Here is a 57671-nt window from a genome sequence, read left to right as displayed (position 1 = left end):
TTGACAGCTATGTTTTGGGCCATGGTAGCTAATGACATAGCTTCTTGTAAATAATCGGTGTCTATTTCTTGTTCTGTACTTTCATTAAAATAATCAATTGAGCACTGCAGTAATTCTTTTGCAAGTTTGTCCGAAATCATCTTATATTTAAGATCACTTATACCTAAAATTGATTTTAATTGGGATAAATCATTTCCAGTATTTTCAAACAAATCAGATCCGAAGCGGTAGGCGTTGATTTTGTTAGAAGCTCTTTTTTTCTTGGACTGCTCAATTTGTGTTTCAATTCTATGCAAAGGTTCTTCAGTGAATTTACCTGAAAGATAATTTTTCACAGAAGGATTACCATCAAACAATGCAATTTTGTCGGAAGTCGAATATTTACCGTTAATTTGTTTTAGTAAATCATCAATTAAAAACTGAACCTGCTTCTCTGAATCAATTGTATACATTTCATCTGCGACTGAATGAACAAAATCTTGGAAGTGATCTGATTCTATCAGTTTTATTTTATGCTCGATTCCCTGCTTTAATTTATCTTCAGATCCCTCTAAAAAATAAAGAGTCCCAATATTATTAAAAGCGGAAAAATTTCTAGAACTAATCTCCTTTCCTTCCGTAATTTTCTCCCAAATTTCAATTGCTTTTTCCTTATTACCATTTATTAAATGCTGGATGGCAGTTTCATCAATTGGATTAAGATTAGTAAACCAAAAAAGCGAATGGTCTATTATATTTTTATGTTGTTCTATTTCAGAAAAAGCCGTATTTATAACTTCTTCGCTACGTGCAACAGGTTCTAGAAATTCAAAATCATATTCGGAAGAAATTTCTTTTCCAACTCTAGCATACGCCTGAATTTTACCTCTGCGGCTTTGAATTTCTTTCGCGGATGAATTGGCAACTATCCCAATTACACGAAATGGATTGTTATTTATTTTTTGCATTTTTTTATACTAGGAGTCTGTTTAAATTTTATTCAATAAAAATTATGTGGCGGATAATTTGGCTATATTTTCAAAGGTTTCCATTATTAGTTCATAATTTCTACACAATCTTCTGTCATTATCAAACCATGAAATTGTACGCTCAATAATCCATCTTTTGCAGGTGGGCTGAAAACCAGTTTTCTTCTCATCACTTCTCATTACAGGTTATACAAAATGACATTCCATATTTCCCGCAGATCATATTTTCTTTCTCTATGATCAAATTCTAAAGTCTTTTTTATAGATTGCTATTGATTGCCAGAAACGTTTGTGGAGTAATTTTTCATTGTACCTTAATAACCAAAAGGTTATGAGAATAATCAATATAATCGACTAACAATCAGTTTTTATAAGTTGTTTTTGTATTTAAAGTATGCCCATAAACTTTTTTCCCTATTTAATTTTAAAAGTCATTTGCTATTTTTTTCTAAAAGTATAACAATTTACTTAAACACAATTACGGTTTTCCGTAATCAGCAATAAAATCAGCTTAAAATTTCATTAATTTCATTAAAATAGGTATTTTATCAATCCTATCCTAAATGATCTAGATTCTTAAAAGTTGCACAATTCTGTTAAATTTTTCTGGATAAATTTAAAATTTTCAGAATACACCCCTGATAACAAGTTAGAGGAGGTCCCAAACATTTAGCATTGAAAAATCATTTGTTAAACGCTTTAAAATGTGCGTGCGTCTTTATTTTGATAACTGATTGAGGATTTGGAAGGCACTTTGTTTACACCTCAATGATTGAGATTTCCAGCAGAGGATCTAAGACCATTACTACTATCGCGTACTGACTGTCTTTTTGCAAATTGGCAGAAAAGCACCGCAACTAAATGATTCCAACTATTAAAACCTTTATTGTGTTGATTGGTTTCTCTGCGTTTTATAATTTTAATGCTATTGGGAATAGCATGGGGAAACCATAATGGAAACACTACTTATTACAAAAATTCAAACAATGTAGGAATCCAAACCAGCACTCATACAGAAGGCCTTGACCCGGGAACAGAAACCGACGGTGGCGATGGTACTGGTGGGCCTCATGGACCAATTGGCGGGAATACAGGACAGACTCCACCTACTCCATAACCATAATAACACATTTATGAAGAGGCAGATACCGGATATCTGCCTTTTTTCATTATTTTGCATGAAAAATTGAATATGTTCAGAATGATATTAATTCTAATCTTTTTTACTTTCTATTCCTGTAAAAAACAGGATCCTGTAAATAAAAATCCTGCAGTCAACAGTAAGAATCACGACAAAGCTAATTTATTTAGAGGGGAGAAGCTTTCCGATTCTGCATTTTATTATTACAGCATAGCAAAAGATGAATATTTACTGAATAATGATTCTGTAAAAGCCGCACAGGCTTCTATCAATATGGCAATAATACAGTGTGATAACGGAGATTATTTTGGAAGTATTGAAACCTCGCTGGAAGCCGACACGCTGTTGGTTAATAAAAATGACAGTATTTCTAAAGGCTTTTTAGCGGCAAATTATAATAATCTTGCCATTGCATCAACTAAACTTAGAAACTTTGATCATGCTGAGAATTTTTATAAACTGGCTTTAAAATTTGTCACCCATCCCGAAAATAAATATGTGTATTATAATAATATTGGGGATGTATTAATAATGAGAGGGGACTTTAAAAATGCCCTTCGGAATTTGGAAGTTGCACTTCAGGTTAAAGACAGCATCAATTATGCAAGAGCTTTAAACAATTGGGCTTATGCAAAACATTTTAGTGACAACACTTTTAATCCTGTACCCTATTACCATAAAGCCTTAAAAATCAGACTGAAAGACGGTAACAGACATGGTTTAAATTCAAGCTATATCAATCTGTGTGATTACTATGCCGATAAAGATCCTGCAGTCTCCTTACAGTTTGCAAAACAAATGAAACAGGCGGCGGTAGAAGCCAATAGTACTCCGGATGTTCTGGAGGCCATTAAGAGAATCATTATTTTGGATAAAAATAATTACCTTGACAATTTTCAGACGTACAATACCCTCAGTGCCGAAATTCAATTAAAAAGCAGCAAAGCCAAAAATCAATTTGCTCTGATCCGGTATGGGGTAGAAAAAAGCAAAGCCGAAAACAGTATTCTGAAAGTTGAAAAACTGGAATCTCAAAAGAAACTGATGTATCTGGCGATGATCGCGGCAGGACTGATAATTACAATGATAACTGTGATAATGTCTTCTAAGAAAAGAAGGAAAAGACTGCAGCAGGAAAAAGACCTGGAAGTAAAAAAAACGGAGTTAAAATACTCGAAAAAAGTGCATGACGTGGTGGCCAACGGGATCTATCAGCTGATGACCAAATTAGAAAACAATCTGGAGATCAGCAGAGATGAAACCCTTGATGATTTGGAATACGTCTACGATAGATCCCGGAATATATCGTATGAAGGTATTGAGGTACACGACAGCCCGGAAATTTTCAGTGAAAAAATCAGAAAATTAATAGGGTATTTTAATACCCACAACGTACAGACAGTTATTGCAGGAAATGACCCATCGATTTGGGAAGGGGTCAGTCACATCAAAAAAGGGGAAGTCTATCAAATATTGAGAGAACTGCTTGTTAACATGAAAAAACACAGTCATGCAGATCGGGTAACGTTACGATTTGAAAGAATGGAAGACAGGATTACGGTAGCCTACAGAGATACAGGAATAGGAATAAAAAAAGAAACTATTTTTAAAAATGGAATGCGGAATGTGGAATCCCGTATTGTAAATCTGCAGGGAGTGATTATTTTTGACACTGAAACAGAAAAAGGATTAAAAATAGATTTCTCCTTTTCTGGCTTATAAATAAAAATGCTATGTTTAAAAAAGTTTTAATCGCCGAAGATCACGAAATCCAAAACCTTTCCTTACAGAGAACACTTCATGATCTGAATATCCCTACAGTAGACTACGTACACTATTGTGATGATGCCATGGCCAAGGTCGGGAAAAGCATCAGGGACCATTCACCCTACGATCTTGTGATTACAGATCTCCATTTTGACACCGATCATAGGGAACAGAAATTAAAAGACGGTAAAGAAATGGTCAGCGCAATTCGTGCGGTTCTTCCCTCCATTAAAATAATTGTCTTTTCTGCAGAACAGAAATCAGGGATTATTGATGGTTTATTCAAAGAGAATGGCATTAACGGTTATGTGCGAAAAGCCAGAAACGATGCTAAAGAACTCAAAAAGGCAATCGATGCAGTATTTGCCGGTAAAAATTATCTTGCCCTGGACATAAAACATGAAGTAAAAAAACTAAACAGCTATGAATTTACTTCCTATGACATTACTTTGGTCTCACTTCTTTCCAAAGGGGTGATACAGAAAAACATCCCTACCTATCTCGTGACTAATGATATCAAACCTAACAGCCTTAGCAGTGTTGAAAAAAGACTGAGTATTCTAAAAGAGGAATTGAAAATTAATAATAATGAACAGCTGATTGCATTCTGTAAAGATTTAGGGGTAATTTAAAACAGAATGGGGTACATCAAATCACAGCCACTTTCAATTTTTCATAGAAAGTGGCTTTTTTACGGATATTTTCAATATTCTTTATCGAAAATCTCTTAAAATAATTTTGATGAAAAAGATGGGCTAAAATAATTGTAGCAATAAGACACTATCTGAATTGATATTCCGTTAATCTCCCATCTTTTCTGAAATAGAGGCAATTAACGCTAAAATATTTTCAGTGATGGTATAAGGTGGTTTCATCCGTTATTTACTATTTTTATAATACGGTCGGGTGCAATCTCGTAAACTCGAATTCATTCGTGATATTATCATTTGATAGTATCAAAGATAGTAATTGATGGTATTAAATCAATACAGTTTTCAAACACCCCTGTGATAAATAGTATCATTTAAAACTACTTGAAGCAGTCGATCAGTTTTATTTTTGCATCAAATAGAGGCAAATAGCTCAACGATAAATATCCCGGTTTTGAAGATTTGTAATCTGTGACTTTAACTCAGCAACCAAATTGATCCACCGTGATTCCAACTGTTAAAACCTTTATTGTGTTGACCGGTTTCTCTGTATTTTACAATTTTATTGAATTTAGAACGGTCTAATCTTTCAATGATTTGCGAAAACAAGGTTATTTGCCATGAGAGGGAGAGGTTCTGTTGGGCAACTCAAAGATCCCTCTAGATACTAAACCTGACCCTCTTTTTTCACCTTTATTCACAACGTTGTGGACGCTGTTGATTTTAAACAAAGTATATATACACAACACCCAGAATTTGTAATTGAAAAAACGGCGGGGATTCCATGATGACGATCCATGGATTTTTGGGAATTTTTAAAAAGAATTCCGGAACAAAGGAGAAATCGTTGCGATGACAGGAGACGGAGTAAACGATGCACAGGATTTAGCGCAGACTGAGGTGGGTATTGCGGTAGGTTTCGGAACAGATGTTGCCGCTGAAAACTACAGACATTATTCCGGTGAACAGTGACCCGGGTGCCGTTGCAAAAATGATTGACTTGGAAAAGAAAAACTACCGCAAAAATTACCCAAAACCTCGCATGGGCAGTGGGTTACAGCGTCCTGACAATTCGGTTAGCGGCCGGTATTCTATATCCCTCATTTTTGCTGAGTCCAGCGATGGGCGCCGTGCTGATGAGTGCCGGTACCATTGTAGCACCACTGAACACAAGTTTATTAAAAATTAAATAACTACAAAATGAAATCCCTACTGTCGCTCTTTCTGTTGATGACACTGTCCATAACCACGTATTCCCAGAGTACCAAAACTGTTTACACTTGCCCGATGCACCCGCAGGTCGTGAAATCAGCACCCGGTAACTGCCCCATTTGCGGCATGACGCTGGTAAAAAAAACCATTACTGAGAAAAAAACGGCAGCAAAACCGGTATCGGTGGTGAAGAAGCCACAAGTGGCACCTGCTCCAAAAAAAGATGCAGCGGTGAAAAAAACTTCTGTTCAAAACCAGACGCCTACCCCTGCAAAAGCAAAGGCTAAAACGGAATTTAAAAAAAAAGTTCTCCCAAAGGTTAAAACGGTACCAAAAGAATCGGCTCCGGTCACCGTAAAAATACAGGACCATCCCACTTCAAATCCACAGCAGCATGAAGCTGTGCAAAAAAGGTACATCTGCCCGATGCACCCCGAAGTGGTTTCTGATAAACCAGGAAACTGTCCCAGATGCGGTATGAATCTGGTTCTCCAAAAAGGAAATAAAGAAGATCATTCTGCGCATGAAAACACCCAGATAGATGGTGAGCACAAAATGGTGATGCCAATGCCTGAAAAACAGCTGAAAGGCGGCCGCAAAGTAACCTACCACCTTTATGTAAAAGATACGCTGGTGAATTTTGCGGGCAGACAGAAACGCGCCATTGCCGTAAACGGGCAGATTCCCATGCCAAAACTGGTGTTTTACGAAGGCGACACCGCAGAAGTGATCGTTCATAATTTAATGGATGAAGAAACTTCTCTGCACTGGCACGGTCTGCATCTTCCCAACCGCGAAGATGGTGTGCCGTGGCTTACCCAAAAACCCATTCCACCCCATTCCGCTTATACGTATTCGTTTCCCATCATCCAAAACGGCACCCACTGGTATCACTCCCACACGGGCCTGCAGGAGCAGATTGGAATGTATGGCATGATCATTCTGAAGAAACGTCCGGAAGACCCTACTTTCCGCACCGGAATAGATGATTTGCCCACTGAACACCTTATACTGAGCGAGTGGACAAACCTGAATCCCAACAATGTTCAGCGGATGCTCCACCACACCAACGACTGGTTTGCCCTCAGGAAAGGCAGCACTCAGAGTTATGCAGAAGCCATCAAAGAGGGTCATTTTAAAACAAAGCTTACCAATGAATGGAAGCGGATGATGGCGATGGACGTGAGCGATGTGTACTATGATGCATTCCTGATTAACGGTAAAATAGAAAGCCAGCTGGCCGCATATAAAGCCGGTGACAAAGTGCGGCTTCAAATTGCTAATGGTGGTGCTTCCTCCTACTTTTGGCTCAACTATGCAGGAGGAAAATTTAAAGTGGTAGCAAGTGATGGACTGGATATTGAGCCGGTCGAAGTTGACCGCCTTATCCTCGCGGTTTCCGAAACGGTGGATGTCGTAGTGGAAATTCCTGAAAAAAACACCTCCTATGAATTCCTCGTTACGCCCGAAGACCGCACAAAATCGGCTTCGGTCTACATTGGTGGAGGAATTAAAAAAGCGCATGCACCATTACCCAAACTTAAATATTTTGAAGGGATGAAAATGATGAATGACATGATGAAGATGAACGGTGACATGAAGGATATGGGTATGGAGATGAGTTACCAGACCATGGATATGAATCAGGTGATGTATCCAGAAATTACCGCAGAAAACAATGACGCAATAAAAATGGATAACATGAACACCAGTGAGGCGCAAGTGGATCACTCAAAGCACCAGATGCCAACTTCTGGAATTACCACTTTGAATTACGGCATGATGAAATCCCCCTATGACACCTCGCTCCCAAAAGACAGGCCCGTGCGCGATCTCAAGTTCACCCTCACCGGAAATATGAACCGCTACGTTTGGAGCATGGACAATAAAGTCCTGGCAGAATCCGACAAAATAGTGGTCAAAAAAGGCGAGATCCTCCGCATTACCCTTTTTAATAATTCTATGATGCGTCACCCCATGCACCTGCACGGATTTGATTTTCGGGTACTCAACAAAAATGGCGCGCAGGCACCTCTCAAAAATGTGCTGGATATGATGCCCATGGAAACCGATGTCATAGAATTTACAGCAAAAACGGATGGTGACTGGTTCTTCCACTGTCACATCCTCTATCACATGATGGCAGGGATGAACCGTGTTTTCGCTGTGGGCGATGATCAGAATCCTTTGCTGCCCGATAAAGCGTCGGCCTATAAAAAGCTTCAGCGCGAAAGTAACATGTGGCACCTGATGGCTGAAAACGATTTTGCTACTAATGGTAATGATGGTAGGGCCAGAATCTCAAATACCCGCTGGGAATTGGGAACAGAATGGCGCTTAGGTTACAGTCCCCGGCACGGCTACGAAGTGGAAACCCAGCTCGGAAGATATGTGGACCGGATGCAGTGGCTGAAACCATTTATCGGATTCAATTACCATTACAGAAAGATTGACAGGAACAATATTGAAAAAAACCTTTTTGGACAAGCCAACACAAAAGACGAACGAAAAACTTTCAGCGCCGGTATCACGTACAGACTTCCGATGCTGGTAGATCTGCAGGCAGAAATATTTACAGACGGTATTGTAAGATTTCAGCTGAAGCGTGAAGACATTCCGCTTTCACCACGTTTGCGCGGGGCATTCATGATCAATACTGACAAAGAATATAGCGCAGGTCTTAAATATATCGTTACAAAGAATTTTGGGATCTCCACACACTATGACAGCGACATGAGCTGGGGTGCAGGACTCACTTTGAATTACTAGGATATCTTCTTTACAAAAAACAATAAAAGAGTGCAGCCTGTCATTGGGGCTGCACTCTTTTTTTATGTTTAAAGGAGAGCGAAAAACAGGTGACCATCTATTTTTAACTGAAGCCGTTCGCCTTCTCCTTTGGTAATAATGAAATGTACCCCATAGAGCAGCTGGAACACATCATAGAATTCCAGACTTCACCGGGACTCAGTTCAAAACTTAATCATTACAGTACCGCAAAAGAGCATGAGTCAGAAGATTTAATTCTGGATGAAGCCTCACCGATCCGTGACTCATCCTCTGTGACCAAAGGAACCCTGAAAGTGATCCGTACCAAGAAGACGGCCGCAATGACGCAGCTTTCTATTGAAAAACTGTTTACTTGGAGGGTCGACTTAAGAGTCCACGCGATCATCTTTCCCATCACTTTATATCACAAAGCCCGCGCGGCCTTCCGGTAATTTTAAGAACCCCTTTGAGTTACGCCATCTTATTAGCAGTTATCAATACTACCCCAAGATACCGAATCCAATAGATATAGAATGAATACAGTATGGATATAGTATGGTTATAGTATGCCCCACTGCCTAAAGACCGCAGGTTCGCTCACCGCATATTAATGGGTAAAGCCTTCATTTTCCAATATCGTGGATATTAACCGTGACCAACAGTACAAAGCCAACTTCTAGATTGTACAAAACCCTGTTGTCCTGCTTTACCACCATTGAACCTCAACCCATTGCGTTAAAAAAAGGAGCACCCCGATGCCAAATACTCAATCGCGCAAGAACCCATTCAACATTCATCATTCACCAATCTCCATTCTTCCAATTCACCATTCACCTCAATTCACCATTCACCTCAATTCACCTCAATTCACCTCAATTGACCCATGACCCCCTGTATTCCTGCAAATCAATCCTAAAAAAGCCTTTATCTTACATAATCATTAAATAAATATTCTTCTTTTTACATATACATTAACATAAATGGAATTTTATTTGCATACAGGAAATGGTAACAACTCTAAATTTTAAACCTATGGCAAAAAAGAAAAGTGCGAACGAAGCACAAAACGCAAGTAAACCCATCACCAATCTTAAAGATTTTTTTATTGATGGTTTGAAAGACATTTACTGGGCCGAAAATGCACTGGTAAAAACAATACCTAAAATGTTGGAGCAGGCCACAGATCAGAAATTAAAGACAGCGTTTAAAGACCATCTGGCCCAAACCAAAATGCAGGTGGAAAGACTGGAAAAAGTTTTTGAGTCCATGGGAGTGAAACCGGAAGGTAAAAAATGTTTAGCCATGGAGGGAATTATTAAAGAAGGGGAAGAAATTATGGAAGAGACCGCACCGGGTCCTGTCCGGGATGCAGGAATTATTGCAAGTGCGCAAAAAGTAGAGCATTATGAGATCGCCACATACGGAACCCTTGCCGCATTTGCTAAAACGCTGAATGAAAGAGCCGCACTTGATCTCTTGCTCAAGACTTTAGGCGAAGAAAAAAAATCTGATTCCTTATTGAGTTCCATCGCAGACACCAACTTAAATTCACAGGCTGTGGACGGAAAGCTTCAGTCCAAAGATTTAAATGCCGTTTAATTAACCCTTCAACATTAGAACTACATTATGAAAATAAATGAAAGTGAACCATTTGAAAATGGGGCAAATCCTAAACAGGAACAGCTTGGTAAATTCACCACCGATAACCAGGGTGAATTCCTGACCACTGATCAGGGACTGAAAATTAATGATGATCAAAACTCCCTGAAAACAGGCGAAAGAGGCGCAACGCTTCTGGAGGATTTTATCCTCCGCGAAAAAATAACCCACTTCGATCATGAGCGTATTCCGGAAAGGATTGTTCATGCAAGAGGTTCTGGAGCACACGGTGTGTTCGAACTGTATCAACCGATGGGAAAATATACGAAAGCAAAATTCTTAAATGACACTTCAATAAAAACACCCGTTTTTGTAAGGTTTTCTACAGTGGCAGGATTCAGAGGATCTACTGATGTACCAAGAGACGTCCGCGGATTTGCCGTAAAATTCTATACCCAGGAGGGAAACTATGATCTGGTAGGAAATAATATGCCTGTATTTTTTATTCAGGATGCCACTAAATTTCCGGACCTCGTGCATGCGGTAAAACCAGAACCGCATAACGAAATTCCGCAGGCAGCTTCCGCCCATGATACCTTCTGGGACTTTATATCGCTGATGCCGGAAGCAATGCACAATGTGATGTGGCTGATGAGCGACCGTGCGATTCCGAGAAGTTTACGCACGATGGAAGGGTTTGGAATCCATACCTTCCGTTTTATCAACGCGGAAGGGAAATCTCATTTCGTAAAATTCCACTGGAAACCGAAACAGGGCGTTCTGGGATTAGCCTGGGACGAGGCGCAAAGAATTGCCGGGAAAGACACCGACTTTCACCGGAGAGATTTGTGGGAGGCGATTGATGAAGGCCATTACCCGGAGTGGGAACTGGGCGTGCAGATTGTAGCGCAGGAAGACGAGCATCGGTATCCGTTCGATCTTCTGGACCCCACCAAATTAATTCCCGAAGAAATGGTGCCGGTGGAAATTATCGGAAAAATGACCTTAAACAGGAATCCGGATAATTTCTTTGCAGAGACCGAACAGGTCGCTTTTCATCCCGGTCACCTGGTTCCGGGAATTGATTTTACCAATGATCCGTTGCTGCAGGGGCGATTATTCTCTTACACCGATACGCAGATTTCAAGATTGGGAGGACCGAATTTTCATGAAATTCCCATTAACAAATCCATTCCGGAGGTGACCAATAATCAGCGGGATGGAATGCACAGAATGCAGATTAATAAAGGGAAAGTAGCGTACAATCCTAATTCCCTCGGAGGAGGCTGCCCTTTTCAGGCCATGATTGCCGAAGGAGGATTTTCCTCTTTTGAAGAACGCATAGATTCCAATAAAATAAGACGGAGAAGTAAAAGTTTTTTTGATCATTTCAGTCAGCCTGCGCTTTTTTACAACAGCATGTCGGCCGATGAAAAACGCCACATTCAAAACGCCTTTGCCTTCGAACTGGGAAAGGTAAAAACAGTTCCGATCCGCCAGAGAATGGTGAATATGCTCTTAGAAATTGATGGGGAACTTTCAAAAACGGTTGGAGACCATCTAGGTTTGATTCCCCAGAAACTGCCGCAGCCGATCACCGGCAGCATACCGGCAGACGGAGATCCTGAGCATTACCACTCTTTCAAAGAAAAATTACCGATTGATAAGGCCCCATCGCTCAGCATGGCGAAAAAGCTCCCGACAGATATTCGGGCCAGAAGAATCGCCATTTTAACTGCAGATGGGGTTAATGATAAAGCCTTTACCGAGGTAAAAAAAGAACTGGGTGACCGGGGAGCCATGGTTGCCGTAATTGCACCGGGACATGGATTCGTAACTACGCAGTCGGGCGAAAAGTATCCAATTGATGACAGTCTGTTAACCGCCGCATCTGTGGTGTTTGATGCAGTATATGTGCCGGGAGGCGACAGTGTGGAAATCCTTTCCGCAAATGCAGATGCTGTTCATTTTATTGCGGAAGCCTTTAAACACTGCAAACCCATTTCAACGGACGGAAATGGCCGGTTATTGCTGGAAAAAGCATTGCCAAAATCAGCGTTGAAAAATAAAGGGATCACTACTTCCGGCGTTTTAAATGATTTCGTAGAAAACATCAGACTGCACCGTTTTTGGGACAGGGAAAAAGACAACGGAGTTCCTGCATAATACCGCGCAGCGCGTTTATTTTTTCATTTTTAAAATTTAAAGCAGGAAGCTCTCAAACTTTTAAAGGTTCTGTCCGAGAGGTTTGTGTGAAAATCTGTGGGTACGCAGCGCACTGTTATATTTCTTTACCATTCTATGAAGCGGCTCCTGAGCCGCTTTTTTAATACGGGGTAATAAAGGGCAGGAAAAAATCTAGAACCTCATCACAAGGACTATTGATATTTTTACATTATTATAAACGGATATCCATAATTAATAAAACAAATTCCAGAGCCTGTTTACCATTCATCAAAATTAATTTCCTCCATCCCTAAAGCGTGTAATTTTCATCGCTCTTTTGCCTTTTATAATTGTTAAAACTTATTCAAACAGCCTCCTAAAGGTATCATCAAATTTTTTGGTAGGGAGCATTTGATCTGGCATTTTAAAAATTTTATCATCTTCATCTGGGTTAATGCGGTGACGCAGTCGTGTTCCCGCGAGGCATCTGGGAATAATGGCAAGAATTTTGTCTATTGATTCTCAAATAATAAAAATATGAAGACCCCTGTAAAAATCGCCATAGGACTGGCAGCTACAGCAATAGGAACACTTGCAATGGCTTTTTTAAGAAAAAGAAAAGCAACCGTACAACGGCAATATACTGCTCCCGATGGAACGCTTTATGACGAGGGACAAATCTACCGCAGTGCTGATCATAAGACCTATCAGAACGGCAGAGAAATCAGAAATGCAAAACCGGAGGACCATTTTGTAACAGATGCTTCTCATTCATCCCATCCTAACGCTTCAACCCCCAATCATTATAAAGAGACGGTAAAAAATGTACAGTACCATCAGAAAGGGGTAAGACACCGCTAATTTAAATGAAGTATTTTCACATCAACTGCGGGTTTCGGATTCTATGAATCAGGAAGGTACACTGATTTAGCTTGTGGTTTTTTAAAAGCCCAATCCCTTCCGACAGCGGTTGGAAAGCAAAAAAGCGGTCTCCTGAACTGGACAAAGAAAAATAGAAATCATCAGATTGATATTGAAAATAATAAGTGATACATCTTCAAATTTCTGACAAAAGAAACGAGTTTATAACAGAGACGATGAAATTGTGTTTCAACTAAAACACCTGCATAGAATTGACAAAATCCGGCGTTGAGTGCAACGTTGAATGATGCTATTCCTTTGCCTCCAATATTTGAAGTCTGCTTAAAATTCATCAAAATTAATTTTCCCCAATCCTTAAGGGTGTAATTTTGATGAATTTTTAAGAAATCCTCCACCCTTTAGCGTCGCGAAAAAGAAAATTTCTTTTTAAGCAAATGCAGCACTCATTTATATTTTCTTTAAAGAAGTTGGAGAATTTCCGATATTCCATTTCCACATTTTTAATTATCTTAGCTCCATTGAAAAAACATGGGGCTCCGTTTGGTCTGAACTGAATTTTGTTTCCATAGGCCGCTTCGGTAGGTTTCAGTTAAATTTTACCGGACTTACATTCGCTGAATCTTTGACTGGGGAGCGGCGGCTCGTGAATTTGCTGGTACTTTTCCGTACTACCAAGGCCACTTGAAAAGAAGAAATAGCTACACGATCCATTGCAATACATCAATGAAAAATTTAATTGAAGAGGTAAAAAATATCAACTTTAGTGAAGAAATTAACAAATCAGACAAACAGGATAAAAAACGGTATGTCATACTTACAGTATGGGAATTAATTCTTATCTCATGGGTAGTTTATATTCAGTACTTCCTGCGTCCCAAAAATATTGAATTATCATCTGCCAATGAATTTCTCTTAGGTACATTACCCAGTTTATTTGGGGCTGCCGCATTTGTTGCAATACTATTTGCTTTTCATAGAATTCTAAAGATGTACTATGGAAAATACAGTCTTTACAACAGTATTATTTTTTCGGTTCTGTTCACTTTTATTGGTTTCACTGTTTGGGAAACGGTACGGACAATTTTATATCCTTTCGATATTCATGATGTCATTATGACGTTGATAGGCTGCATGATGTCAGGAGTTTTAATTATAATTCTGTTCCTGGATGACCTTAAAACTAAAAAAGACAGGCCTTTTTAACTCCATCTTCAATAAACCGCCAGGCTCCGCGGTTAAACCGTTGCACAAAGTAGTCTGCGACATTAGTTCTCAAAATCCTAAAAAATAATCTTTTTTAAAGTTGTGTAGGAGCAGTTTTACTTTTTCCAAAACGGTAATATTTCTGTAGATTTAACTGAATCCCCTTTCTCCCGAACGAATCTTTTCGTGCGGCCATCTGCCCACCCATAGCCATAGTGCAGAAGGTGACCGGTCGGCTGATGATGACGGTATTTTACGAAAACCACCAATCAGTGGAAGAATGGAAAAGAACGTCCTAAGGCTTATTATCCGGAAGGTGGGGCAGGTAGTTTTTGTTTTTACATCCTCACTTCTGCCCTACCTTGGATTAATGAAAATTGAACTTTGTTTTTATCATTTATCGGTGAGGATTGATAAAAATAAAGACTTATTTCACTTTCTGCAGATCAAGATCTTCAAAATCGAAACTAAAATCGGTCACATCTGAAATCGGCTTTAGCTTCATACCCTGCGCTTTTCCATTTTCATTTAAATTAAAATTAACGAAAGCATCGGCATCGTAACTTCTGTCATCCCATTTTGCAATCATTACATTGGAAGAATAAGGCAACAGTTCCCCTTTCAGTCTCGGAGAATTCTTACAGTAAATACGGAAAGTCTTGCCTTCATTAGCTATTGTCACCTCACCAAACCATGGATCAATGTAGGTTCCAACGATTTGATCCGCTTTAATCTGTGCGTTTTTATCTTTTCTAAACGCCTCAGATTTCGCGAATATTTCTTTCTTTCCTTTATCGTAATCTGCATTTACTTTGGCCATTCTGTCGCCATAAGTTTTGAGCCAGTCTTTTTCAGGCATTCCCAAATAAGAATCTTTTATGGTGTTGGTAATCGTGCTGAAAGCTGCGCCACTTTGCTGGTTGGTCAATACGATAATTCCGAGTTTCATATCCGGAATTAAGGTAAACTGAGTTACCGTTCCAATTAATCCGCCGGTGTGGTAAACCTGCTTATGGCCCTTCACATCGGTGATGAACCATCCTAATCCGTACCCCGCGAAATTAGAATCGTAAGGATTTTTCAAAGCAACCGGCGTAGAAATCTGTAAATTCCAAAGCTGCTGAATCTGTTTATCAGAGACCAGTTTTTTCCCTTCTTTGGTCGTAAAACCATTCATCAGGAACTCGGCCCAGACCGACATGTCTTTAATATTGCTGATAATTCCGCCGGCAGCATTTCCGGTTTCATTCCAGTCGTGAGGGACGGCAACAACTTTGCCATCTACCGGTGCGTGGGCATCGATAATATTCGGAACACGGGCTGCCTTTGCGCGGTTGTAACTTCCGTAGCTGGAAGACATGCCGACAGGTTTTAAAATTCTCTGCTCAATAAATTCCGCCCAGGAAAGTCCGGAAACTCTGTGAATAACCTCTCCTGCCACGATGAACATTACATTATTATACTCCAAAGTGGTACGGAATGAATGATCTGGTTTGAGATATCTTACATTGTGGATGATATCATTTACAGTCAAACTGCCGCCTTCCGGGAAAAACATCAGATCCCCCTGTCCCAGACCAAGACCGGCCCGGTGGGTAATCAAATCTTTGATGGTAACTTCCTGTGAAACATACGCATCATTCATTTGAAATTCGGGAATATATTTAGAAACTTTATCGTCAAAGTTTAATTTACCTTCATCTGCCAACATTGCCAGAGCGGTTGCGGTAAAACCTTTGGAGTTGGAAGCGATTCCGACCAGAGTTTCATCGGTCATTCGTTGATTCGTTGTTAAAGATCTTACACCAAAACCTTTTGAATAAATCACTTTCCCATCTTTAATAATCCCTACGGAAATTCCAGGAACATCGAAAGTTTTTAACGTATTCTGAATGAGTTCATCGAGTTTTTTTTCTTCGGTTTGAGCAAATGCAAAAAAGGAAATAAGAATGAGGAGAAATGATAATCTGGTCTTCATTAGTAATGGTTTTGGGATTAAATATTAAATGCTTTTACTTGATGTTCAGCAGGGTTGGTTACAAGCCATTTTTAATCTTAAATGGCACTCTATCTACTGTTGGTTCAAAGATAGAATTTTTTTCAGCAATATTTTATGGATTGTTCTTTTCTCTACTGAAGTTGGCGGATAATGACCGGACCCAACTTCGGAGGCAGTTCCGGGGCGGGAAAAATAACCTCCTATTTTTTCACCACGGCCTTCATTAATCCACCGGCTACTTTATAATCACTGATGCCATTGATTTTCACATTTTCAAACACCAAATTGGACGCGTTTTTTCTTATCACTCCGTATTTGCTGTTAACAGTGATGTTTTTGAAATAAAGATCTTCAATGAATTTTTGATTAACCGTCTTTTTTATTGAAATCCTTTTTTTATTTATAGGCACATCAGACAACTTTTAATCCCTCATATTTGTTTTTTAGAAGGTCGGTTTCCGATGAAGTGAGGGTTTTGCCCTATTTTAAATTAAAAAAAGATTCAGCAGCATAAAATTATTGTTTTTTTTGATAGACGGGCTCAAAATATCATCGTTAATAAATGCAGTACCTGATAAATTCACCATAAAAGCAAAACCGCTTTCAGCGAAATTATTATCTTTGAACTCATGAATTTCCACGATCTCTTCCTGCAGCCTTATGAATCATACGACACCTTTCAAATTGTGCTCGAAGCGATCGCCACCATTTTCGGGGTTTTGAGTGTGTATTTTTCCATTAAAAAAAACATTTGGGTGTACCCTACGGGGATAATTTCTACCGCACTTTACGTTTACATTCTTTTCAATTTCGGACTGCTCGGCGATACGATGATTAATTTCTACTATACCGTAATGAGTGTTTACGGCTGGATTTTATGGGCGAAAAGTTCCGAAGACCACGTGCACGTTTCCGTTTCATGGGCGCACAAAAAAGAATGGATTTTTTCCGGAATTTTATTTTTCGTCAGTTTGATTTTGGTCACCACCGTATATTTTTACAAACCGTACATTGACAATCATTTTTCAATGGAAAATGTACAGTTGGGATTATATCATCTCGACTGGGCAAACTGGCTGGATATTTTCACAACCGCGATTTTCCTGGTCGGAATGTGGTTAATGGCAAAACGCAAAATTGAAAACTGGATCTTCTGGATTGTCGGTGATCTTATTTGCATTCCGATGATGATTTACAAAGGTTTGGGAATCACTTCCATTCAATATTTGGTATTTACTGCCATGGCCGTTATCGGATACACCGAATGGAAAAAGCACCACCAGTCCAATCACAGCAACTGATTTTAACGATGACGTTCCCGGTTCAATGATAAAGTTTTGAGTATCTTTGATGTCCCAAAAACAGGAGGCTAAAAAAAACTTTTAATTTTATGCAAAATACCATTGAATTTTATAAATATCAGGGAACAGGCAACGATTTCGTAATGATCGACAATCGCGATTTACAGTTTCCTAAAGAGAAAGAAATCATCGAAAAGCTCTGCGACCGCCGATTTGGCATCGGTGGCGACGGACTGATTTTGTTGGAAAATGATGAAAAAGCCGATTTCAAAATGGTCTATTATAATTCCGACGGAAACGAAAGCACGATGTGCGGAAATGGCGGAAGATGTCTTGTTGCTTTTGCTCATTTTCTGGATGTTTTTGAGGATTTCACCACCTTCAGCGCCATTGACGGTTTACATGAAGCCGAAATCAACAGCGGCATCATTAAACTTAAAATGATCGACGTGGATGCCATAAAAAATATCGACGGAAATTTCGAGTTGAATACGGGTTCTCCGCATTTTGTAACGTTTGTTGAAAAGTTAAAGAATTATAAAGTTTTCGAAAATGGTAACAAAATCAGAAATTCTGCGTCTTATTGTCAGGAAGGAATCAATGTGAACTTCGTGGAAGAAATTTCTGAGGACGAAATCTTCATAAGAACCTATGAAAGAGGTGTCGAAGACGAGACCTTCAGCTGCGGAACAGGAGCAACAGCGGCGGCACTTGTTTTTCTGCAGGGTAAAAACAAACCTTCCGTAAAAGTGAAAGTATTGGGTGGAAACCTGAAAGTTTATGCAGAGCAGGCTGGATCATCTTTCAAAAACATTTGGTTAGAAGGACCCGCAAAACAGGTTTTCAAAGGAAAAATAAATTTATAAAATAGATCATTTCAGATTTATGAAAAAAAGCAAGGGAATAATTTCCGTCATCATATTCATCATTTTCTTAATTGCTGGCTATTTCGGTATTCAGTATTATAAGAAATTTTACGGAAATAATGTAAGCAAAGAAGGTTATGTTTTGATTCCTCATTCGGCCAATTTCAACTCTATTTTAGATTCCATTGCCCCTTATTTGAAAAACAAAGAACAGTTTGAAGAAGTTGCCAAAACCAAAGGCATGAACCGTTTTTTCCAGGCCGGGCGGTACCGGATAAAATCCGGCGCCAATAACACTGATTTGGTCAATATGATTAAAGCCGGCAACCAAACCGAAAATACCTTCCGGATCGGAGATTTTTATACGGTCTATCAAATGATCGGGAAAGTCGCAAAAAAGACAGAACTCGATTCTTTACGGTTTGCAGATGATTTAAATAAAATTGCGGTCCAAAAAGGATTTAACAATGCCGAAGATTTAAAAAAATATTTCTTCATCGACTCCTATAACTTTTTCTGGACGGTAACACCCGAAGAATTTTTTAAAAAATTTGAAAAAGATTACAACCGTTTTTGGACTGCCGAAAGAAAAGCGAAAGAACAGAAATCAGGATTAAGCCGTAATCAAATTTACGCATTGGCTTCTTTAGTGTATAAAGAAACCGGCGGCAAACCGGACGAAATGAAAACCGTGGCCGGTTTGTACCTGAACAGATACCACAAAGGCATGAAATTACAGAGCGATCCTACCGTAATTTACGCCGTAAGTAAAGCCAATAATTTTCAGGGCGAAACACTAAAAAGAGTTTTCTACAAACATTTGCGGGAACCCTCTCCTTATAACACTTATTTCTCGGCAGGAATCCCTCCTGGACCGATTTGTATGGTCGATAAAAATTCCGTGGATGCGGTTTTAAATGCCGGGCACAATGATTTTATTTATATGTGTGCAGATCCAGACCGGTTCGGCTTTCATAAATTTACAGCAAGCGCAGCCGAGCACGCCGTGAATGCGAAAAAATACCAAGACTGGCTGAATTCTAAAAACATTCAATAAAGTAAGGCTTTACCAAAATCCCAAATGAAAAGTCTGGGATTTCTTAAAATTAAAAAATAAAACAAACATTTAATTTAACTTTAGTTAAAAAAAGTAATCAGTATAGTTTAAACTAAAAATATGACGAACAAAATTGAGATTTCATCAATTATCAAAAAACGAACATTAGGACTGTCGTTCGTGTTGGGTGCAGCGAGTTTGGCGTTTGCACAGCAGAAAGTAAATGTAAGCGGAAAAATTGTTGACCAACAAAACAACGCCGTTCCTTACGCTTCGGTAACCTTCAGCAACAAAGCCAACAAACTTTTCAGTGACGCAGCGTTAACCGATGAAAAAGGAGCTTATCAACTTCAGCTGTCTCCCGGAAACTACGACATCAGCATCGAAGCAATTGACTTTAAAAAAAGCATGTTGAATAAGCAAATTTCTGCTGCCGGTAATCTTGGAAATTTCACCGTTATATCTGAAAGCTCTTCAACCAATGGGAAAACCCAGGATATTGAAGGAGTAACTATTACCGCAGCTTCTACGAAACCTTACCGGGTAGAACTCGACAAAAAAGTATATGACCCGTCTACAGACATCATCAGTAAAGGAGGAAACTTACAGGATGTTTTAACCAACGTTCCTTCCGTAAGCGTAGATACCGACGGTACCGTTTCTATGCGCGGAAACTCTAACGTAAAATTCCTTATCAATGGAAAACCATCTGCTTTACTTGGAATCGACAGCGGCGCGAATGCACTGCAATCTATTCCGGCAGATCAAATCGAAAGAATTGAAGTCATTACCAACCCTTCTTCAAAATTTGAAGCGAGCGGAACTGCAGGTATTTTAAATATCATTTTAAAGAAATCCAAAGGGATGGGCTTCAACGGAAGTGTGGTCGGAAGTTTAGGTTATTTACCAACGACCAGTTTAAATACCAACCTCAGCTGGAAAAAAGGCGACTGGACCTGGTTCCTTAATGGTGGCGGCGGTTACCGGAAAGGAGAAGGTAAAAGCGATAGCGACACCCGGTTCTTTGACCCTCTTACCCTGGCAACGACAAGATATTTTGAACAGAATTCCCGTAACAAAAGCGAAAGCAATAATTACAATGCGACTGCAGGTTTTAATGTTGATTTAACAGAAAAAACGTCATTCAATCTGTCGGGAATGATTCGTAATTTCTCTAGCAACAGCGATAATAAAGTTGATAACATCAATTATGATGCGGCAAGAGTTTTAAACAGCTATTCGCAAACCAAGGCTCTGGGAAACAGTTCGAACCTTTCTTTGCAGGGAGATGTTGGCTTGGATCATAAGTTTAATGGCAACGGACATAATATTGCTCTTTCCTTAAGTTTACAAAGAAGCAATAATAAATCCACCGAAGATTCCAAAGAATATAATCAGTCGGTTTTTGGATACGGAACTTTAGGAAATAACAATACGGTTAATAAATCAGTAATCGGTAAAGTGGATTACGAATTGCCACTTGGTGAAAAATCAAAATTAGAGGCAGGTTATAGAATTGACCGGAATACGAATGATTATGATTTCCTTAATAGCGAAACCGATCTCAATTTAAAATTCGGAATTGTAGATGCATATAGTGGCAACACGGTTTATGATGAAACAATCAATGCTGGTTATGCTCAGTTCAAAAGTAAATTTGATAAGTTAGGTTACCAGTTAGGTTTAAGAGCGGAAAATTCAAACATCAATATTGAATATCAAAGTTTAAGCGGAAATACGTCTAACAAAAAGAAAGATTATACCGGCTTTTTCCCGAGCGTATTTTTGAGTTACGATTTAGGAGGAGACCGCAATGATCAGTTGCTTTTAAATTACTCCAGAAGAATCAACAGACCGCGTTCCTGGTTTTTGATTCCTTACCCAACATCTTTGGCAAACCGCCAGAATTTATTCCGTGGTAATGAAGACTTAAATCCGTCATACGTAGACTCTTTTGAATTGGGTTATGCGGTTCAGAAGAAAAAATTCACCATCAATCCAACTTTGTATTACAGAAAAACAACGGATGATGTGAAATTTGTTTTGCTAAGTCAATCTATTGGTTCTGATGTTTTGGTGACAAGCCCTTACAATGTAGGCAATCAGGCGAACTATGGTTTAGATTTAAATTTAACTGCCGATCTTTTCCCTTGGTATAAAATTATGGCAAGTGCTGATCTTTACGGATACAAATCAGAAGGTTCCTATTTCGACCCATCGAGAATGCAGACTCCTCTTTCTTTTGAGGGCTCAGGTTTCTCTACAAGACTCAGATTAACCAACAGTTTCAAAATCGATAAAACACTGAATATGCAGCTGCAAGGTTTCTACCGGGGTGGAGAAAAAACCGCTTCCAGCACAAGTAAAGACATGTATGTTTTAAATTTCGGTGCCAACAAAACCATCTGGAAAAACAATGGAACAATCGCGTTTAACATTCAGGATATCTTAGGAACCCGAGGTAGAAACACCACCAGTTTGGGTCCTGGATACGAAAGAGATTCTTATATGCGCTGGAGTCCGAGAACCTTCAATATCTCTTTGACTTACCGGTTCAAACAAGGTGAAAAAATTGACGCACCTAAAAAGAAAAAAGACATCAATGCCAACAGCCAGGGTGCTGATGACCAAGGTCCACCAATGTAAATTTTAACGGTACAACGTAAAAATGTACGGTGTAAAAAGCATAAAAAAAGAAAATCCTGAAATTAATTTTTCAGGATTTTTTTTGATCTGAACTTTTCTGATGGATGAAATTTTACAACAGAAAAATCCGGTAAATCAGTGAGCTTTTTATAATTCCCTACTCACAAGATAATTCTGCCATTCCCAAGTGGTTCTTAAAGCTTCTTCTAAAGAAGTATCAGCCTTCCAGCCGAGTTCTCTTTCAGCTTTATCAGCGTTGGCATAAGCAATCGTAATATCACCCGCTCTTCTTTCACAAATCTGATAAGGAACTTTCACATCGTTCGCTGTTTCAAAAGCTTCCACGACTTCTAAAACTGAAGATCCTTTTCCTGTACCTAAATTGTAAATATCGATTACGGTTTCTTCATTTTCTGCCATTAATTTCTGCAAAGCTTTCACGTGCGCTTTTGCGAGATCGACCACATAAATATAATCCCGAACCGCCGTTCCGTCTTCTGTATCATAATCATTTCCCCAGATTGATAATTTCTCACGAATTCCCGACGCAGTTTGTGTGACATAAGGAACTAAATTATTGGGAATACCAATCGGCAATTCTCCTAACAATGCAGAGGGATGAGAACCGATCGGATTAAAATACCGAAGCAGAGAAACCTTTTTTTGGTAAGCCGTTGCGAAATCTTTCAGAATTTCCTCGCCCATTTGTTTGGTCTTTCCATAAGATGATTCCGGCATTTTGAGCGGCGTATTCTCGTCAATCGGCTGTTCGTCGGCCTGTCCGTAAACTGTACAGGAAGAACTGAAAATAAAGTTGGAAATATTTCTTTTTTTAAATTCCTGAAGGATATTTATTAAAGAAAACAGATTGTTTTCATAATAATCCAGCGGTTTTTCCTGGCTCTCTCCTACTGCTTTAAACGCAGCAAAATTAATACAGCCATCAATTTCGTAAGCATCAAAAACCTGAGAAAGCAATTCTTTTCTTTTAAGGTCGAACGGAAAGAAAACGGGTCTTTTTCCGGCAACCTTCTCAATATTATCGAGAATAAACTTTTCTGAATTCGATAAATCATCGACAATAATGACTTGAAAATTATTTTGTAAAAGTTCTACAACGGTGTGTGAGCCGATGTAGCCTAGTCCGCCTGTTACGAGTATGGTCATGCTGGATGATGGATGTTTGATGATGGGTGTAAGATTATCGATGAATATTTGAGCCGGATTTATTTCATAAATTCCAGCACCGCATCTGTAATATATTTCAACTGCTCTTCTTCCAGTTCGGTATGCATTGGCAAAGAAATCACTTGCTCGAGCAGTTGATCGGTATTCACAAAATCCGCATCATTACTTTCCTGAAAATAGGCTTTTTGTTTTCTTAAAGCTACCGGATAGTAAATCATTGCCGGAACTTCTCTTTCTGCTAAAAATTGCTGCAGTTCATTTCTTTTTCCGTTCAGAATTCTTAACGTATACTGGTGAAAAACGTGGGTAGAATTTTCTGCTCTTTTCGGTGTTAAAATATTTTCGTTTCCGGCAAAAGCTTCGTCATAATAATCAGCAGCCTTTCTGCGGGCCTCGTTATAATTATCCAGTAAAGTGAGTTTTTTTCTTAAAACCGTCGCCTGAATACTGTCCAAACGGGAATTCACACCCACTTCATCATGGTAATATCTTTCGTACATTCCATGATTCACGATTCCTCGGAGTTTGTGTGCGAGTTCATCATCATTGGTGAAAATCGCGCCGCCGTCGCCATAACAACCTAAGTTTTTGGAAGGAAAGAAAGAAGTTGTCCCCATAATTCCCATGGTTCCTGATTTCTTCACCGTTCCATCTGAAAAGGTAAACTCAGAACCGATGGCCTGTGCGTTATCCTCAATTACAGCAAGATGGTGTTCTTTGGCAATCTTTAAAATCTCTTCCATATTGGAACACTGTCCAAACAAATGAACCGGAATAACCGCTTTCGTTTTGGATGTAATTGCTGCTTTCAATTTTTCAGAATCCATGGTGAAAGTATCGTAATCTACATCGACTAAAACCGCTTTTAACTTCAGCAGATGAATTACTTCCACGGTCGCCGCAAAAGTGAAATCCGCAGTAATCACCTCATCGCCTTCCTGTAAATTAAGCGCCATCAAAGCGATCTGCAAAGCATCAGTTCCGTTCGCGCACGGAATCACGTGTTTTACATCAAGATAAGTTTCTAATTCGGACTGGAAAGATTTCACTTCAGGTCCATTAATAAATGCTGCGGTATTTAAAACATTGAGAATTGCATTATCTACATCTGATTTTATCTTATAATATTGACTTTGCAGGTCAACCATCTGAATCTTTTTCATAAAAAATATTTGCTCAAATTTACTAAAATTAAGTTTTTTAAAAAACTAAATCTCTTTAATGTTTTTTAATTTACTACAAAAACGGTTAATGTTCTGATTAATAAATACTTATTCAATAATTTGAGATAAATTTTTAATCTTTAACGTAAATAAAATGATCATGAAAACAACAAAATTGTTCCTTATATTGCTTTAATAAATGCATTCGGAACCGCCGATTTTTTGTACAAACTCTGGACACAACCACGCCAACAACCAAAACAAAAAGAAAATACACCAAAAAAAGATGCACCTTCTGCTCCGTATAACCCTGGAAATGAAAGGAACTTATAACGGACATCAGGTTCTCACAGGATCAAGAGGCGGAAAATGCAACATTAATAAAAACGGAAACAAACCGATATTAAATAAGACTATTAAAATATATTCAAAGAAAACACTGAAAATATTCAGCATTTTTCTATTTTTGTTTCAATTTAACAATGAAACAAAATGAGAAAACTGATATCCTTTTTTATTCTTTTATTCTTTGTTTTTACGCACGCGCAGACGCAGCTTGTTTTTGTATTCTTTAAAGACAAACCGAATAAAGCGGCCTTTTATGCAAATCCGCTTACCGAATTAACTCAGAAATCGCTCGACAGAAGAACGAAATACGGAATCGCGCTGAATGACCAGGATGCTCCGATTGAGCCCACCTATATTCAGAATATTGCAAATCTGGGTTTTACGGTAAAAGACTATTCCAAATGGATGAACGGTGTGGCCGTGAATGCAACCGCCGCACAGATTGCGGACCTGCAAACCGAACCGTATGTGCTTTCGGTAGAGCAATTTATCAAACATCCGAACGGCGGAAAAGCACAAACAAAAAAAGTTAATAAATTCGATGAGTTTAATAATTCTTTAGGAAAAACCACTTTTAACTATGGATTAGGCTTATCACAGATCAATCAGGTGAATCTCCGTCCGCTGCATATCGCAGGTTTTACGGGAACTGGAGTTACGATTGCAGTGATTGACACCGGATTCCCGACCGTAAATACGGGTTCCGTTTATGCCAGAATGAGAGATAACGGCCAGATTAAAGGTGGCTACAACTTCATCAATAAAAGCAGTGACATTTATAATACTTCACTCAATAATCACGGTTCCTACTGTCTGGGAGTGATTGCGGGCTACGTTGAAAACAGTTTTGTAGGCACTGCACCGGATGCCGATTTCTATTTATATGCAACTGAAGATGCTAACAATGAAATTCCCGAAGAACAGCTTTACTGGACTGAAGCAGCAGAAGAAGCGGACCGGAAAGGAGTGGATTTAATTACCACATCACTGGGCTACTACGATTTCGATGATCCCCGTTATAATTTATTGTATTCGGATATGAACGGAACCACTTCATTCATCGCAAGAACAGCACAAATCGCCACCGAGAAAGGAATTTTTGTTCTGGCCGCTGCCGGAAACGAAGCCCAGAAACCTTGGAAATACATCATCACTCCAGCAGATAATGAAAAAGTATTTACGATTGGAGCCGTGACTTCTACGGGAGGAAGTTCTTCTTTTTCTTCTTTTGGCCCGAATGCTTTAGGACAAATAAAACCGGACGCCAGCGCAAGAGGAACTTCCACGTACATGGGCTATAATAATTCTGTCACCACAAGCAACGGAACTTCATTTGCCACCCCATTAGCTGCGGGCGGTGTTGCCTGCCTGATAGAAGCGTTGCCAAATAAAAAGGTCGATGAAATAAGCAATCTTCTCCGTCAAAATTCATCTCTTTATCCGGGCAGCGATGCTCAGAAAGGATATGGAATTTTGGACTTTGGAAAAACATGGAATAATGCAGCTTTAGCAGTGGTAGAAAACGGAAGAAAATCAAACCTGGAAATTTATCCAAATCCAGTTGCTAAATCTTTTACCATTAAAACTGAGGAAAAAATTATTTCAGTAGAGCTTTATGATACTTTAGGCAGAAAAATTCAGACATTGAAAAATGAGAAAACGAATACTGTCGAGCATTTAGCCAGCGGAGTGTACTTCCTGAAAGTACAGACAGAAACAAACGAATATATCAAGAAAATTATTAAGAAATAATACATAAAAAGACCTTCTGTTAAAAGGTTTTTTTATGTACAAGGATTCATTTCAACAAAAAATAATAAATAGCAGCCCAAATAACAATAAACAGTACACCCGGAAAATATACGGACTTCAATTGTTCTTTATCTTTTTTAATAAAAATGAGATAAAGCACATATACGATAAATACTACGGTCAGCAGGACTGGAAGAATCAGATAAGCCATCGTTTTTTGTTTTATGTTTTTGTACTTATATTTTTTTGTAATAAAAGGTTACAATAATATAAAGATAATAAAAATCTCTGTTACGAAAAAAAATTAAATATTTCCCAGATCTTGAATTTGAATATCGATCCGCTGCTGGAATATTTTATTTTCTGTACCTGTTCTCACTTCTTTTAAATTAATTTTACACGTTCTTAATAAAGCATTAAAATTTAATGAATCTATTTTTTTGAGATTTAAGAATATATTACTTCTTATCATTTGGCTGCTAACCGACCGTCTTTTCCTTACGCCGAATTCCTGCTGGCATTGATATTCCCAAAAAGCGACCGCATCACGAGTTTTTCATAAGCATCCCGGTTGCCTTCTTCTTTCTGAATTTTAATTAAAGCATATTGCTGAATGCTCAAAAGCGGAAGTACAATTTTTTCCCGGATTTTTACCGACATTTGAGAAAGCGGCTCTTCTTCCATTAATTCCTGAAAACCGGTCAGTTCGAGCATCAAAGATTTTGACAGGTTATATTCATCAAAAAGAATGGTCCAGAATTCCCCGAACTTTTCGTTTTTCCTCATGTAAGAGGTTAAGGGGAAATAAGATTTATTCATGCTCATCATCGAATTCAAAACCAATGTTTTAAAGAAATCAGAACCTTTATACAAACTCTTGACTTCATCAAACCGGCCTTTATTTTTTAATTCCTGCAGCGCAAATCCAAACCCGAAAAATCCGGGAACATTTTGTTTCAGCTGACTCCAGGAACCCACAAAAGGAATCGCCCGAAGATCTTCAAATTTCAGTTCACCACCCGCTCCTCTTTTCGTAGGGCGGCTTCCAATATTCGTTCTGCCATAATATTCCAGCGTACTCATTTCCTGCAGATAAGAAACAAACCGCGGATGCGCTTTTAAATCCGAATATTTTTTATAACTGATTTCTGCCAGTTCTTCGAGAAGCGTTCTCTCTTTTTCCGATAAATCTTTTTTGGCATTTTTAAAGACATCGTTTTCTATACCGGCGGTTAACAACTGTTCAAAATTATATTTCGCCTGATCTTTATTTCCGAAAACACTGGTGATTGTCTGTCCCTGAACGGTTAACTCAATCTGATGATTGGCAATTGTTTTCCCCTGAGAGGCGTAAAAGTCGTGGGTTTTTCCACCACCTCTCGCGGGCGGGCCGCCTCTGCCGTCGAAGAAAATTACTTTAATCCCGTACCGGTCAGAAATTTTGGTGAGCTGTTCTTTGGTTTCATAAATCTCCCAGTTGGCTTTCAGATAACCGCCGTCTTTGGTTCCATCAGAAAAACCAAGCATGATGGTTTGTGCATTTCCACGTCTTTCCAGATGTTTTTTATACACCGGAAGTTCATATAACTGTTTCATCACCTGTTCACCGGCATCCAAACCTTCCATGGTCTCAAAAAGCGGCACTATATCCATATTGATTTCCTCTTCCCGGTAACCGCAAAACCGGAATAAGGCAAAAACATTCAGCACATCCTTGATATGATCAGAATTAGAAATGATGTACCGATTCATTCCTCTCTGTCCGTTTTTTTTCTGAATGTCTTTAATGTGATACACATTTTGCAAAGTGTCTTTGGTGATACCTTCGAAATCATTGGGATCCAAACTAACGTTTGTATTCAAAATCCAGTCGAGTTTTTCTTCAACAGAAATTTCGTCAAGATTTAATCCGGATTTTTTTTCAATAATTTCGTCGATTACCTGTTGATGAACGCGGCTGTCCTGCCGGATATCCAGTGTTGCAAAATGCGTCCCGAAAATATTCACGCGGTCTTTGAAATCTTCCAACAGATTATAGAAAAGTCCGTTATGCTGTTCGATCAGAATTTTTTCAGCTTCTTCAATTTTCGATAAAATATCTCCGGCAGAAATCGCTGCTTCTTCTTTAAAAATAGCATCATACAAATCATCACTTAATCCATCTAAAACTTCGGAAACTCCTCGGAAACTCAATCTCCTTCTCACTTTTTTCAGATGCGCGTAATAGGATTTCAAAATAGAAAGCCGAAGTTCCCGGGCAACCTGTTTCGTGATTTCTGCGGTAACGAAAGGATTTCCATCGCGATCGCCGCCGGGCCAGAATCCCATCTGAATCACATCCTGATCAGGTGTAAAATTACTGGTGCTGAAGGTGTTTTTTAATTTTTTATACAATTCGCCGATCGTGTCATAATACACATAACGCAGATAAAAAATAATACTCAAAGCTTCATCTAAAGGACTTGGTTTTTGTTGATTAAGAAAAGGTGTTTTCCCTAATTGCTGCAGAAGCATATCAATAGCAGTCACCGAATCATTCGTAATTGCAGTCCGCAAATCATGTAAAATCCGCTGAACAGCATTGGGATAAAACTGGGTCGGATGTGCTGTGAATACTACTTTTATCGCAAAATCTTTGAGCTTTTTCCGCGTCGCTTCCAACTGATGCTCCTGCAACGCCCGCTCATGAAGCTGAAGAACCGTTCCTGCATCCCGGTCAGAGTGAAGTTCCGGAAATGCTGCATCCTCAATACTGTCATACAAGACGACCTGTCTTTCAATATATTGAATGATTTTAAAAAGCAGTTCGGTTTTCTGTTCTTCAGTTTTCAGTTCGGTGTGTTTGCTGAAAAACTCTTCCACTATTTCTTCCGGACTTTTTCCGGCTTCATATCCCGCTTTACTTTCCTCATAAAGAAAAGGCAGCAGCATACCGATATTAGACATTTTATCGTACGGCAAACTCATAAAGAGGGAGTTATAAATTTGGAATTTATTCTCGACCAACTGATGGAATTTCTCCTTTTTTTCTTCGTGTAGCATCTAACAAATTTAGTGCATTTTAATTCTTATTAAAAACTTTTACCTTCAAAAGAATTATCATTTTCATAATAAATTTGTATCTTCATTAGATGAAATTTCTAAAAATAATACTAATTTTCATTTTTACATTTTCTTTTGCACAAAAGGGATTCAAAATTCTTCACCAAAAAAAAACGGTGATCCCTTTTAAACTGATTAATAATTTAATTTTCATTCCAATCAATATTAATGGGGTAGATTTAACCTTTCTGCTGGATTCCGGAGTAAATGAAACGATCCTCTTTAGTTTAGATAAAAAAGAAGTCAACTTTAAGGATGTTGAAAAAATAAAATTTTCCGGTTTAGGGGAAAGTATGGATATTGAAGGTTTGAAATCGGAAAACAACACGGTCAGTATCGGGAAAGATTACAAAGATGCTAAACATACCGTTTTTATTATTTTAGATGAAGGCATTAATTTCTCATCGCATGTAGGCATCCCGGTCAATGGAATCATCGGTTATCAGTTTTTTAAAGACCATCCGGTTGAAATTAATTTTACTTCAAAAAAAATTACCGTTTTCAACGATGAAAACAGCTTGATTAAACGCCAGAAAAGATTTACCGAATTCCCGATCACCATCGAAAATAATAAACCATATATTATGGCCGATGTTGAAATGACCGACAAGAAAGTCCAGTCAAAAATGCTGATCGATTTAGGAAACAGCGATGCAATCTGGCTTTTCCCCAAACTCATCGAAAACTTCGAATACAACCGTCCCAACATTGATGATTATCTGGGGCGTGGTTTCAATGGTGATATTTTCGGGAAAAGAAGCCGTATCCACAATTTATATTTGGGGAAATTCAATTTTGCAGAACCGCTTACCGCGATGCCTGATGAATATTCGATTCAAAATTTAAAATTAGTTCCCGGTCGGAAAGGCTCGGTTGGCAATGATATCTTAAGACGTTTTACGGTGATTTTCGATTATCCGGGTCAAAGGATTTTGCTTAAAAGAAATAAAAATTACAATGATCCTTTTTTATTCAACAGCAGTGGTCTGGATATTCAGCAGGACGGCATGACCTGGGAAAAAGATCTTGTAGAAGTTGAAACAAAAAAAAATGTAAAAGCTGCCGACGGCATAGAAGTTATAGATCAAACACAGAAATTTCAGTATAATTTTGTTCTGAAACCAAAATTTTCTGTAGCCGGATGCCGTAAAGATTCACCCTGTTTCGTGGCAGGAATCCGTAAAAATGATCAACTCATCAGCATCGACAAAAAGCCCGTGAACAATATGACTATGGAGAAAATTAATAATTATTTTAAAGAAGGAAACGGTAAAAAAATCGATCTGAAAATAGAAAGAGGCAATCAGGTTCTCAACTTTACCATTACTTTAGAAGACCCAATCCCTTATCAAAAATGAAAATTGAAGAAACTGTCCTCGACCATATCCGCTCCAGACCGAGATTTAAAATAATCACCGAAATCTCCAGGGAAGAATACACGGCTTATTTGAAACGCTTTCTGCAGGAACATGCTGACGAATTTCAAGGAAACGTAAATAAAGAAATTTCTATAATCACCGTTCGAACTGAACAAAATAACTACTGGAATCCTTGTCTGTCCCTTCGCACAGAAACCGATCCTGATGAAAACAAAACGGTGATCCGCGGTGTTTTCGGGCCGACTTCTGCCGTGTGGACTTTTTTTATGTTTCTCAACTTTATTTTCGGAATCATGTGGATGGTTTCCATCACCATCTGGCTGGTAGAAAAACAGATTAAAAGTCATGATTTCCCGTGGGCCTTCAGTTTTTCAATAGCGATGGTGGTTTTCCTGGGTTTAACTTTTGCGGCAGCGCGAATCGGAAAATGGCAGGGTAAAAAGCAAATGCAAAAACTTCGGGAATTCGCAGAAGAATCGATCCGAAGTTTTGAAAAAAATTAAGCAGCGACTTTTTCTCCGGCTTTTGCAGCGGTTATTCCGCCACGAACCTCATCGGTTCTCTTTTGCTCCTCCAAAATTTTCGAGAGATTGGGTTTTATAATTTCAGTCAAATCTTCTACCGAAATATCATCAGCTTTGGGATCCTGAATTAAATTTTTCCATGGTTTTTTCTTGCCCCATTTGTAATCCCCAAAAACAATGACGGGAGTTCCGTTTGCTCTTACCGTTGCTCCGCCTTTGTTCAAAATCCACTGATCTGCCCAATTGTACAAAAACTTCGCATCGTTCCTCAACAATCTCAAACAGGAATGCGAGGCCGGATAGCCGGGCAGATCGTATTGATGCCAGCCAATTCCTAAAGTATTGTGAATATTAAAGTTATACGGTAATTTCCATTCGCTGGAAACAGTAGAAATTGACAGTTCTTTTTTCCAGTTCGCAAATGTCAATCCCCGTTTGGTCTGGGCGGCTTTTGAACCCATACTTGTAGGTCCCCATTTTAGAAGATTTCCGTTTTCATAAACGGCAAAAGCCTGAATCGGGTAAGAAAAGAAAACTATTTTATGAACGTCTTTCAGAATTTCCAATTGATGCGGAAATGGCGAATAAGCCATCAAAGTAGAATCTATTTTATCGGGAACAGCAAGCGTATCAGCACGCCATTTATTTTTTAAATCAAGACGGTTTAAAGCTAAAATCACATATTGATCTTCTTTTGAAAACTCTTTATTAAAAGCCGCCATCGCTGAATCTTTTTTCTTTGCAGGAAAAATAAAGGCACGATAAGCAACGGTATTCTTTTGAATAGAATCCTGAATTAAAGAATCCTTTTTTGCTTTTGCAGCGGAATCCAGTTTTTTCAGTTCGATTTCCCGGGAAGCAGTTTCCTGTCCCTTTTCACATTGTAAAGCAAATGAAATAACCGAGGTCAAAAGAATCAGATTGAAAAGTTTTTTTTGAGAAAGTCTAAGCATAGTTTATTTTAAATAAACATTTACTTTGCAATAACAGTACCACTAACAAAGGAAATGAGACTCTTTTTCAAAAAAATATAATTTACAGTTGAAATCATTTTTCAGTTTTTAATTGAAATCATTAATCAATTAAAATGCATATCCTTTTTTAATCAGCATGCAAAATCTTAATGGAAAGTCCCCAGATTTTAAAGTTCTTCCGGATTTCGGATATTCCTTACATTAATGATCTACTTTCAGATAATTGGGCTGTAATTCCTTTTTTTTGGAAGGCAAATTCATCAACACGATCGCAAAAAGTATTAAAAGAATCCCCATCCATTGGATTAAAATAACTTTTTCACCCAATAATACAAATGCCATCGTAACGGAAACCGGCAGCTCCAGAGACGAAACAATACTTCCCAATCCTAAACCTGTTTTTGGAAACCCGAGATTAAACAAAGTCGGCGGAATAATCGTTCCGAACAAAGCCAGAATGAAACCGTAAGTATAGAATATCGAAAAATCAAAAGCCCTGATATGGTCTGTATTATCTGTAAAATTCAAATAAAATGTTTTCAACACCTCAAAATGCAGAGGACCGACCTGTGCAAAAAAGAGAAACAGAAATACAATGACAGCGCCTCCGGAAAGCATAATCATACTTTTCCTCAACACCGGAATATGGGTTGCTATTTTATTGGAAGTGAACATCGTCATGCTGAATGACGCTGCCGCCATCAGTCCCCAAAAAACACCGTGCAAATCCAATTTAACGTCCAGATTAATCATATTGGTTGCGAAGAATGTTCCGATCAGAACGATTACAGTTGCGACCACCTTTTTGGCATTAGGAAATTTTTTCGATATTACACTTTCTATAACAACGCTGAACCAGACCGACTGCATCAACAATACGATTGCGATAGATACATTGATATACTGAACGCAGATATAGTAAAATAGACTGGTACAGCCTAAAGATGTTCCTGCCAGCATCAACATTTTAATCTCTTTGGGCGTTGGCTGGGCAAGTGGTTTTTTTGAAGTTTTTTTCTGTATCAGATTTAAAATAAATAAACCTGTCAATCCCAGAACGAATTGTGCCGTGGTAACTTCGGAGGTCGTATATCCGTCTTGATAAGACAATTTAACAAACGTGGCCAACATGCCGAAAATACTTGCTCCCAGCGCAACATACAAAACCCCTTTTAACATATTTTTCTTTTCCATAATTTTTTTCAGCCTGCAAACTTACGGTTTTATAAATTTGTGAGCCAATTATGTCGAAAATTAAAAAGTCATCAGTGGAAAAAACTCCTTGATTTTTGAAAAAAGCACATTGATTTTCGGAATAAATTTAAGAATATCAGCTTTAGTTGATGATTAATGGCGAACTATGATCGAAGCTGAAAAATTCAGTTACTTTTCATAAAGCTCCAGGTATTTCTCGGCAGATTTTTCCCAGGAGAAATCAAAATTCATATTCGATTGCACCAACTGTTTCATCAAACCCTCTTTATGAAAAATATGCAAAGCGCGATGGATTGCATGAACAGCGGCATTTGCACTTGCTTCACCGAAATTGAGTCCGCTTCCGCCTGTTGAGATATCTTCTACTGTATCCCGTAAACCACCGGTATATCTGACGATCGGAACGGTTCCGTACCGCATGGCGTACATTTGGTTGAGTCCGCAGGGTTCCACTCTGGAAGGCATTAATAAAAAATCGGAAGAAGCATAAATTTTATGGGATAAATATTCTTTGTACCCAAGATCCAGAGCGAAATTTGAAAAAGAATGAGACAATTCCGACAATTGATTTTCGATATTTTTATCACCTGAACCTAAAATAATGATATTCAAAGCGCCGTAGGTTTCCCGGATACTTTTCCAGACGATTTCCGGTAAAAAATCGGCTCCTTTTTCGCCCGCAAATCTACCGATGAAACTGAACAGCGGCAAATTGGGATTCAGACCATATTCTTCGCAAATCTCTTTTTTATTTTTCCACTTACCGGAGTCAGCATCTTTTTTTCCATAATTAAAAGCGAGGAACGGATCGACTTTAGGATCCCATATTTCGGTATCTATGCCGTTGATAATACCGTTTGCTTTTGCATATTCCTGTCTGACTAAAGTTTCCAGACCGCGGAAATTTTCAAACAGTTCATCCATATAACCGCCAGAAACAGCATTGAAAGAATGGCAACATTTTATCATCGCAGCCAATGGATTGATGTAGCCGTCCCAATCCAGCAAACCCCATTTCGCGCCATCAAACCAGGGAAAATAATTAATCATTTCCCAACTCATCTGCCCTTGATATTCGCCGTTATGAATGGTACCGATTGTTTTTACGCCCTTTAGAAAACTAAACTCAGGACAATTTTCTACCATAAAAGGAACCAGACCGGTATGATAATCATGGCAGTGCAAAACGTCGGGGCGAATCTCCATGGCGGTCAGCCAATGCAGTACTCCATGTTGAAAAGCCAGAAACTGCTGACTTTCATCCCAGTATCCGTAAGGATTATCCCGGTCCAAAAGTCCCGGAATTTTCACCAAATACAAATCAAAACCTAAAACTTTGGAACGTTCTTTCATGACCTGAACTTGAAAACTTTGCCGGTGCTGATGAATCCAACCGTCAAAAACCAGCTCGAAACTGTGGTCGTGAACGAACGGTTTATTGTACCAGGGCATAATTACGCTGGCTTCCACCCCATCGATTTTATTGAGATATTTAGGCAATGCTCCTACCACATCGGCAAGTCCGCCAACTTTGGCGACAGGATAACATTCGATAGAAAGGTTAAATATTCTCATTTTACGTTCATGTATTCTATTTGGCATCTACTATTTCTCAGTTTTTTACACTCTTCTCCTTTTCAACCACAGCTGTCTGTAATTTTTTCTGTTTTAAAATAACGCCGGCAAGCGGTGGTAATTTTAAGACAATTGCATTGGGCCTGTACATCCATTCATCGTCTTCTTCATCCTCCACTTCTGCCTTCACACCACTTCCCGCAAATTGCGTGTCATCCGAATTCAGAATCACTTCCCAACTCGTCCCCTCATCAATACCGATTTTATAATCAAGAACTCTTGGTGTTAAATTTAGAACCACCATTAAAACATCGTCCTCTTTTTTTCCTTTCCTTAAATAAATGTAAATGGAATTATCGGCATCATTCGCGTCCACCCACTCCATTCCCTGGGGTGAAAAATTATTTTCGTACAGGGCGGTTTCATTTCTGTATAAATGATTCAATCTTTTTACAAATTCCTGCATTCCTTTGTGAAAAGGAAATTGGAGCAAATGCCAATCGAGACTTTGGGTAAAATTCCACTCGCGGGTTTGCGCGAATTCATTACCCATAAACAGCAGTTTTGCGCCGGGATGGGTAAACATATAAAGATATAAAGCACGAAGATTGGCGAATTTCTGCCATTCATCGCCCGGCATCTTATAAATTAAACTGGCTTTCCCGTGGACGACTTCGTCATGAGAAAGCGGCATCATATAATTTTCATTATAAACGTAAACAGAGCCAAACGTCAATTTATTATGGTGGTATTTTCTATCAATTGGATCTACTTTAAAATATTTCAAAGTATCGTGCATCCAGCCCATCATCCACTTCATACCAAAACCGATACCGCCGTCGTGTACTGGTTTTGTGAGCATGGGAAAGTCTGAACTTTCTTCGGCTATCGTTATCACATCCGGAAATTCTTTATAGACTGCTTTATTGAAATCCTGTAAGAATTTCCTGGCTTCCAGATTCACATTTCCACCATCAATATTCGGTTCCCATTCGCCTTCATTTCTGGAATAATCCAGGTGCAGCATTGAGGTTACGGCATCTACCCGAAGTCCGTCGGCATGATAACGGTCGAGCCAAAATATAGCATTACTGATTAAAAACGATTTCACTTCCGGTCTTCCATAATTGAAAATATAGGATTTCCAGTCAGGATGAAAACCTTTTCGGGGATCTTCATGTTCATATAAAAAAGTACCGTCGAAGAAATGCAGTCCATTGGCGTCACCCGGAAAATGAGAAGGAACCCAGTCTAAAATAACGCCGATTTCGTTCTGGTGCAATTCATTAATTAGAAACATTAAATCCTGCGGCGAACCAAAACGGGAGGTGGCAGCAAAAAATCCTGTCACCTGATAGCCCCAGCTTGGATCATACGGATATTCCATAATGGGCATGAATTCTACGTGCGTAAACTCCATTTCCTTCATATAAGGAACAAGCCGTTCTGCAATTTCTCTATAACTGAAGAAACGGTGTGGATCATCTGTGCCGCGCATCCAGGATCCCAGATGCATTTCGTAAACCGACATTGGCGCATTGATGGAATTCTTGTTTGAACGGTCCTTCATCCAATTTTTATCCGTCCATTCAAACCAGGTGGTTGAAACGAGTGAACCAGCCTGTAGGTTCTGTTCCCAACTTAAAGCAAAAGGATCTCCTTTTTCGAGTAAAACTCCTTTATTGGTTCGGATTCCGTATTTGTAAACATCTCCCCATTTTAAGCCTGCGATAAATCCTTCCCAAATTCCGGATTCGTCCCATCTTGGCAGTAATTTGTGGGCTTCAGAATGCCATCCGTTAAAATCACCAATAACAGAAACCTCTTTAGCAAATGGTGCCCAAATGGCGAAATAAACGCCTTCGACCCCATCAATTTCAATAGAATGAGCGCCAAATTTTTCATACAACTTATAATGGTTTCCTTCTTTAAAAAGATAAATATCATGGTCGCTAAACAAAGAATGAGGAATTATATTTTGCATGATTTCGGGGTTTTCAGGTTTGTTTTTTCAGAATAAAATACGGAATCGCATTTCTCCATCAAATATATTTAAAATAAAGATAAAATACCGAACATCTCCTTTAAAAAAAAGAATATTTGATGAATGCTTAACACTTATAATCATTAAGTTAAGAATAAAACCGAACAAAGATCATTTCTGCAAAATCGGCTTTTGAATAAATGCCGCCCTTTAACATTTGAAAATACCGTGAAACATCATTCTGTTTATTTGAAAAACGATCAATAATCACGACGGAAAACATCATTAACTTTTTATTCCCGGGTATTTCAGTCTGTGATTGATCGGTTATTTCAACACCCCAAATAATGGAAAAGATTGGTCAACTCATTTTAAGCCCCATAATACTGCTTCATCAATAAAAATTTTCTTATTTTTAGGCCAAATTTTAAAAATGAATAGAAAGAATATATTGCTGGCAGCAATACTTTTGCCGGCAGTGATGGCATTTGCCCAGCAGTACGGCGGAATGTGGATTCCTACAGAACTCAACGAAAAGGAAATGAAAGATTTGGGAATGAAAATTTCTGCGAAACAGATTTTCGATCCTTCAAAACCGAGTATTAAAGATGCGGTCGTACAATTTAACGGAGGTTGTACCGCAGAAATAATTTCACCACAAGGTTTACTGCTGACCAATCACCACTGTGGTTACGGTCAAATTCAGAAACACTCATCAGTGGAACATGATTATTTGAGTGATGGCTTCTGGGCAAAAGACATGAATGGAGAATTACCAAATCCGGGCGTGACCGTAGATTTTATCGCAGATATTAAAGAAGTGACGGGGTCTGTTTTGGCGGGAACACAAAATTTAGATTCTAAAGCGGCGGAAGCGCTGATTGCCAAAAATCTTGAAACGGTTAAAGCCGGTTTTAAATTAGAACCTTGGCAGAAAGTAATCATTAAACCCGTTTATTACGGTAATAAATATTACGCTTATATCATCGAAACTTACAAAGATATCCGTTTGGTTGGTGCACCGCCAAGTTCAATCGGTAAATTCGGATCTGATACCGACAACTGGGTTTGGCCAAGACATACCGGCGATTTTTCGATGTTCCGGATTTATGCTGACAAAAACAATAAACCAGCGGAATATTCAAAAGACAATATCCCTTACAAACCGAAATATTTCTTACCGGTTTCCATTAAAGACAAACAGGAAAATGATTTCACATTTGTTTTTGGATTCCCCGGCAGAACAACCGAGTATTTACCTGCCATCGCTGTAGAAAAGGTAATGACAGAAACCGATCCTGCCATGATCGCCGTAAGAGAAGTCGCGTTGAAAACCTTAAACGAAAAAATGCGTACCGATGCGGAAACAAGAATTAAATATGCGTCAAAATACGCTGGTGTAGCCAATTACTGGAAAAAATGGATCGGCGAAGTTGAAGGTTTGAAAAAATCTGACGCCGTTGGAAAAAAGAAAAAATACGAGCAGACTTTAATTGCAAAAAATCCGCAAATTAAACCGACGATTGATCAGCTGAACAATTTGTACAACGAGCAGTCTCCTTACTCGCTAAACCGCTCTTATTATTCGGAAGTGACCAGAAATGCCGAAACTTTGTCACTGGCCAATCAGTACATCAATTTTATGCAAAGTTATGAAGCTGGAAAAATGACCGACCAGACACTGACAGGTTTCAAAAACAGACTTGCTTCATTTTACAAAGATTATGATGCTGAACTGGATGCTAAAGTAACAGCACAGCTGCTCGCTTTGTATGCAGAAAAAACACCTGCCAAATTTTTGCCTGCAAATTTCGCTCAGTTTAAAGAGGTTAATAAAAATTCAGCAACCATTGAAAACTGGTCTAAAAATTCAGTGATTACCGGACGCGGAACTTTCAACAGCGCAACGGCGTCAGCGAATATCGACAAGGTATTTGCCAATCCGGCGGAGTTGATTAAAAACCTTAAAAACGATCCCATTATTCAGCTGGCTTCTTCAATGAAAGATAGCTACATGAAAACTACTGAAGGGAAATATGCAGAACTTCAGGATCAGATCGATGTGCTTCAAAAGAAATTCATGGCGCAGCAAATGGAAACCGATAAAGACCGTAAATTCTTCCCGGATGCAAACTCTACGCTTCGTGTCGCTTATGGCCAGGTGAAAGGTTCTAACCCCAGAGACGCGGTTTACTACGGTTACCAAACGCATCTGGAAGGGGTGATGGAAAAATATGTTCCCGGTGATTATGAATTCGATGTTCCTAAAAAACTGGTCAACATTTACAATACGAAAGATTACGGAATCTACAAAGACAAAACCGGCGATGTTCCCGTAAACTTTACCGCAACCAATCACACAACCGGCGGTAACTCCGGAAGTCCTGCTTTGGATGCACACGGAAATTTAATCGGACTGAATTTCGACAGACAGTGGGAAGGAACGATGAGTGACATCAATTTCGATCCCCGTTTCAGTAGAAATATTATGGTGGATACCAAATATATTCTTTTCATTGTTGATAAATATGCCGACGCAAAATGGCTGTTGAACGAAATGAAAATTGTGAAATAAATATTTTTTAAATATCATATTTGTAGGAACGCGCCTTTTAGGTGCGTTCTTACATTTTTTAAGGATCAATATATTTGGCAACGCATTTTAAATCGGAGATACTTCTTAATTATTTGATTGATTTAATTCTTCAACAATTCTCACCAAATTTAAAATAATCCAAAAAAAAATTCCGGAAATTCCGGAATCCTTGCTTTCACAGCTATCAGTTTAGTTTTAAAATTCTAAGGTTTCTAAGGTTACATTATCATCGTTTTCTTTTCGTCTACTTCTTTTGTAAATACCATCAAAAAAGTCTATTTACCTGAACTTCGGCGGATCTTTTTACTAGATAATGGACCGCCCAATGCGGCGCTGATGTAGCAAATATCGAATATCCCAGCACTTAATGGGAAGACACTCCAAATCATTGAAAGGATACCAAGTGGGCGATTTCGGTGTTGGTAGCCTACCAAAAGGAATCCCGCACCTGCAGCCAAACGAAAGACGCGGCCTGCCGGACTGTTTATGGATTGTGAGAACCCCGATCTATTGAAAGACTTATACAAACTCATAAAAAATATTTTTTTTAATCTTCATCATTTTATTAGCGTTTTTTGATAAACAATTGCCAAAATGAAATGTACGCTCTAATTCAACTTTGTTCCCCCAATTTTATCAGTCTGTGAGTCACGAAAAAATTCGTTGGCATGTATCGCATTGCAAATGTGAAACTATTTATTTTGTTATAAAAGAGTAAAATCACCATATTTAATTGTTCTCAATTTCATTTGTAAATATTTTTTTTGAATTTATTATTAAACACAAAAAAAGTGAAACCGAAATTTCACTTTTTTTTTATTAACCATATCTGCAAAATTAATATCCGAATATTTCTTCCAAAGAAACTTCGTGCAATGTGCCCATTTTATTTATTGCAACCATATCAAGATTTTCTTTTTTACCGATAACTGCGGTATTATATTTCAATGGTTTCATCTGTGAATCATAGAAAGTCGTAAGATCTGCCAAAGACAATTTTTCGATTTCTTTGTAAATATCCTTTCTTACATCGTAATCAACTCCTAATTTTTTCAGATTTAACTGATTGAAATAAATATTCGTTCTATTGATTCTTCCGGAAGCAATTTGTTTCAACGCCGCATTTTTAGCATTTTCAAACTGTGCCGGGATTTGCGGAAGATTTTCCATTAATTCATCCATGGCAGTAACTGCTTGCGGAAGTTTGTTGGCTTGAGTTCCGATATAAGTCGTCACATAATCAGGACGGTTTAACTCGCTGCTTGACGCATAAGAAACATAAGCAGAATACGCTAAACTCTTACTCTCACGGATTTCCTGGAAAACGATTGACGATAATCCCCGTCCAAAATATTCATTGAAAACACTGATTTTCCCAAGGTTCTCTAAATTGACATTCGGTCCTTTTGCCACTTTACTCATTTCGGTTTGCACCATATCGTAATTGGTAAAATATACATTGCCGTTGGTTGCCGGTTCAGGATAGTCGTTTTTCGCAGGAACTTTCAAGGTTTCCTTTTCTACGAAAGGTTTTGCATATTTTTTGAAAGCGTTAAAATTCTGTCCGTAAAAGAAAATCTCATAAGGCATCTTCAACAAATTCTGAATTTTATTCGTCATATCTACCGAATTGATTGCCTCTAACTGCGATTTCGAAAGCACATCTGAAAAGCGCGATACCTTGCCATATTTTGCGTAATTAGACAGAGCGGCCATAATTCTTGCCTTGTCCTTTTTGGCAACTTCGCGACCTTCCAAAATGGTTTTCACATTTTCTTCGTATACCTTCTGATCTGGTTTTGCGTTCTGCATCCAGTTTTTTAACAGCTCGATTGCTTTTGGCATATTTTCTTCTAAACCGCTTAACGAGATTCTCAACTGATCCTGTGAAGTTCTGAAATCATTAGAAATACCCAACTTAAAGAATTCTTTTTTAAGGTCTTCCGCAGATAATTTATTGGTTCCTAAATATTGCAATACCTGAGTTGCCAGAGCTAATTCTTTGTCATTGTCGCTTCCGAAAGGGAAAACAAAATGAGCCTGGGCAATATCATTGTATTTATTATGTACGAAACTTACTTTTTTATCACCGATTTTATCCGTTTTGAGCACTTTTGCATAATCGATAAATTCAGGTTTAATTTCAGAAGATTTCTCCGCTAAAATTCCTTTTAAAAACGGAGACTGTGCATCCCGGTTTAATTTAATTGGAGTAATTCCCGGATTTTCTACGCGGACTAATTTATCATTAACGCCTTTTTCTTTTTTAATGATGACATAATTATCTTTAAAGAAATCGTTGGCAAATTTCACCACGTCGGCTTTCGTAATCTTCTCGTATTCATTGATCTCATTCAGTTCCTGCTCCCAAGTTCTGTCGTTGATGTAACTTCCGTACAATGAAGTCGCCAATCCGTCAGCGGTTTCATACGTTTTCATGCGCTGGATTTTCATATCATTAATGATGGCCGGAATCAACCAATCCTGGAATTCTCCTTTTTTCACCAAATCAATTTGATCCAACATTAATTTTTTAGCTTCGTCGAAAGTCTGGTCATTTTTCGGAACAATAATCAATGAAAAACTTCCATAATTTTTAAACGCGGACTCGTAAGCCATTGCTCTCAGCGCTTTTTGTTTTTGATTAATGTTTAAATCAATCAAACCGGAATCTCCGGAGTTGGTCAGAATATTTCCGACGATGTCCGCAAGTCTCGCATTTTGAGTTCCGTAAGAATCAGATCTCCACGATAGTTGTAACCTTGGTGCAGAAGGACTTTTAACCGTTCTTTCTACAATTTTGGTCATCGGTTTTTCAGTGATCGTTTGTTTTTTCGGCAATTCTTTGTATTCAAAACTTCCGAAATACTGATCTACCAGTTTAATGGTTTTGTCGTAATCTAAATCTCCCACCAAAACCATGGCGTAATTGTTAGGCACATAATATTCATCAAAATATTTGTGAATCGCCACCATGGATGGGTTTTTCAAATGCTCTGATTTCCCGATGGTCGTTTGCTGACCATTTGGATGAGTTGGGAAAAGCGCGTCCATTAATTCATAATTCACCAACCGTCCGTCGTTATCCTGAGCACGGTTATATTCTTCATAAACCGCTTCCAGTTCGGTATGGAATAATCTTAAAGTTAATTCAGAGAATCTTTCTTTCTCCACTTTCAGCCATTTTTCGAGTTCGTTGTTTGGAATATTATTTTTATAAACGGTTTCATCCAACCAAGTGTGCGCATTGGTTCCCGACGCGCCCAGCGAAGAAATCGCTTTATCATATTCGTTGGCGATTGCAAATTTACTTGCCTCTTGCGAAACTTCATCTATTTTTTTGTAGATGGCTTTCTTTTTTTCCGGATCCTTTTCCGCTTTGTGCTGGTCGTACAGTTTAGAAATTTCTTCTAAAAGCGGTTTTTCTTTTGCCCAGTCTGCACTTGCAAGATTAGAGGTTCCTTTGAACATCATGTGTTCCAGATAATGCGCTAATCCTGTATTGTCAGCAGGATCATTATTACTTCCGGTTCTTACAGGAATATAGGTTTGGATTTTCGGTGCGTCATCGTTTTTCGCAAGGAACACTTTTAATCCATTTTTTAAAGTATAAATTCTTACGCCTGTTTTATCATTGATAACGGTTTCGTATTGATAACCGCTTTTGTCAGTCGTTTTCGTAGTTTCAAATTTCTGTGCGTTGCTCATCGTGAGTGCTCCAATAATTGTTATTGTTGTTAATATTTTCTTCATAGTTTAATTATCCGATGGTTATAATCCGTAGTTTTATTTAAAAAATTACATTGGTTGATGAGGCTTCAGCATGTTTGCAGGATCCAGAATTTCATTTAATCTTTCTTCAGATAAAATCCCGCGCTCCAACACTAAATCGTAAACACTTCTGCCTGTTTCCAAAGCTTCTTTGGCAATTTCTGTTGAATTTTTATAACCGATATAAGGATTTAAAGCAGTTACAATACCGATACTGTTTCTCACCATATTCAAACAGGCCTCTTTGTTTGCCGTAATTCCTACGATACATTTTTCTCTTAAAGTATCCATCGCATTTCCTAAGAAAATCATGCTTTCCATAATTGAATGTGAAAGAACAGGTTCCATTACATTTAATTGTAATTGGCCTGCTTCTGCCGCAAAAGTCACCGTCAAATCATTTCCGATTACTTTAAAACAAACCTGATTGACCACTTCCGGAATTACAGGATTTACTTTTCCCGGCATGATTGAAGAACCAGGTTGCATTGCGGGAAGATTGATTTCAAAAAAGCCCGCTCTGGGACCTGAGGAAAGCAAACGCAAATCATTACAGATTTTAGAAAGTTTGACCGCTAATCTTTTTAAAGCCGAAGAATAAATGACATAAGCGCCTGTGTCTGGAGTTGCTTCTACCAAGTTGGGTGCAGAAATAACAGAAAACCCGGTCAATTCAGCAAGGTTTTTAGCACATAAATTCGCATAACCAACCGGCGCATTTAATCCAGTTCCGATGGCGGTTGCTCCCATATTCACCTCCACAAAAAGGTTGGCATTCGCATTTAATTTAGAAATATCTTCTTCCAGAGTTGCCGCATAAGCTTCGAACTCCTGACCCATACTCATCGGAACGGCATCCTGCAGCTGTGTTCTGCCCATTTTAATAACGGGTGCAAACTCTTTCCCTTTTTCACGAAATGCTTCTACTATTTTCTTGAGTTTTTCTACCATCTCTATATTCATAGAAAGCAAAGCCATTTTTAATGAAGTTGGATAAGCATCATTTGTCGATTGCGAAAGGTTGATATGATCGTTTGGCGAACAATACTGGTAATCACCTTTTTCTTTTCCTAATTTTTCTAAAACCCTGTTTGCAATAACTTCATTGGCGTTCATATTGACCGAAGTTCCTGCTCCACCCTGAATCATATCAATCGGGAATTGCTCATGCAGATTTCCGGCGATAAGCTCCTCACAGGTTTCGGCAATCATTTTATATAGATTCTCATCAAGCAATCCCAGTTCATAATTGGTTTTTGCAGCTGCTTTTTTCACTATCGCCAACGCTTTAATAAAATGCGGATAAGAAGAAAGAGTTTGCCCTGAAATTTTAAAGTTATCAATAGCACGCTGGGTTTGCACTCCGTAATATGCATTTTGGGGCACTTGTAAAGTTCCTAATAAATCGCTTTCATTTCTGAAATGTTCCATAAAATAATTTGTTGAAAGGTTAAGATTATTTACTGAATTTATTAAATTGATTTAAGTTAAGTCTAAAAAAAGAGGCGATAATTTATCGCCCATTTTAAGAATTGTAAAGATATTTATTTATTTGGATACTTCAAGTTTAACGCTTGTAAAATTGCCCAAGTTTCTGCATCCATCATCCCGGAATAATTTTGAGGCCGGAAATGATATTGAAAAACTTCAATGGTTTTCTTCGTAGCATCATCATATACTCCATTTGGATTAATATCATACCCGAAATTACGCAAGGCAGTTTGAATTTTAAACAGGAATGACGGAACGGTCATCTGCAAGGCATAATCTTCCAAAACCGCTGTCGTATAGAAGTTTTCTTTAACACCTTCGTCGTACCACATCCCAACTTGGTAGTCATCGTATAACTTCTTCCATGGAAATTTAGGCCCAGGATCTTGCTTTCTGGTTGGTGCAATATCAGAATGTCCTAAAACATTGGTCGGCGGAATCATATACCGGTTGGCAAGATCCTTTACCAAAGCAGCCACTTTCTTGACCTGTGCTTCAGAATATTCAGGGAAAATTTTCATTCCATTGGGATCTGTTTTATAACCTGCATTTACAATCTCAATCCCAATAGAAGTATCATTCAGCATTTTGTCGTTTCGCCAGGTACTGATTCCAGCGTGATAAGCCCTTTTATTCTCATCAACCAATTGATAAATTTCATTATCTCCTAAATCATTAACTAAATAATGGGCGCTCACCGACTGCTGAGTCAGAACATTTACCGATTTATCTTCATCCAAAGCAGTATAATGCACAATTATATATTTCTGCCGAAAATTTTGTCCAACTGCCGGAAAGAAAGTTTTCACTACTTTATATCCAGCAGGATTCGCAGAAACAATAGAACCATAACTGGCCGTATTGTCATTTTTAGTAACATCACCGATGTTTTCTCTAAAAAATTCGACCCCACCTTCATGTTGAATTTTCGGTTTATGAGCGGGAATTTCTGGTTTTGTAGCTGAAACTTGGGGCAATGTAGGTTTTGCAGCTACGGCTTGTGAATTTTTTTGGGTTCCACAAGAAATAATCAGAAGACCTAAGGATATGACAGATAATGAATTACGCATTCGTTTTTAAATATTTTAAAATTAGAGTCAAAAATACGAATATTTTTTAGGAATTTCTTTTGGTTTATAACGAAAACTCTTTTATATTTGCACTCGCAATTACAGAACAGAAGCTCTTATAAATATTGCAATGGAGAGTTGCCTGAGTGGCCGAAAGGACTTGTTTGCTAAACAAGCGTATGGGAAACTGTACCAAGGGTTCGAATCCCTTACTCTCCGCAACTTCCACAAAAAATTATTCGGGGCGTAGCGTAGTCCGGTCATCGCGCCTGGTTTGGGACCAGGAGGTCGCAGGTTCGAATCCTGCCGCCCCGACTTTATAAAAAAATTCTCTTTACCCAATGAGATTTTTTTTTAAATCCCATGTTTTAATAATTTTCTCAAAATTATAAATGGGTGCGTAGCTCAGCTGGATAGAGCATCTGCCTTCTAAGCAGACGGTCACAGGTTCGAATCCTGTCGCGCTCACTGAAAAAGATCGAGAATTTTCTCTATCTTTTTTTTGTTTAATTGGAGAGGAGAGTTGCCTGAGTGGCCGAAAGGACTTGTTTGCTAAACAAGCGTATGGGAAACTGTACCAAGGGTTCGAATCCCTTACTCTCCGCAGCAATCGCAAAAATCACTCGGGGCGTAGCGTAGTCCGGTCATCGCGCCTGGTTTGGGACCAGGAGGTCGCAGGTTCGAATCCTGCCGCCCCGACTTTATAAGGAAGCTCTTTCGAGAGTTTTCTTTTTTTAAAAAACTTCATCTTCCCAACGATGAGTTTGAAAAATCCTAATATTTGGGTGCGTAGCTCAGCTGGATAGAGCATCTGCCTTCTAAGCAGACGGTCACAGGTTCGAATCCTGTCGCGCTCACTGAAAAGACTGAGAATATTTCTCGGTCTTTTTTTGTTTAAATGATTCTTCCTAATTAGATTACTTCCTATTCAATTCCTAAATTTGCACTTCATTAAATAAAATTTATGTCTTTACAAATCATCAACCTGACCAAAAAATTTGGAGATCAAACCGCTTTGAATAATATCAATATTGAAATCGACCGTAATGAGATTATTGGACTTCTCGGGCCGAATGGTGCAGGAAAATCTACGTTGATGAAATCGATTGTCGGGGCGCTGAAAATTGATGAAGGTCAAATTATTTTTAATGGAAAAGATATTCGTGAAGATGAGATTGAAGTAAAGAAAAACATGGGATTTTTACCGGAAAACAATCCTCTTTACAGCGAAATGTATGTGAAAGAATATTTAAATTTCGTGGCGGACATCCATCAAGTTTCAAAACAGAGAATCCACGAAGTAATTGAATTGGTGGGCATCACCCCAGAAAAATCGAAAAAGATTTCGCAACTTTCAAAAGGATACCAACAAAGAGTTGGTCTCGCTCAAGCTATTTTACATTCGCCTGATTTGCTGATTTTAGATGAACCCACCAATGGTCTGGATCCGAACCAAATTATCGAAATCAGAAATGTGATTAAAGAAATTGGGAAAGAAAAAACGGTAATTCTCTCTACTCACATCATGCAGGAAGTAGAAGCACTGTGTTCGCGGGTCATTTTGATTCACCAGGGAAACATTATCCAGGATTGTAATATCGAAGAATTTAAAGGCAAATACAGCAGTCTGGAAGAAGCTTTTGCCAGCTATACCCATTAAACAAAAAAGCCCTGAACTTAACATTCGGGGCTTTTCAATAGATTTGATTTCTTAAATTTTTTCGATATTATCGGTCAAAACGTCGATAAAGTTTTTCAAAGGTTTTTCGACCATCATTTTGATAAACGGATTAAATTTACCTTCAAAAAGCAACTGAACTTCAGTTTGATTTTCATTAACCGGATTCATCATTCCTTTTAATGCAAAATCCAGGCTCGAACTTGCGGATTTCAAAGTCACTTGATTTTCTGTAACTTCATCAATGATCAAAGCGATTTCCGGCATTCCTTTTAAACTGAATTTAAAACCTTGGTCACGAACTTCAAAACTCTGTAAAGAATCCGGCATCAGATCTCTGTACCCTTCTGGAGTGTTTAACATAGAAACCAACTCAGCTCCCGATTTATTTACGATAATTTTTCGTCCTTCTAAATTCATTTTTATATTTTTGTATTAAATAAAGCGTTGCAAATGTATAAAGTTTTTGTGAATGAAAAAAAATTATCGATTAGTAAATATCCGGAAGATATAGAAAAGAAACTACGGTATGAAGGATTTGCGACTTTAGAAATGGCAATCGATCTTTTAGAGAACACTTCTTGCCCGGAACTTAACATTTACGGTGATGATCTTGAAGATATTTGGGAAGATTTCACCAAAATCTTTAAAGTAATTGAAGCAGCAGGCGGTGTTGTAAGCAATCAAAAAGAAGAAATTCTGTTTATCCGCCGTTTAGGTAAATGGGATTTAGCAAAAGGGAAAATAGAAAAAGGAGAATCTCTGGAACAGGCAGCATTGCGGGAAATAGAGGAAGAAACCGGTCTTAAGGAACTTATTTTAGAAGATTATTTAAACACGACTTTTCACATTTATACCGAAAGAAACGGCAAAAAAATACTGAAAACAACTTACTGGTTCAGTGTCAGTTATCTTGGGACTTCGGATCCTGTGCCACAAATAGAAGAAGGAATTTCTGAAGTTTCCTGGAAAAACGAAAAACAAATTATTGCAGAAGTTTTTCCAATGACCTTTGAAAATATCAAATTAATCCTCAATGATTTTTGGCGCAAAGACTAACCGATGAATTCTAAAATTTGTTCTAACGCAACACCACGTGAAGCTTTTAACAAAATATTTTTGGATTCAATGGTATTACTTTTTAAATATTCTGAAAGTTCTTTTGCATCCTGATAGGATTTCGAAAAATGATTTATATTCTTAAATTCATTTCCTACCGTAATAATTTCATCAAAATTAAGAGATCTCGCCAGGTCCAGAATCGCCTGATGTTCTGTTTCTGATTCTTCGCCCAACTCTAACATATCACCGATGATAATGGTTTTGCTGCCATTAAAATTATTAAAGTTTTTTAAAGACTCGCTCATCGAGCTGGGATTGGCATTATACGTATCGAGTACAAAAGTTTTCCCGTTCTTTTCTACAACCTGCGACCGCATATTGGTTGGCAAATAATTTTCAATGGCATTTTTAATTTGATCAAAATGCAAATCAAAATGTAAACCCAAACTTGCCGCCGCACAAAGATTGGTGAAATTATAATTTCCCGTAAGCTTCGATATCGCCTGATTTCCCCCATAAATCAATCCGACTGAATTGTCTTTTGAAACCTGTTGAAATTGATAATCAGAAGTTTCTGCACCAAAAGTGATTGTTGGCTGGTACCCTTCTGTTTTTTCAAGTTGAATCGGATCATTTTCATTAACCAGAATAGTTTGCGACTGATTTTCCAAATAATCATATAATTCAGATTTGCCTTTAATGACTCCTTCGAAACCGCCGAAACCCTCAAGATGTGCTTTGCCGAAATTGGTAATATAGCCATAGTTAGGTTGTGCAAGATCACAAAGCAGTTCGATTTCTTTCTGGTGGTTCGCACCCATTTCAATCACCGCGATCTCATTTTCTGGTTTTATCGAAAGTAAAGTCAGCGGAACACCAATATGATTATTAAGGTTTCCAAAAGTATACTGTACGTTATATTTCTGCGAAAGAACCGCATGAATGATTTCTTTGGTGGTCGTTTTACCATTACTCCCGGTGAGGCCGATAACGGGAATTTCAAGTTGGTTTCTATGATGTTTTGCAAGATCCTGCAGGAATTTCAGAGTTGAGGGAACATAGAAAATATTTCTCTTTTCATTTTCAAATTCCTTCTGTTCCACAATAACTGCCAGCGCTCCTTTGTCAATGGCATTTTCAGCTAATTTTGCGGCATTAAAAGTTGCACCGGAAAAGGCAAAAAACACATCGTTTTGTTCAATATTTCTACTATCGATAGTTACTTTCCCGCATTTTAAAAAAACGGGATAAAAAGAAATTGCATTCATAGGTCAAAAATAAAAAATCCTTCTGCATAAACAGAAGGATTTTTAAATATTTATTAAATTTTATCTTTTGGTTCTTCCTTTTCCGTTTGACTTCGCATCCTGTGCAACGCGGAATCCTACCCAACCGTAAGCTTTTCCTTCATCACGGAATCTTCTTTGTCCCGGATCAAGCCAGTAAGCTCCATCTAACCAGGAACCACCTTTGATTACTCTAACTTCATTCGATAATGCGGTCGTTCTGGAAGTTTTGTCTTTTTGAAGAACTACTCTACCTCTGCCGTCTACAATAAATCTTTTTTGTTTAGAATTGTACATGTTATAGCCCAGAGTCGAACTGTCTTCTGCCTTTCCGTACCCTGCATCCAGAGACGACTGAAAATCACCGTCACGGAAGTTTCTGTTATCAGCGACAACTTCTCTTTCGTACTGACCTGGCAATCCTCTATAAACCAATCGGCCATCAGCTAACGTATCATATTTCACAGCGTCAACTTTTTTGAAAGTCCCATCTGCATTTTTTACGATTTCTTTTGCTATATTTCCTCTGTAATAATTAAAGTCACTTGCCTCCTGATCGATAATTGGTCTGTAAACGTCGGCAGTCCATTCAGAAACATTGCCAAACATTCCGAAAATCCCTAAGTTATTAGAAGGATATCTTTTTACGTCTGCTGTAGTTGGTGATCCATCGTTTTTCCAACCTGGAACACCGGAATAATCTCCACTTCCCTGTTTGAAGTTCTCTAAATACATTCCACGATCTCTACCTTTCTTTCCTTTTAATTTATCAATTTCAGGTTTTTTGCTGGTGTAAAGATTGTATTCTCTTTCTTTTTGCATTCCCAGCGCCGCAAATTCCCATTCTACCTCAGTTGGCAAGCGGAACTTTTCTACCACTCCTGCAGTTGAATTTCTGTTCGCTGCAACGATTCTTGCATTTTTGGTTTTTATCCCACTTTTCTGCTGCAAACGCTGCTTGTTGATATAAGCTTCCATTTCTGGATCATTTCCTTTGAATTTATCTAAATTAAAGGCGCTTGCCCCTTGATTGTTCGAATCGTTGGTGTATAAATCTTTCGAAATAACCCCTTGCTCCATCAACGCTTTTTCATTGGCACGATCTGTTAACCAATCACAATATCTGGAAGCTTGCAACCAAGACACACCTACTACAGGATAGTAATCATACTCTGGCGAACGGAAATAAGTTTCTGCAAAATCGTTTCTGGACAGTTTATTATTCCAAACCAAAGTATCTGGAAGTGCTCCTGTATAAATTTCTTTAAAACTCGGGTCAGAAGGAGGGAAAACATATTTCAACCAGGTCACATATTCTCTATATTCGTAATTGGTAATCTCTGTTTCGCCGATGAAGAAAGAACTCACCTGCATTCTTTTTGGCGTATTATTCCAGTCATGCATCACGTCATCTTTCACCAAGCCCATGGTAAATGTTCCGCCTTCCACATAAACCATTCCTGGCCAGCCTTTTTGTTTCTGTTGTTTTCCGGTAAAGAACCAACCTTTTTGATCGTTGGGTTTCCAACCGGTTTTACTTGTAAAACGTTTTGTACCACCACCTTTCTTGCTGTTGCCACCACTGCCGCAACTCATCAGGATAAGTGTTGAACTTAACGCCATTATTGTAAACAACTTTAGTCTATTCATAGTAAATTTAGAATTTATCAAGGTACAAAGAAAAAATAAATTATTTAATAAATCAAATTAAAGATTGATTTTTTGCAGAACGTCAACAATTTAATTTTATTGTATCATATTATTATATAATAATTTTCGTTTAATTTGTAATGGGCAAATTAACCAGCAAATGAAACGCAATTTAACACTCTTTTTAGTATTTTTATTCAGTTCTTTTTCTTTTTCACAAACCACCAAAATAAATTGGGAAGGAAGCACCGTTATTGATTACGGAAGCAGCAAAGTTACTGTTCCTTTTTTTAAAAATGAAAGTTTTGTATATGAAGATGGCGGCGTTTATCTGCGAATGGTAGAAAAATACGGTGGTACTGACAGAAAAGTCACCAATTTGGTTTGGGAAAAAATATCCGCAAAGGAACTTTTCGACATCAATGATTATAATCTTCCTACCGAAGATCAATCGGAAGTGAGTGATTACACGAATCCATACACTCAGGAAAAAAGCAACAATATTCGGGTTGCTGCCTTAAAATTTGAAAAAGGAACGATTTACCGACTCACTTCTTTCACCATGATCAATGTTGAAAAGAAGGTGCAAAATTTAAATACCGCAAGTAAAATCGGAACAGTTGAAAATCCATTGAAACAGGGGAATTTTTATAAAATTAAAGTTGACAAATCGGGTGTTTTTAAAATCACCGCAAAATTCCTGCGGGACAATGGAATAAATCCCGCCAATATCAATCCGAAAAATTTTAGAATTTATGGAAATGGTGGATTGATGTTGCCTGAACATAATCAGGACTACCGTTTCGATGCTCTGCAGGAAAATGCAATACAGGTTTTCGGTGAAGATGACGGCGTGTGGAATGAGGAGGATTACGCTCTTTTCTATGCACAGGGTCCTAACGGTTATAATCTGTTCAAAAGCAGTAATGGCAGCGGTAACAGGAGAATAGAAACGCGAACGGATAGGTCCAATAACTTTATTAACATCTACGAAGACTTCGCTTACTATTTCATCAATTTCGATACAGGAGCTGGCAAGAGAATTCAAGCAAGCGACGTCCCGATTAATTCAAATATCATTTCCCGCTATGATGAATATCAATACATTAATGAAGAGAAATTCAATTTAATGAAAATTGGTAGAATCTGGACTGGCGATGCTTTTAATACTAATAAAACAGTCACTTTTACAACCAAATCTCCGATTCAACCGGCTGATGTTATTTCATACCGGTCACGATATATTGCTTACCAATCACAAGGCAATAAAATGACGGTGAACATAAATACTATAAATCCGGTCACTTTTTCGGTTTCGCCAGATGATAAAAGAGAATATATACCGGTAGTTTATAACGGTTCGGTAAGTAATTTACAGGGCAATCAAGTCTCGTTTAATTATGAGCCAAACTCTGCCAGTAATCCTAATGGTAAATTTTATTTTGATTATGCTGAAGTTCAATATAAAGAAGATTTGAAGTTCAATAATACCCAAATGAATTTTAGAAGATATGATATTGTGGAGCAAAGTGGTAATACATACACTTTTAATTTATCTGATGCCTCTTCAGTAGATCAAGTCTGGCAAGTTTCTGACATTACGAATGTCGTTAACAAAGTAAATAAATCTGGAAACTCAGCGAATTTTAATTTTGGTTATATCGCAAACAGCAACACCTTCGTGAATGAGTTTGTCGCCTTTAAAAACAATGAAACTTTTTCTCCTTCTTTTGTTGGAAAAATTGATAATCAGGATTTAGCGGGTTTACAAAATATCGATTATCTGATGATTACGGTTCCCGAGATGATGGGACAGGCTCAGCGTCTTGCCAATTTTTACCAGGGAAAATATAATGTAGCGGTAGTTGACGTTAACAAAATCTACAATGAATTCAGCAGTGGAAGCCGGGATATTACCGCAATCAGAGACTTTGCAACCCGACTGAATACGCCATCAGGAAAATTGAAATATCTTTTTATTTTAGGAGATACTTCTTATGATTTCAAAGGTAAAACTTACCCAGGTTCGTCAGTGGTACCAAGTTACCAAAGTGAAGAAAGTGGTAATTACTCCGATTCATTTGTAACCGACGATTATTTTGTAATGACCAGTCCACAAAGTATTGGCGCAGTAAATGTCTCTGCAACATTACCCAACTTGCCGGTAGGTAGATTACCTGCTGCCAATATGTCTGAAGCCAAACTTTTGATTGACAAAGCTTTATCTTATAACAATGCAAATCCCGGTCAATCAACTCCTTTTGGCGAATGGCGAATGAAAATGGATTTCGTAGTGGATGATGATGCCGACAACCAGTTTCCTTTCCACAATACAATGAACGCTTCCTTGGTCAATGTATTCGAAACAGGAGCATTAAGAAAAGAATACAATATCCGCAAACTTTATTTAGATGCATTCCCAGCACAGACTTCTGCCGGCGGTCAAAGATACCCGCAAGTTAACCAGGCGATCTCAAATGATGTCGGCAACAGTCTTTACCTGTTCTATTTCGGTCATGGTGGAATCAATGGTTGGGCACAGGAAAGAGTTTTAACAATCGATCAGATTCAGAATTTCAATAATTACAATAATATCTATTCGCGTTTTCCGTTGGTTTCAACGATTACGTGTGAATTTACCCTTTGGGATGATCCGGGAACTTTTTCTGCCGGCGAGCAGGTCATTAAATCAAAAACCGGAGGAGCATCAACGATGATTACTTCCAGCCGGGCGATTGGAGTTGGTTATGGTGAAGATTTCACCACTATTTTCACCAAACATATTTTTGATTTGGAAAATGACGATTTTTTAAATCTTGGTGATGCCTTATTAAAAGCAAAAATTCAAAAAGGTCCATCGAATGACCATTTGAAAGTCAACTTTCTGGGAGATCCTGCTACAAAATTAAGCCGCCCAAAACGATTAATTACCATCGATGAAATCGACTCTCCGGTTCCGGGGCAGTTTCGTGCATTGGATTTTGTAAAAATAAAAGGACATATTACAATAGCTGATGGAAGCGTAGATGAATCCTTTAATGGAAGAGTTGCGGTGAATATTTTTGATAAACGGCTGACCAAAAAAACACTCAATAATGATGGAATGCCGAAAATGAATCCGGTATTAACGTACACCGAAGAAGGCAGCCCAATTGTAAAATCTTCGGGAGTTGCCACCAATGGCGTTTTCTCTGTAGAATTCTATGTCCCGAAAGATATTAATTATGAATCTGGACCAGGAAGAATTTTAATTTACGCTGACAACAAAGTGTTCGATGTTTTTAATAATCAAACCCAGACCATTGGAGGAATTAATCCAGATGGAATCAATGATACAGAAGCTCCAAAAGTAAAATTGTACATGAACAACACCAATTTTGCAGATGGTGGCATTACCGATCAGAATCCCCTACTCCTTGCCTGTGTAACCGACGACAAAGGAATCAACTCCACCGGTTCTGGTATTGGGCATGATGTCACCGTGGTTCTCGACGGTAAAATTATCGACACCGTTGTTCTGAATGATTTCTATTTTTCGGGGGATGGAAATGGATGTACTAATCCTTCCCTATTAGATTATCAAAAAGGAAACGTAACTTACCCCTTCAGAAATTTAACACCTGGTGAGCATCAGTTAACATTTAAAGTTTGGGACATTAACAATAATTCAACGACTGCGACGTTAAACTTTATAGTTAAGGACGAAAGCGACCAAAATTTAATCGTTAAAAAATTGTTAAATTGGCCAAATCCTTTTACCAATAAAACCTATGTTCAGTTTGAACATAATTGCGATGATGTTTTAGACGTGAATGTTCAGATTTATACCATTACCGGTAAATTGGTAAGAACCCTCAGCACCACGGTTACGGCAGAACCTTTCCTGCAAGGATTCAGAACACCGAGAACAGCGATTGAATGGGATGGAAATGATGATTTCGGCGATGCAGTTGGTAAAGGAACTTATATATTTAAAATTTTCGCACGCAGCCAAAATCAGGACAAATGCAAAGGAAGTGCAACTGCGGTCGAAAAAATGGTTTTATTAAAATAATTGAAAAAAATTTATAACGACAAAAATTGACTTTATGACATTGACTAAAAAACTATTTTTAGGATTAGGACTGGGAATGAGTGTTGCGGCTTATTCGCAGACCCAAACAGTCTTAACCGGTGCACCATTCCTAAGAATATCGCCCGATGCAAGAGCAGGAGGAATGGGAGATCAGGGGGTTGCAACCACCAGCGACGCTTTTTCCCAGTTCTGGAATGCAGCGAAATACCCTTTCAGTAAAACAACTTCTGCCATTGGGATCAACTATACGCCCTACATGAGTAAATTAACCAATGATGTTTTCTTACTTTACGGCGCTTATCATCAGTTTTTAGGAGATGAAGAAAGAGCTACGATTTCTGCAAGTATTTATTATTTCAACATGGGTGAGGTAGAGCTTACCAAATTGGCAATCGGTGGGCAAGGTTTTGAGAAAGGAGGATTTGCAAAACCAAACGAATTTTCAATCGACCTGGCTTATGCTCTAAAACTTTCAGACTACTATTCAATGGCGGTTACCGGCCGGTTTATCCGGTCTGATTTGTCGGGAGGATTTAACTCAGACAGCAACTTAAAAGCTGCAAACTCTTTCGCAGTTGATGTTTCAGGATATTTTCAATCGGAAAAACACAGCAGTATCAACGATTTTGAAGGTCGTGTAAAAGGAGGTTTTGCCGTTCAAAATTTAGGTCCGAGATTAGATTATACCGGTGATGAAGAATCCAGATCTTATCTTCCGACCATGGCGAGATTAGGTGCTGGTTATGATTTATTTCTTGATGATTTAAACAGAGTTGGCCTTAATTTCGAAGCTTCAAAACTTTTGGTTCCGGGTCCTGACCAAACCGGTAATGTTCCGAATGTGGGCGTAATCGATGGAATCGGAAAATCATTCAGCAATCAAAAAAGCATGATGTTCAGCGGTGCGGTTGAATATGAATATGACAATGCATTTGCCGTACGGGGTGGTTATTTCCACGAAAGCGTAGAACAGGGTGGCAGACAATATGCAACAGTAGGCGTTGGTTTGAAATACCAGTCTTTCGGATTAGATATGTCTTATTTAATTAATACCTCAAAAACAAATTCAGCTTTAGATAATACGCTTCGGTTTGGATTAACCTGGAATATCGGTGAAGAATCTTCGAATGCTCAGGATTATTAATAAAACTTAATTCAAAAATAAAAAGTCTCAAATATTTTGAGGCTTTTTTTTGACCTTAAAAGTTTAAATTTGTAAAATGAACTACGCAACCGAATTAAAAAAATTTGCAACGAGCCAGGCAATTTCCTCGGCGGTTCGTATTTCGCTGGCTATTGTTTTGCCCAGTGTAATTCTGGCTCATTTTGGTTTGCTCAAGGATTTTTTTCTCTTTCCGCTTGCCACCAGTTTTGTAGGGCTTACAGATCAGCCCGGACCTTTTATACGCAGAAGAAATGCTTTAATCCTGGCGATTGCTTCTTTTTTCCTCGTGTCAATCGTGGCCAGTGTTATCAAAAATTTCCCGGTTCTAATTTATCCGGAAATTATTATTTTCAGCATTTTCTTTACCATGATCGGCGTTTTTGGCCAGCGATTGGCT

40 protein-coding genes, 6 tRNA genes and 1 pseudogene (2 of these 47 cut by a window edge) are annotated in these 57671 nt (G+C 38.3%); 29 read left to right on the top strand and 18 right to left on the bottom strand.

From position 1 onward, the window contains the following. Positions 1-947, bottom strand: partial view of a hypothetical protein gene (locus QGN23_RS00510; protein WP_282905102.1) — the 5' portion only. It extends 958 nt beyond the left edge of the window; the window shows 947 of its 1905 coding nt (coding positions 1-947); it begins with the start codon at positions 945-947; its stop codon lies beyond the left edge, outside the window. Positions 948-1733: 786 nt separating this feature from the next. Next, positions 1734-1931: a DUF4372 domain-containing protein gene (locus tag QGN23_RS00500; protein ID WP_282905100.1), complete on the bottom strand. Its 198-nt coding sequence runs from the start codon at positions 1929-1931 to the stop codon at positions 1734-1736. Here QGN23_RS00500 and QGN23_RS00495 point away from each other — a divergent pair. The 3 genes from QGN23_RS00495 (at position 1891) to QGN23_RS00485 (ending at position 4508) form a co-directional block, all read left to right on the top strand. After that, complete coding sequence (locus tag QGN23_RS00495; RefSeq protein WP_282906426.1) at positions 1891-2085, top strand: hypothetical protein; 195 nt, start codon at positions 1891-1893, stop codon at positions 2083-2085. The two genes, QGN23_RS00500 and QGN23_RS00495, sit on opposite strands and share 41 nt — an antisense overlap. Before the next feature lie 84 nt (positions 2086-2169). Continuing rightward, positions 2170-3831: a tetratricopeptide repeat-containing sensor histidine kinase gene (locus QGN23_RS00490; RefSeq protein ID WP_282905099.1), complete on the top strand. Its 1662-nt coding sequence runs from the start codon at positions 2170-2172 to the stop codon at positions 3829-3831. An 11-nt stretch (positions 3832-3842) separates the two neighbouring features. After that, positions 3843-4508 (top strand): response regulator, encoded by a 666-nt coding sequence (locus tag QGN23_RS00485; protein ID WP_133440140.1) that lies wholly within the window; start codon positions 3843-3845, stop codon positions 4506-4508. Positions 4509-5003: 495 nt separating this feature from the next. On the opposite strand, the gene QGN23_RS00480 is transcribed toward QGN23_RS00485, so the two are convergent. Then, positions 5004-5135, bottom strand: coding sequence for a DUF4372 domain-containing protein (locus tag QGN23_RS00480; protein WP_282905098.1), 132 nt, complete (start codon positions 5133-5135; stop codon positions 5004-5006). 210 nt (positions 5136-5345) lie between these two features. On the opposite strand from QGN23_RS00480, the pseudogene QGN23_RS00475 reads away from it, so the two are divergent. From QGN23_RS00475 to QGN23_RS00445, 7 genes and pseudogenes are all read left to right on the top strand, one after another. Next, positions 5346-5719 (top strand): annotated as a pseudogene (locus QGN23_RS00475) (heavy metal translocating P-type ATPase); the annotation flags it as partial. Positions 5720-5726: 7 nt separating this feature from the next. Beyond that, positions 5727-8507 carry a multicopper oxidase domain-containing protein gene (locus QGN23_RS00470; protein WP_282905097.1) on the top strand — a complete coding sequence of 927 codons (2781 nt, stop codon included), beginning with the start codon at positions 5727-5729 and terminating at the stop codon, positions 8505-8507. 143 nt (positions 8508-8650) lie between these two features. Further along, entirely contained in the window at positions 8651-8959 is a 309-nt protein-coding gene (locus QGN23_RS00465) for a hypothetical protein (protein ID WP_282905096.1), read from the top strand. A 580-nt stretch (positions 8960-9539) separates the two neighbouring features. Further along, positions 9540-10106 carry a YciE/YciF ferroxidase family protein gene (locus QGN23_RS00460; protein WP_282905095.1) on the top strand — a complete coding sequence of 189 codons (567 nt, stop codon included), beginning with the start codon at positions 9540-9542 and terminating at the stop codon, positions 10104-10106. A 27-nt stretch (positions 10107-10133) separates the two neighbouring features. Then, positions 10134-12272, top strand: coding sequence for a catalase (locus QGN23_RS00455; protein WP_282905094.1), 2139 nt, complete (start codon positions 10134-10136; stop codon positions 12270-12272). A gap of 537 nt (positions 12273-12809) precedes the next feature. Next, positions 12810-13133, top strand: coding sequence for a hypothetical protein (locus QGN23_RS00450; protein ID WP_133440136.1), 324 nt, complete (start codon positions 12810-12812; stop codon positions 13131-13133). A gap of 744 nt (positions 13134-13877) precedes the next feature. Next, positions 13878-14357 carry a hypothetical protein gene (locus QGN23_RS00445; protein ID WP_282905093.1) on the top strand — a complete coding sequence of 160 codons (480 nt, stop codon included), beginning with the start codon at positions 13878-13880 and terminating at the stop codon, positions 14355-14357. Between the two features lie 427 nt (positions 14358-14784). Here the strand turns inward: QGN23_RS00445 and QGN23_RS00440 are convergent, their stop codons facing one another. Next, on the bottom strand, positions 14785-16335 hold the full coding sequence (locus QGN23_RS00440; RefSeq protein WP_133440134.1) for a serine hydrolase: 1551 nt from the start codon (positions 16333-16335) through the stop codon (positions 14785-14787). A 221-nt stretch (positions 16336-16556) separates the two neighbouring features. Next, a complete protein-coding gene (locus QGN23_RS00435; protein WP_282905092.1) occupies positions 16557-16766 on the bottom strand; it encodes a hypothetical protein in 210 nt (69 codons plus the stop codon). A 219-nt stretch (positions 16767-16985) separates the two neighbouring features. On the opposite strand from QGN23_RS00435, the gene pnuC reads away from it, so the two are divergent. The 4 genes from pnuC to QGN23_RS00415 all read left to right on the top strand — a co-directional run bounded on the left by pnuC (position 16986) and on the right by QGN23_RS00415 (position 22226). After that, positions 16986-17657: a nicotinamide riboside transporter PnuC gene (gene pnuC / locus QGN23_RS00430; protein WP_282905091.1), complete on the top strand. Its 672-nt coding sequence runs from the start codon at positions 16986-16988 to the stop codon at positions 17655-17657. A gap of 89 nt (positions 17658-17746) precedes the next feature. Next, positions 17747-18523 carry a diaminopimelate epimerase gene (dapF, locus tag QGN23_RS00425; RefSeq protein ID WP_133440131.1) on the top strand — a complete coding sequence of 259 codons (777 nt, stop codon included), beginning with the start codon at positions 17747-17749 and terminating at the stop codon, positions 18521-18523. A 19-nt stretch (positions 18524-18542) separates the two neighbouring features. After that, complete coding sequence (gene mltG / locus QGN23_RS00420) at positions 18543-19580, top strand: endolytic transglycosylase MltG (RefSeq protein ID WP_282905090.1); 1038 nt, start codon at positions 18543-18545, stop codon at positions 19578-19580. Between the two features lie 120 nt (positions 19581-19700). Further along, positions 19701-22226, top strand: coding sequence for a TonB-dependent receptor domain-containing protein (locus tag QGN23_RS00415; protein WP_282905089.1), 2526 nt, complete (start codon positions 19701-19703; stop codon positions 22224-22226). A 147-nt stretch (positions 22227-22373) separates the two neighbouring features. On the opposite strand, the gene galE is transcribed toward QGN23_RS00415, so the two are convergent. Further along, positions 22374-23393, bottom strand: coding sequence for a UDP-glucose 4-epimerase GalE (gene galE, locus QGN23_RS00410; protein ID WP_282905088.1), 1020 nt, complete (start codon positions 23391-23393; stop codon positions 22374-22376). 59 nt (positions 23394-23452) lie between these two features. Continuing rightward, positions 23453-24577, bottom strand: coding sequence for a DegT/DnrJ/EryC1/StrS family aminotransferase (locus QGN23_RS00405; RefSeq protein WP_282905087.1), 1125 nt, complete (start codon positions 24575-24577; stop codon positions 23453-23455). 492 nt (positions 24578-25069) lie between these two features. Here QGN23_RS00405 and QGN23_RS00400 point away from each other — a divergent pair, with 492 nt between their 5' ends. Then, positions 25070-26677: a S8 family peptidase gene (locus tag QGN23_RS00400; RefSeq protein ID WP_282905086.1), complete on the top strand. Its 1608-nt coding sequence runs from the start codon at positions 25070-25072 to the stop codon at positions 26675-26677. Between the two features lie 498 nt (positions 26678-27175). On the opposite strand, the gene QGN23_RS00395 is transcribed toward QGN23_RS00400, so the two are convergent. After that, positions 27176-29719: a phosphoenolpyruvate carboxylase gene (locus tag QGN23_RS00395; RefSeq protein ID WP_282905085.1), complete on the bottom strand. Its 2544-nt coding sequence runs from the start codon at positions 29717-29719 to the stop codon at positions 27176-27178. 176 nt (positions 29720-29895) lie between these two features. Between QGN23_RS00395 and QGN23_RS00390 the strand changes: the two genes are divergently transcribed. Together QGN23_RS00390 and QGN23_RS00385 are read left to right on the top strand one after the other, a co-directional pair. Next, entirely contained in the window at positions 29896-31137 is a 1242-nt protein-coding gene (locus tag QGN23_RS00390) for an aspartyl protease family protein (RefSeq protein WP_282905084.1), read from the top strand. Then, positions 31134-31661, top strand: coding sequence for a hypothetical protein (locus QGN23_RS00385; protein ID WP_282905083.1), 528 nt, complete (start codon positions 31134-31136; stop codon positions 31659-31661). The genes QGN23_RS00390 and QGN23_RS00385 overlap by 4 nt, the downstream gene beginning before the upstream one ends. Here the strand turns inward: QGN23_RS00385 and QGN23_RS00380 are convergent. The 4 genes from QGN23_RS00380 to glgB form a co-directional block, all read right to left on the bottom strand. Continuing rightward, positions 31658-32635: a L,D-transpeptidase gene (locus tag QGN23_RS00380; protein WP_133440122.1), complete on the bottom strand. Its 978-nt coding sequence runs from the start codon at positions 32633-32635 to the stop codon at positions 31658-31660. The genes QGN23_RS00385 and QGN23_RS00380 overlap by 4 nt on opposite strands. Before the next feature lie 222 nt (positions 32636-32857). Next, positions 32858-33850 (bottom strand): EamA family transporter, encoded by a 993-nt coding sequence (locus QGN23_RS00375; protein ID WP_282905082.1) that lies wholly within the window; start codon positions 33848-33850, stop codon positions 32858-32860. A gap of 189 nt (positions 33851-34039) precedes the next feature. Continuing rightward, positions 34040-35473: a glycogen synthase gene (locus QGN23_RS00370; RefSeq protein WP_282905081.1), complete on the bottom strand. Its 1434-nt coding sequence runs from the start codon at positions 35471-35473 to the stop codon at positions 34040-34042. A 10-nt stretch (positions 35474-35483) separates the two neighbouring features. Continuing rightward, the gene (glgB, locus tag QGN23_RS00365; protein WP_282905080.1) at positions 35484-37430 is read right to left on the bottom strand and encodes a 1,4-alpha-glucan branching protein GlgB; all 1947 of its coding nucleotides are present in this window, start codon (positions 37428-37430) and stop codon (positions 35484-35486) included. A gap of 433 nt (positions 37431-37863) precedes the next feature. On the opposite strand from glgB, the gene QGN23_RS00360 reads away from it, so the two are divergent. Further along, positions 37864-40005, top strand: coding sequence for a S46 family peptidase (locus QGN23_RS00360; RefSeq protein ID WP_282905079.1), 2142 nt, complete (start codon positions 37864-37866; stop codon positions 40003-40005). Between the two features lie 858 nt (positions 40006-40863). Here QGN23_RS00360 and QGN23_RS00355 read toward each other — a convergent pair. From QGN23_RS00355 to QGN23_RS00345, 3 genes are all read right to left on the bottom strand, one after another. Then, positions 40864-43779, bottom strand: a complete 2916-nt coding sequence (locus tag QGN23_RS00355) for a M16 family metallopeptidase (protein ID WP_282905078.1) — start codon at positions 43777-43779, stop codon at positions 40864-40866. Positions 43780-43824: 45 nt separating this feature from the next. After that, positions 43825-45228, bottom strand: coding sequence for an aspartate ammonia-lyase (gene aspA, locus QGN23_RS00350; RefSeq protein WP_282905077.1), 1404 nt, complete (start codon positions 45226-45228; stop codon positions 43825-43827). Between the two features lie 113 nt (positions 45229-45341). After that, positions 45342-46358 (bottom strand): N-acetylmuramoyl-L-alanine amidase, encoded by a 1017-nt coding sequence (locus QGN23_RS00345; RefSeq protein WP_282905076.1) that lies wholly within the window; start codon positions 46356-46358, stop codon positions 45342-45344. Positions 46359-46490: 132 nt separating this feature from the next. Here QGN23_RS00345 and QGN23_RS00340 point away from each other — a divergent pair. The 7 genes from QGN23_RS00340 (at position 46491) to QGN23_RS00310 (ending at position 48018) form a co-directional block, all read left to right on the top strand. After that, a tRNA-Ser gene (locus QGN23_RS00340) sits at positions 46491-46577 on the top strand. A gap of 21 nt (positions 46578-46598) precedes the next feature. After that, a tRNA-Pro gene (locus tag QGN23_RS00335) sits at positions 46599-46673 on the top strand. Positions 46674-46752: 79 nt separating this feature from the next. Beyond that, positions 46753-46826 (top strand) — tRNA-Arg (locus tag QGN23_RS00330). A gap of 49 nt (positions 46827-46875) precedes the next feature. After that, positions 46876-46962: transfer RNA gene (locus QGN23_RS00325), tRNA-Ser, on the top strand. 20 nt (positions 46963-46982) lie between these two features. Further along, a tRNA-Pro gene (locus QGN23_RS00320) sits at positions 46983-47057 on the top strand. Positions 47058-47141: 84 nt separating this feature from the next. Further along, positions 47142-47215: transfer RNA gene (locus QGN23_RS00315), tRNA-Arg, on the top strand. A gap of 107 nt (positions 47216-47322) precedes the next feature. Further along, positions 47323-48018 carry an ABC transporter ATP-binding protein gene (locus QGN23_RS00310; protein ID WP_282905075.1) on the top strand — a complete coding sequence of 232 codons (696 nt, stop codon included), beginning with the start codon at positions 47323-47325 and terminating at the stop codon, positions 48016-48018. Between the two features lie 51 nt (positions 48019-48069). On the opposite strand, the gene QGN23_RS00305 is transcribed toward QGN23_RS00310, so the two are convergent. After that, complete coding sequence (locus tag QGN23_RS00305) at positions 48070-48456, bottom strand: SRPBCC family protein (RefSeq protein WP_282905074.1); 387 nt, start codon at positions 48454-48456, stop codon at positions 48070-48072. A gap of 33 nt (positions 48457-48489) precedes the next feature. On the opposite strand from QGN23_RS00305, the gene QGN23_RS00300 reads away from it, so the two are divergent. Next, positions 48490-49095: an NUDIX hydrolase gene (locus tag QGN23_RS00300; protein WP_282905073.1), complete on the top strand. Its 606-nt coding sequence runs from the start codon at positions 48490-48492 to the stop codon at positions 49093-49095. On the opposite strand, the gene QGN23_RS00295 is transcribed toward QGN23_RS00300, so the two are convergent. Further along, complete coding sequence (locus QGN23_RS00295; protein WP_282905072.1) at positions 49092-50366, bottom strand: UDP-N-acetylmuramoyl-tripeptide--D-alanyl-D-alanine ligase; 1275 nt, start codon at positions 50364-50366, stop codon at positions 49092-49094. The two genes, QGN23_RS00300 and QGN23_RS00295, sit on opposite strands and share 4 nt — an antisense overlap. Positions 50367-50426: 60 nt before the next feature. Beyond that, complete coding sequence (gldJ, locus tag QGN23_RS00290; protein WP_282905071.1) at positions 50427-52034, bottom strand: gliding motility lipoprotein GldJ; 1608 nt, start codon at positions 52032-52034, stop codon at positions 50427-50429. 160 nt (positions 52035-52194) lie between these two features. Here gldJ and porU point away from each other — a divergent pair, with 160 nt between their 5' ends. The 3 genes from porU to QGN23_RS00275 all read left to right on the top strand — a co-directional run. Further along, positions 52195-56088, top strand: a complete 3894-nt coding sequence (porU, locus tag QGN23_RS00285) for a type IX secretion system sortase PorU (RefSeq protein ID WP_282905070.1) — start codon at positions 52195-52197, stop codon at positions 56086-56088. 34 nt (positions 56089-56122) lie between these two features. Beyond that, positions 56123-57253 carry a type IX secretion system outer membrane channel protein PorV gene (gene porV, locus QGN23_RS00280; protein ID WP_282905069.1) on the top strand — a complete coding sequence of 377 codons (1131 nt, stop codon included), beginning with the start codon at positions 56123-56125 and terminating at the stop codon, positions 57251-57253. Positions 57254-57329: 76 nt separating this feature from the next. After that, positions 57330-57671, top strand: the beginning of a protein-coding gene (locus QGN23_RS00275; RefSeq protein WP_282905068.1) for an FUSC family protein. It continues 1920 nt past the right edge of the window; 342 of the gene's 2262 nt are visible here — the first part of the coding sequence; the start codon lies at positions 57330-57332; the stop codon falls past the right edge of the window.

This window comes from Chryseobacterium gotjawalense (assembly GCF_030012525.1).
Classification (GTDB): domain Bacteria; phylum Bacteroidota; class Bacteroidia; order Flavobacteriales; family Weeksellaceae; genus Kaistella; species Kaistella gotjawalense.
Note: the sequence above shows the minus strand (reverse complement) of the source record. Positions and strands in the feature narration are given on the sequence as shown.

Coding starts and splice junctions, on each gene's coding strand:
- QGN23_RS00310 (WP_282905075.1), top strand. CDS start 47,323: ATGTCTTTACAAATCATCAACCTGACCAAAAAATTTGGAGATCAAACC.
- QGN23_RS00295 (WP_282905072.1), bottom strand. CDS start 50,366: ATGAATGCAATTTCTTTTTATCCCGTTTTTTTAAAATGCGGGAAAGTA.
- QGN23_RS00470 (WP_282905097.1), top strand. CDS start 5,727: ATGAAATCCCTACTGTCGCTCTTTCTGTTGATGACACTGTCCATAACC.
- QGN23_RS00345 (WP_282905076.1), bottom strand. CDS start 46,358: ATGCGTAATTCATTATCTGTCATATCCTTAGGTCTTCTGATTATTTCT.
- QGN23_RS00375 (WP_282905082.1), bottom strand. CDS start 33,850: ATGGAAAAGAAAAATATGTTAAAAGGGGTTTTGTATGTTGCGCTGGGA.
- QGN23_RS00490 (WP_282905099.1), top strand. CDS start 2,170: ATGATATTAATTCTAATCTTTTTTACTTTCTATTCCTGTAAAAAACAG.
- QGN23_RS00495 (WP_282906426.1), top strand. CDS start 1,891: ATGCTATTGGGAATAGCATGGGGAAACCATAATGGAAACACTACTTAT.
- QGN23_RS00370 (WP_282905081.1), bottom strand. CDS start 35,473: ATGCCAAATAGAATACATGAACGTAAAATGAGAATATTTAACCTTTCT.
- QGN23_RS00485 (WP_133440140.1), top strand. CDS start 3,843: ATGTTTAAAAAAGTTTTAATCGCCGAAGATCACGAAATCCAAAACCTT.
- QGN23_RS00445 (WP_282905093.1), top strand. CDS start 13,878: ATGAAAAATTTAATTGAAGAGGTAAAAAATATCAACTTTAGTGAAGAA.
- QGN23_RS00360 (WP_282905079.1), top strand. CDS start 37,864: ATGAATAGAAAGAATATATTGCTGGCAGCAATACTTTTGCCGGCAGTG.
- QGN23_RS00415 (WP_282905089.1), top strand. CDS start 19,701: ATGACGAACAAAATTGAGATTTCATCAATTATCAAAAAACGAACATTA.
- porV (WP_282905069.1), top strand. CDS start 56,123: ATGACATTGACTAAAAAACTATTTTTAGGATTAGGACTGGGAATGAGT.
- mltG (WP_282905090.1), top strand. CDS start 18,543: ATGAAAAAAAGCAAGGGAATAATTTCCGTCATCATATTCATCATTTTC.
- QGN23_RS00395 (WP_282905085.1), bottom strand. CDS start 29,719: ATGCTACACGAAGAAAAAAAGGAGAAATTCCATCAGTTGGTCGAGAAT.
- QGN23_RS00460 (WP_282905095.1), top strand. CDS start 9,540: ATGGCAAAAAAGAAAAGTGCGAACGAAGCACAAAACGCAAGTAAACCC.
- QGN23_RS00455 (WP_282905094.1), top strand. CDS start 10,134: ATGAAAATAAATGAAAGTGAACCATTTGAAAATGGGGCAAATCCTAAA.
- QGN23_RS00465 (WP_282905096.1), top strand. CDS start 8,651: ATGTACCCCATAGAGCAGCTGGAACACATCATAGAATTCCAGACTTCA.
- gldJ (WP_282905071.1), bottom strand. CDS start 52,034: ATGAATAGACTAAAGTTGTTTACAATAATGGCGTTAAGTTCAACACTT.
- porU (WP_282905070.1), top strand. CDS start 52,195: ATGAAACGCAATTTAACACTCTTTTTAGTATTTTTATTCAGTTCTTTT.
- QGN23_RS00405 (WP_282905087.1), bottom strand. CDS start 24,577: ATGAAAAAGATTCAGATGGTTGACCTGCAAAGTCAATATTATAAGATA.
- dapF (WP_133440131.1), top strand. CDS start 17,747: ATGCAAAATACCATTGAATTTTATAAATATCAGGGAACAGGCAACGAT.
- QGN23_RS00300 (WP_282905073.1), top strand. CDS start 48,490: ATGTATAAAGTTTTTGTGAATGAAAAAAAATTATCGATTAGTAAATAT.
- QGN23_RS00355 (WP_282905078.1), bottom strand. CDS start 43,779: ATGAAGAAAATATTAACAACAATAACAATTATTGGAGCACTCACGATG.
- aspA (WP_282905077.1), bottom strand. CDS start 45,228: ATGGAACATTTCAGAAATGAAAGCGATTTATTAGGAACTTTACAAGTG.
- QGN23_RS00400 (WP_282905086.1), top strand. CDS start 25,070: ATGAGAAAACTGATATCCTTTTTTATTCTTTTATTCTTTGTTTTTACG.
- QGN23_RS00305 (WP_282905074.1), bottom strand. CDS start 48,456: ATGAATTTAGAAGGACGAAAAATTATCGTAAATAAATCGGGAGCTGAG.
- pnuC (WP_282905091.1), top strand. CDS start 16,986: ATGAATTTCCACGATCTCTTCCTGCAGCCTTATGAATCATACGACACC.
- galE (WP_282905088.1), bottom strand. CDS start 23,393: ATGACCATACTCGTAACAGGCGGACTAGGCTACATCGGCTCACACACC.
- QGN23_RS00440 (WP_133440134.1), bottom strand. CDS start 16,335: ATGAAGACCAGATTATCATTTCTCCTCATTCTTATTTCCTTTTTTGCA.
- QGN23_RS00450 (WP_133440136.1), top strand. CDS start 12,810: ATGAAGACCCCTGTAAAAATCGCCATAGGACTGGCAGCTACAGCAATA.
- QGN23_RS00380 (WP_133440122.1), bottom strand. CDS start 32,635: ATGCTTAGACTTTCTCAAAAAAAACTTTTCAATCTGATTCTTTTGACC.
- QGN23_RS00385 (WP_282905083.1), top strand. CDS start 31,134: ATGAAAATTGAAGAAACTGTCCTCGACCATATCCGCTCCAGACCGAGA.
- glgB (WP_282905080.1), bottom strand. CDS start 37,430: ATGCAAAATATAATTCCTCATTCTTTGTTTAGCGACCATGATATTTAT.